The following is a 57,671-nucleotide window of genomic DNA, read 5'->3' as shown; positions in this document are numbered from 1 at the left end:
TTCGGTTGCCATTGTTCTGGTCATCGCGGTTGCCCTCTCCCTGGTGGTGACTTTGCTCAAAAAACGACGCATGCCAGCGGGTGTACCAAGCCCTGCTCAAGTGAACAGCTAATATTACTCACGTACTTGACTTCATAGGAATTGGAACAGGCGCCCCGGTGGACTATAACCGGGGTGCCTGCTGTTTATCAGACGTACAGTCAGAGCTATGCCATGGACATGGACTTGTATCATGCCTTGCGCTTTGAAATATAAACTTTCATAATAAACAGATGAAACAGTCTGGCTGCAGCCCGGGAAAGCTGGAGCAATGATAAGAACGGACAAGAGGAGCGAACGGAATGACGGAACCGGAGTTGGATATCAAAACGAGGATTTTGCTTGCAGCCAAGAAACTTTTTGCACAGCAGGGGTATGACGGGACAAGTGTTCGTCAAATCTGTGATGAGGCAGGTGCCAATGTGTCGCTGGTCTCGTACCATTTTGGCGGAAAAGAAAAGGTGTTTGAAGCCATATTTGAGCACTTCTTTCCGGGTCACATGCTGAATGATTTGGCTGCAGAGTCCATGTCCCCTGTTGAAGGTATCAGCAAAATTGTAGGTGAAGTCGTGAAGTTCACGATGAATGACTGGGAGATGAGTGATATTGTACAGCTCGAAATTACACTGAACACTCATCGCACGGCTACGGTATTTCGGTTCCTGAACCCTGTCTGGACCAAAGTGAATGATTTATTGCAGGAAGGCAAGGAACAGGGTGTATTCCAGATCGATTCCGTATCTTATGCAATGCTTCAGGTCATGGGTGTGGCTCTGGCACACAAACGTGCCAAGAACTCAAGGTTTACGTTTAACTATCAGGATATGGATACAGATAAGCTGGCTGAACAGACGATTGAATTCGTACTACGAGGATTGGGAGTGAACAGACATGAATGAAACCATTGAATTGATGATGAGACACCGCTCGGTGCGGAAATTCAAGCCGGATCCGGTAAGCGAGAAGCAGCTTGCGGCAATCGTGGCTGCCGGTCAGATGGCTTCCTCCTCCAGCAGCGTACAGGCCTATAGCGTTGTGGCCGTGACGGATACGGAACTAAAATCGAAGCTTGCTGCACTCGCAGGCAACCAGGCTTATGTGGAGCAATGCCCTGTTTTCCTCGTATGGTGCGCAGATCTCTACCGCTTGAGTGATGCGGCGAAGCGGCACCAGCCAGAGAAGGAATCCTATGCTGATTCCACAGAGAATTTTATGGTAGCAACCATCGATGTGGCACTTGCCTCCCAGAATGCCGCTTTGGCGGCAGAGTCACTCGGTTTCGGGATTGTATATATCGGCGGGCTGCGTAACCGGATTGAGGAAGTGACTGAATTACTGGGATTGCCAGAAGGGGTGTACCCTGTGTACGGCATGTGTGTCGGTGTAGCCGATCAGGAAACCGGAATCCGTCCGCGTCTGCCGCTGAATGCCGTTCTTCACCGCAATCGCTATAATGCTGAAGAGACGCTCCGTGGCGTGGAAAGCTATGACGAAACCACTGCTGCCTATATGAAAGCACGCACCAATGGGGAACGTACGACACCGTGGTCTGAATTGATGGCGAAACGCCTTACCGAACCGGCACGTCTGCAGATGAAATCGTATCTCGAAGGCAGAGGGTTTATGAAACGATAATTTAGAACAACGGAAGAAGGTCAGCCGGGAAGTCCGGCTGACCTTTTTGCCGTCTATCTGTGCTCTGTATTAGGGTAAACGGTAGAACCGCTTCGTGTTCTGGTAAAAAAGACGCGCTGCCCGCTCGGTTCCCATGCCCGTAAGTTCGCTCCAGGCTTGAACAACCTGCCTCGTCATGGCGGGATGTGTCATCCGTCCCTGAAATGGTCCCTCGAAAGGCCAAGGACCATCCGTCTCTGCCATGACCTGTTCAGCAGGATATTGTCTTGCCAGTTCACGAATCTCCTCTTCATACTGAATGTCAGGCGTGAAGGAGATAAAGTACCCGTTATCTGCCATTCGCCGCACCGTTTGGCGGGAACCCTTGAACCAGTGGAAGTGTGCGTGTCTGAGCTGGTATTGCTCCAGCAGATCACAGGCGATCTCCGCATCCTCGTATACGGCATGAAGCACGATGGGTTTGTTGTGACGCTTGGCGAGCTGAATAAATCGTTCGAGCAGCTCGATATATCCACCCTGATCAAAAGCATGCCCTGCCTGTTCTGCTTCCTGGCGATTGTAATAGGGAAGTCCAACTTCCCCAATGGCCACAGCTTGTCCAATATGCTTTTCAATCCAGTCGAAGAACAGGTTCTGATCCTGAACCGAAGGCAAGGGCTGTTCGGGATGGAAGCCGAAGGCCGGGTATATAAATCGGGGATTCTGTCTGGCCAGCTCGAGATTGTCCTGGGCTGAGGTTATATTCATGGAAACGGCGATAACACCCTCAACCTGCTGTTCTGGGAAGGATTGCAGCATATTTCGCTGTTCCTCGGCGGTATATTTATCGAAATGGATATGAGCATCAATCAGTGGTGCAAAAGCTTGGGAATGCATAAAGTAGCCCCTCCTAGTCATCTTTTATCTTTTGAAGGTTGATACGCAGATCACAAGGATGCGGATCACTAGTTTGGAAAAGTATAACGAAAAACCCGTGCTATGGAGTTAGCCGGGCTTTTTTCTGTTCTTCTTTCATCCACTCCGAAATCTGCCGTTTGCGTTCGAGGAAAGCCGTTTCTTCCGTCATTTCTTCACGTCTTGGACGATCAAAAGGAACATGCACCTCATGCAGCACGGTCGCAGGTCGGTTGGACAACACATAGATTCGATCGGCAAGCAGCAGTGCTTCTTCGATATTATGGGTAATGAACAGCACCGAGCGGCGGTTTTGTTCCCAGATATCGAGCAGCCAGCGCTGCATGTCACTGCGTGTTAAGGCATCGAGGGCGCTGAAGGGCTCATCCAGCAGCATCAGTTCCTGTGGACTGAGCAGGGCACGCAGGAATGCAGCTCGCTGCTGCATACCGCCGGATAACATATGCGGATAAGCCTGTTCGAATCCGCCAAGACCCACGCTGGAAAGCCACTTCCTTGCTTCCGCGAGCGCTTCTGCCTTGGGAGGCGTATTTGCTGACACTTCACCTGCAAGCAGCACGTTGTCTTCAATGGTACGCCAGGGAAAGAGGGCAGGCTGCTGCGGCATGTAGCTGATTTTGCCCCGCTGCCCGGTAACGTTTTGTCCGTTCATGAGAACCTGGCCTGTTTGGGGTTTCAACAAACCGCCAATGATATGGAACAACGTACTCTTGCCGCATCCGGAAGGCCCCACGATGGCTACGAATTCGCCCTGCTCTACAGTCAGGGATAACCCGTTCAGGACAGATAACGTATTGCGCCGTTCCCGGAAGGAAGCATGAACGTCCTGCACTTCCAGTGCAGGCAGATTCCGCGTACCGGGATCGGAGGTAGTAGTGGAACCAGAGCGGAGTGATTCGTCATTGGCTGGAATAGCGTCGCTTCCATCCGGTGTAGCTGGTGCCTGTTCGTTATATTTGAGTGTCATCTCGGCATTCACTTCCTAACCTTGTATAGTGCTTATGCTGCGAATCAGCGTTTCTGTGGGCGCCAGCGAACGAGCAGCTTCTCCAGCAGGGCAATGAACAGGAAGAGCAACAGGCTGAGCGCGACAATAATCATAATCGCAACGAATAGACGATCTGTTCGGTAAGCGGACTTTTGAAGCATCATGTAATATCCGATTCCTTTATCGGCTCCGATCCATTCGGCAATAATGGCACCCATAACACTGTACGTGGCGGCAATCTTGACGCCGGAGAAAATGGAAGGCAGTGCGTGCGGGAGTTCCAGCTTCCAGAAAATTGGACCGCGTCTTGCTCCTGCCATGCGCATGTAATTCATCATGGCGGCATCCGTTCGCGTCAGGCCATCCATGGCGGCGACGGCGACCGGGAAGAAGCAGACCAGAATGATGGTAATCAGTTTGGGCAGCAGCCCGAATCCGAACCAGATCAGCAGGAGCGGAGCGAGCGCAATGGTCGGAATATTTTGACTAAGGATAAGTAAAGGATACAGTGCAGATTTCAGAAATGGAATCAGGTGCAGCACCATAGCGATCAGCAGTCCAACCAGCGTGCCGGCCGCGAAGCCGACTAACGTGAGTTGAATGGTTGCCCATGCATGCATGCCCAGCCGGTCTGCTTGGGAAGCTGCTTCATGCGCGATGTCCGAAGGTGCAGGCAGCATCCATTTTTCAATATGAAACAGGGACACGGCTCCCTGCCATACCGCAATAAAGAGAATAACCGCCACTATGGGCGGCCATACACTTTTGAAGTACGTATGCATTAGCGATATTTCTCCGTCAGGGTATCCATGCTGAAGCCGTTCGGGCTATGGGCAATTTTGATCTGGGAGATGATGCTTGGACTTCCAGCCTCCACGAGCACCTCATGCATTTTGCGGACAACTTCCAGCAGTTCCTCCAGCTCACCCTCCATCGTGGTGTCAAGCGGATTAACCTGATATTTCAAGCCGGATTGCTGAATCACTTCGATGGCACGATCTACGTAAGGATATGAATTTTCGCCATTCTGCGTTTTGGGAATCACTTGAATGCTAAGCAGTGTGCTTGCCATGAGAAATCACGGCTCCTTTCGATTCAACTTTATTGGGGTAAAAACTCGTTCGTATAGGCTTTGGATACGTCAACCTGCTCATCAAGCAATTTTTTGTTGAACATCCAGTCCGTGTAGTTCTGCCATACTTCCTGTTTTTGCTCACCCCAGCGCGGGGCGTCATCCTTGTATTTCGGGCTCAGCCATTTTTGGCTTGCCACCACAAGGTCCTTATCCAGATCCGGCACAGCCTTGATTAAAATGTCTGCAGCTTCTTCGGGATGATCAATCGCGTATTGATAGCCTTCGGAAGTCGCCTTCATAAACGCCTTTACCAGCTCGGGGTCGTTCTTGATGGTCTGCTCGTTCGTGACGAGAACAGGCGTGTAATAGTCCAGCGCATCGGAATAATCCTTCACATACAGCATGTCGATGGGTTCTCCGCGCAGCTCGGCTTCAATGCCGGTCCAGGCGTAGAAAATCCAGGCAAAATCAATGTCCCGTTTCACTGCGGTAAAAAAGTCGGCGTCGCCCATGTTGATATTCTTCACTTTGGACACATCGGCGCCTTCGCCTTCCATAATGGATTGCATAACCGCTTCTTCAACGGGAGAACCCCAGCCGCCATAGGATTTGCCTTCGAAATCCTTAGGTGATTTAATATTTCTGTCCACCGGAGCAGCGAATCCCGACGTATTATGCTGAATGACGGCTGCAATGGAGACAAGCGGGACATCCTGTGTACGGGCCTGTGTTACGCTCTCCTGATAACTTACGCCAAAAGGCACCTCATTCGATGCCACCATTGTATCTGCACCGCCGGCACCCGGCTGCACAATCTCGACATTCAAGCCTTCCGCTTGGTAAAATCCTTGATCCACGGCGGCGTAAAGGCCAGTGTGGTTTGTATTAGGTGTCCAGTCGAGCACGACTTTAACATCCTTCAAGGCTGTGCTGTCACCTTCGCTGCTGTTTTCGGTGTTGCTGCTGCCGTTCTGTCCTGCAGGTGCTGCTTCTTGGCCGCCGCATGCAGCAACGGTGATCATGGTCACACACAAGAGCAGGAGTCCGATCATTTTACGCCATCTCATCTTGAATTCTCTCCTTCATATGGTCCGGCCAGTGGCGCGGGGTACTCCTTGGCTTCATATCCAAGCATGGTGCATAAATCCTTCGATTTATACCAGCTGTGATCCGGATGGCGTACTTTTTGTGTCAAAAAGATACCATCAAAAAAAGCGCCCCGTAATCCGGGACGCATGCAGGCGTTAGAGAGGTGGCGACAGCACATGGCTGGGCCAATTCGATATACTCCGATTCCTACGCTGGCATGATCCAGATCAGGTCTAAGGGTTAGTATCTTGATGGGATACACTCTCAGCCGGCCAATTCCGACTCCCCTGGGAAACTATGAAGTTACGGGCATTACTAGTGTAATTATAGGCCAGAGGCCGGAATGTGTCCAGTCAGGAACTGGATGGAACAGCCAAGGGTGATTTGTTTGTGGGGAATGTGACGAATATTCGTACGGATCAGCAACCCGGAGGCAGTCTTTCATACAAGGCAGGCGGTGAGACGCTGTTTACTGTACTTTGATTTTGATCACGTAACTAACGCTGCCTTCCAACCAACTTGCGCTGTACAAATATGTATATATTCCAGGAATATCAGGTGCTGTGATTGTATGCCGAGGGGAATTCAGATTCGTCCAACTGTGTAGCTCATTCGCCTGTTGGATAGATTTAATTTCCTTGGGAGTTTGATCGAAGGAAATGAGAAGCTCAGAACCGGCAGGTACATTCACAGGGGAGGCTGGCATATCGATTGCTGAAAATTCGTTATATTTCGTATTGTTTTTCCACGTATACTCAAAATATTCAGCAGGAATTACAAGGGTCGTACCTTGATCTTGAACCTGGACTGAGGATTGGGGAAGAGGTTTGTTGCTTATCGCAACAAGTAAAGACTCTCCTAGTAAAATTGAGATCCAAACGGTATAGCATAATGCCCATATGACAGCAATAACGGAGATAATCTGGAACCATTTTTTCATGTCGAACTCCTTGAAAATGGGGTGGGAAAATGCGTAACAGGTCACATCATCCCCGCTGGTCCATGGAATTGAATATTCCTAAAGCAGTACTTGGTTTTAGCGTTGAAAAAACTCGATCCATTCCTTTTCCGGTCCATAGATGAAGAAGTAGCGATAGCCGTTGGGCAACGTAATGATCTCTCCGTCAATAAACTCGGCCTTCGTAGCCTGAATCCGCTTATATTCCGCATCAAGGTCATCCACATGGATAGCAAAATGGTGCACCGTTCCTTCGGAAGGCAGCTTGTCGCTGTATCCCTGTATCAACTCAATCTCAGTCTCGTCACTTCCGTTGAAGCCGAGGAAAGCCAGCTGAATGACACCGTTCGTGTGGGTTACCCGGTCTTTCAATTCAAGTCCTACAATCTCCGTATAGAAACGCAGGGTTGTCTCCAGATCACGCACAACAATGCCGATGTGGTCAATACGCTTATGAAAACCCATCTTGTTAACCTCCTAAGTTGAAAAACTAATTTCTTACATAATAAGGGATATGATAGATTTTGAATTCCAAGTTGTCAAATATGATTTAATTTAAATTCACAGAATGTTCACTTATGTGGAGATATTCGTGATCTCTATAATTGGCAGAGTAAGCAGAGAGGATGAGAGAGAGTTGCCAACTACGCCGCACGTTTATTAAAGGGAAAGAAGTGGTATTTCCTTTGATCAACAATGAAGTTTAGTTAACGCTGGAATCTTAAATTAAATGCATAGTTTTTTTTAAGATTATGAAATACTCCCGCTGCAAACTATTTCCTGGGCAATCATGACGGAGGCAATAGAAGTACATCAGATCTGGACTACAGAGCGATTAACGAAGCAAAATGAGCTCCGAAGCATATGCTGCGGAGCCGCTTTACATTATAGCGAATTGGAGAATTCAGCATATTGCGCAAGTCGGGGATTAAACCGAAGCTGTACGGTGTTTGCTCTGCCACTGATAAGTAACCAAGCTGATGATAAGCAGGCCTAAGGTAAATATCGCAAGCATCCATGTGGATTGATTGACGTCCAGATGATCCAGACTCCAGCCAGTGAGCAGAGGCAGAATGGCGCCGCCGACTCCGCCGGATGCAATTAGGATACTGGGTGTAGATTCTTCTGTTCCCGGCAGCATTTTGCTGGCAAAAACGAGTGCAATGGAGAAGACGCCTGAAAACGCCAGTCCGAGCAGCAGAATAATTAGAAAAGCAGACCAGATCTGGTTGGTGAACGGAAAAATGGCCATGAGCAGCACAGCTGCCAGACAGCTGTATAAAACGTAAACCCGATACTGGAACTTTTCCGCTATATATCCGGCGAAGAGCCTTCCAACAGACATTGCGATCCAGAAGCAGGTAACACTAAGTGCTGCTCCTGCCTCCTTCATGTTCATTTTTTCAATCAGAATCGCAGGCATGAAGTTGGCAAGGCTCATCTCCGTACCAACATAGAGAAAGAAAAATACAACGAATAAGCTCATCAGGGCCAGATTACGCCCTCGATAGGTTGAGCCAGTTATGCCATGGCCTGCAGGAGACACACCATCGGATGACTCCACAGCATGAACATGTCCAGTAACTGCATCTGGCTTGCGCCTACTGAGTGTATGATCCAGCTCCCCGAATGAAATTCGGGCCCAGAAGATGAAAGTCAGTGCTGAACAGACGGCAACGACGAGAAAGGACATGCGCCAGTATCCTGCCGAGATCAGACCACTGGCAATCAGCGGCATGACCATGGCCCCGATGCCGAATAGTACTTCAAGCCTGCTCATCGCAACTGCGGTATTTTCTTTGATGGCGGCAATGATGATCGTACCGATTACGGCTTCAATCATGCCGAATCCGAAACCGGCAGCTGGTGCAATGACAAACATGAGGCCCCAGGGAGGCAGCAGCATATAGGATAACTCTGCTATGCATAGCAGGGCTGCTGCGATAAGTAACCCGCTGCGTTTGCCAAAGCGACGATTTAACTGAGGGGACAACAGTACACCACCCAGGAATCCGGCAAATTGGGCAAAAATTAGCGTTCCTCCCTGACTGTAATCTTTGCCGTAATGTTCTAATGCGACAGGCAGAATGGATCCGAGGACCACGTGTGCAAGTCCGATAAGAAAATAGGACAGGCAGCCGATCCATAACAATTTTTTCATGGAAAACTCCTTCTATACCTATGTACAATTTGAGGTCAGCTGCTTCGGATCATACGTCCGAGTGCAAACAAGTCTATCATAACAGCATATGTAAGGATTTGGTAGGTCTTGCAATGTGGTTCATGGTTCGTATATACTGAGACACAACAATTACAGATCGGAACCATGCCGTTGAAGAGCATCCAACTCGGAGGCGTTATCGCCAGGGGAGCGAATTCATCCCCAAGTTAACCGGAACCGCCCGTTATCGCGGACCAAGAGGCTGGAACAGGGTATCCTGATTCGGCAAGTTGGGTGGCACCGCGAGCAGAGCGCTCCTCGTCCCAAGGGATGAGGGCGCTCTTTGCATTTTTACAGCCAAAGGAGACGGTGACCATGTTGGACATGAAGTGGATTCGGGCCCATGCAGATGAAGTGCAGGCGGCGGCAGACGGGAAGAAAATTAATATTAGCATTGGTGAATTGCTGGAGCGGGATGAGGAGCACAGGGCGCTTTTGCAGGAAGTGGAAGAAGGACGCAGGACGCGGAATACCTTATCAGCGGATATCGGAAAATGGATGCAATCCGGGGATCGGGAACAGGCCGAAGGACTGAGGGCTCAGGTGATACAATTGAATGAGAAGCTGGAAGAGATCGAAGCGGAGCTTGCGGGCGTACAGGAGGAAGTGACCAGGCTGCAATGGCTGGTGCCGAATGTGGTATCACCGGATACGCCGATTGGAGCATCGGACGAGGATAATGTGGAGCTGCGACGTGTCGGAGAGACACCAACCTTCGCTTACACGGCCAAGGACCATGTGGAACTCGGGGAGCTCCACGATCTGATTGATATTCCGCGCGGGGTGAAGATCGGCGGGACACGAAGCTATGTGCTGAAAGGAGCAGGGCTGCTCCTGCACCGGGCTGTACAGCAGCTTGCGCTTGATCTGCTGCTGCGGCATGGATTCACCCCGATGGAAGTGCCTCTAATGGTCAGGGAGGATGCACTTGTGAATACGGGATTTTTCCCGACAGGACGCGATCAGGTCTATGCGTTGGAAGGGGAGGGCAAGTGGCTGGTCGGAACCTCCGAGGTACCGCTCGTATCGTATTATGCGGATGAGATTGTGGATGTACAGAAGCCGATTAAGCTGGCTGCCGTATCAACATGTTTCCGCAGTGAGGTCGGGTCAGGCGGACGGGATGTACGAGGGTTGTACCGGGTGCATCAGTTTGCCAAAGTTGAACAGGTCATTCTCTGTGCACCGGATGCGGAGGAATCGGAGCGCATGCTGCAGGAAATTACCGGACATGCAGAAGAATTGCTGCAGCTGCTTGAACTGCCTTATCGGGTGGTTGCGGTGTGTACGGGCGACATGTCGCAGAAAACGTATAAACAATATGATATTGAGACATGGATGCCAAGCAGGGGTGCTTATGGGGAAACCCATTCGTCGTCAAATCTGCATGATTTTCAGGCGCGCCGTTCGAACATTCGCTGCCGTAATGCCGATGGTCAGCTGGCGTACTGCCATACGCTGAACAATACAGCCGTGGCATCGCCGCGGATCCTCATTCCACTATTGGAGAATCATCAGCAAGAGGATGGAAGCATTCGTATTCCGGCAGCTCTGCAGCCCTATATGGGCGGTGCTGAATATTTGACTTTGCCGCTTCAGAGTGAAGAGTAACAGTTAATTATAAGCTGACAGAAAGATAAAAACGGAACCCTTAAAAAGGGTTCTGTTTTTGTCTTTTCAATCTAAATGACATAGAGCTTAAATTGTTGAAATGTCTATCGAAAAATTGTCGAATCTCACTTCTTTTGACCATTCTATTCCTATAATATTCATTATTATGCATCGCATCTCCGATATAATATAATAGAAGTAAAATATTGGGTTATAGGAGATGGGAATTGAAATGAACAGAATCAAATTAACACTTCGAGGAATGCTTGCACTCATCCTGATATGTACCATCATGGCCCCCTCACACATTCTGGCGGCTACAGGTGACGTAACCTCCATCGAGATTACCAATAGCAGCCCGCAGAAGTTGAGTGTATCACAGACAGTTGCGCTTAAGGTGATGGCTGTTGTTGAAGGATTTGATAACAAGCAGGATGTGACTGCAGGGGTTACGTGGTCTACGAGTAATGCAGCAGTGGCAACCATTGTGAAGGGTAAAGTAAAGGCGGTATCAGCGGGTGAGGCAACAATCCATGCTGAAGTCGATGGGGCCAAGGCGCAGCTCGTTGTCCAGGTTTCCGAGAAAATCAAAAGCATCAAAGCATCGCCCAAATCCTACAGTTTTGTCAAAGGCAGTGAAAGTGCCCTGCCCAAGGTCAGCATTGTGCGTGCGAGCGGCAAGGAAGAAGATGTAACATCAGAGATCGTGTGGACCGTTTCGAATGCAGCGGCTGTCGTGGAAAACGGCAAGATTAAAGGCAATACGCCAGGCCGGGTGCTGCTGCAAGGCAAATATGGCTCGGAAACGGTTAAAGTGCCTGTCGCCATTACCGACATCATTACCAAAGTGGAAGTTACCCCTACTGCAATGCAGTTGAACATCAAGAAATCCAAAGCACTGAAGGTCATTGGTACATATGCCAACGGAAAAACAATTAATCTGTCGAAGCAGGTAACATGGACTTCCTCGGACAATGCAGTGGCAACCGTTAAAAACGGGACGGTCAAAACGCTGACCGAAGGAAAGGCAACCTTGACAGGAACCTATCAGGATCAGACAATAAAGACAGAAGTTACGGTTGTTCCATTGCTCAAAAAGTTGATTACAGGCCAGAAAAAGCTTGTGTTATCTCCGCAGGGAAGCGCAATGTTAACCATTATGGCGCAGTATGATACAGGCAAAACGACGGTTGTTACAAACAATGCAGCCTGGAGCAGTACAAAACCGAGCGTAGCTACCGTAACCAATGGCAAAGTGGTGGCTGTGGGCAAAGGAAAAACGAGCATAATCGCCAAGTGGAACAACAAGAAAGTGACGATACCGGTAACGGTAAAATAAAGCTTAATTTCAATACAGCGAGTGACATAGCATTTTTACATCATAGGGATAGACAGCGAAGGGGACGTAGAATATACGTCCCTTTTTAGATACAAAAATACAAAGTCACCGCAATGAGTGGGATACCTGCCGTGCGGCCAGAAACAAAAACGGAGAGGATGTGATCCACATAAAAGCAACAATTATAAGTTCAAATGGGGATCTGAAAGATTGGGCTTACTTGAGGCAGAGAATTGCTGTTTAAATAGCAACTTCGGGTTAGGTCCGATGGATCGTAAGTATTGGAGAAGGTGATGTCGATCAGAGGAAGACGAATTTATTTTATTGCCGCAATAATGGTGATGGCAGCCGGGCTGGCATCCCGTCGCTATGGGGATATGCTGCCTGTTTTCTTACATGACCATGCTGGAGATGCCTTGTGGGCAGGCATGATTTATTTCGGATTTCGTATGGTTTGGATCAGGAGAAGTAAGGCTTGGGCATTTCTATTGAGCTTCTTGTTTAGCTGGGTCATAGAATTCTCGCAAATGATTCAGATGCCTTGGCTCAATGAGGTGCGTTCAACCATGTTGGGTGCCCTGATTTTGGGACACGGTTTTCTTGTCATAGATCTCGTCAGATATACAGCAGGGATTCTGTGCACGTTCGTGATAGACCGTTATTTCCTAAGCAATAGGAGGAGTTTGTATGCACATTGAAAAGTTATTTGCGGAGTCGCCAGAATTTGAAACGGAACGGCTGCTGCTCAGACGTCTTACATTAGATGATACGGAGGATTACTATGCATTTGCCTCTGACCCAAGAGTGAGCGAGCAGAGTCTGTGGAACCGCCATGAGACGGTGGATGACTCCGTTCAATACATCCAACGGGCCTTGGACAATTATGAGAAGAAATTGGTGTATCTATGGGGATTTGTTCGCAAAGACACGGGGCGCCTGATTGGCCGCGGGGGGATTTTTCATTTTAATGAACTTATGCAGAGCGCTTCTTTGGGATATGCCATTGCAAGCACCGAGTGGAATAAAGGGATTGCTGCTGAAGCGATGCAGCCCATCGTCAATTACTGCTTTCGGGAATTGGACTGCAACCGGCTGGAAGGTAAATGCAACGCAGGCAACGTTGGCTCTGCGCGGGTCATGGAGAAATTGGGCATGTCATATGAAGGTTTGCTTCGCAAACAATTGAAGATCAAAGGCGTGTTCACCGATCAAAAATTGTACTCCCGTATCCGGGATGATCTATAATACTTGCAATGATGTATAGGATACATATAAGGAAGAAATGACAAGGAGGCGGAACAATGATCTACAGCATTATTTCCCAATCAGTGTGGGAACAGGTATCCAAGGAGAACGTGTACGCACCGGATAGCCTGGAGACGGATGGATTCATTCATTGTTCTACCAAGGAGCAGATTCCATGGGTAGCAGCACAATATTACGCAGGGCGTACGGATCTGCTGTTGCTGGCTATTGATGAAAAAACATTGAAGCCGGAACTTGTATATGAAGATCTGTATGAGTTAAATGAACTGTTCCCCCATATTTATGGCGAGCTCAATCTGGATGCGGTGAAGAAAGTGATCCCTTTTCCGCCGAACGAAGAGGGGACACTTGTATTTCCCGAGTAAAGCAAACCCTGTACTTCAATATGGACAGAAAGGTGTTGGCCTATTGGATATGAATATGAATCAGGCATTTCTGGAGACAGCCGAGAAGCAATTTCTGTACTATAAGCAGCTCGGAGAGAAGGCTATGGAACAGCTTGAGACCGAGCAATTATTTCAGGCGTGGCATGAAGATGCCAACAGCATTGCGGTGATTGTGAAGCATTTGTGGGGCAATATGTTATCCCGATGGACGGACGTGCTCACATCCGATGGAGAAAAGCCTTGGCGAGCGCGGGATGCCGAATTCGTAAATGACATCTCTACACGCGAAGAACTGTTGGGTAAGTGGGAAGAAGGCTGGAATTGTTTGCTGAGTGCCATTCGTTCCTTTACACCGGAACAGCTCTCACAGATCATATACATTCGCAATGAAGGTCATACCGTCATGGAGGCCATTACGCGGCAATTGGCGCATTATCCATACCATGTGGGACAGATCATTTACGCGGCCAAAATGCTGAAAGAAACACCATGGAACAGCCTTTCCATTCCAAGGAACGGGTCCGCAGTATACAACGGCAACAAATTTGCCAAACCAAAAGAACGCAGGCATTTTACCAAGGATGAGTTAGACACGGATTAAATGATCGGCAATATATTAAACGCCTACTATAGAAGAAAGTGAGGGACACTATGACACAGTTTGCATTAATACGTCACGGAAGCACTGAATGGAATAAGGAAAAACGGTCCCAGGGACAAACGGACAATCCGCTGGATCAGGAGGGGAGAGAACAGGCCGTTTTGCTTGCGGAAAGGCTCAGTACGGAATCGTGGGATGCCATCTATGCGAGTGACCTGGAGCGTGCAAGTGAGACGGCGAAGATCATCAGTGAACGGCTTGGGATTGATGAGATTCGTCTGGACCCGAGGCTGCGTGAGATGGGCGGCGGACAAGTGGAAGGAACAACAGAAGCAGAGCGTGTAGCCAAATGGGGCCCGGAATGGAGCAGCTTTGAGCTGGGACAGGAAGCTGCAGACGCCGGGACATTGCGAGGTAGTGCTGCGATTGAGGATATTTGCAAAGAGTTCCCCGATGGCAGAGTCATTGTGGTCAGTCATGGCGCGATTCTGCGTAATACCCTCAGAGGATTGGTACCTGCGCTTGATATTAGCAACAAGTTGTCCAATACCTCGATTACCCGGATAGAAAAGAAAGCCGGATCCTGGGCGTGTGAATTGTACAATTGTAGCGTGCACCTGAGCTCGAAATAGAACATTATCTATCCTAAACTTGCAGGTAAGGGAGGAGATGGCGTGAGCAGAATCAAGTATGTATGGACGGAAGAGATGCTGTCTCCACTGGGTGAGGCTGGGGTGATGATCCGTTTAGGAGATGCGATATCGGATGAAGTTCACCGCAGAGTGATCTCAATCTGTACTTGGCTGGAGGAACGTCCCTTTCCGGGCATGGTGGAGTTGGTACCGTCGTACGCGTCCGTTGCATTGTTTTATGATCCAATGGTTATTGCAGTTTCTACTCGATCCGCTGCAGAAAAAGGAGAAAGTGGAATTTCTCCATATCAACATGTGTGCAGAATGATACTGGCCCGGTTAGAGATGCTGGAGGATTCCGTACATAACCAATCCAGAACCGTTGTGATTCCAGTCTGCTACGGGGGTCCATTCGGGCCTGACCTGGAGTATGTTGCGAGAGAAAACGGACTGACGCCAGTTGAAGTCGTTGCGATTCACACATCTGGCGATTATCTGGTTCACATGATTGGATTCGCACCGGGATTTCCCTATCTTGGCGGGTTATCGGAACGGATCGCTACACCCCGAAGAGCAACTCCCCGGCTTAAGGTAGAAGCCGGAACCGTGGGAATCGGCGGCGAGCAAACCGGAATTTACCCGGTAGCCACGCCCGGGGGCTGGCAATGCATCGGACGAACACCCCTGAAGCTGTTTCGTCCTGAGCATGATCAGCCGAGTCTACTGCAGGCAGGGGATCGGGTTCGGTTTGAAGCGATAACTGAGCAGGATTACATGGAATGGAAGGAGGGCGAAGGATGAGAATGGAGGTCATTCGCCCAGGCTTGTTGTCAACGGTTCAGGATGAGGGAAGGTACGGATATCGACGGCATGGGGTGCATCCTGGTGGGGTCATGGATACATTTGCAGCAAGAGCAGCCAATATGCTGGTGAATAATTCCCGTAATGCAGCTGTATTGGAGATGACCATGACAGGTCCCGAACTTCGATTTCATGAAAATAGCCTTATTGCTGTATGTGGTGCAGATCTGTCGGCGACCGTGGATGACCATCCCGTTCCCCTGTGGCGTCCAGTCGGGCTATTAGCGGGAAGTGTATTGAAATTTGGGAGATGTCGATCCGGATTGAGAGCATACCTGTCCATTGCCGGCGGGATCGTGGTGAATGAGGTCATGGGGAGCCGAAGTACGGACCTAAAAACGGGTATTGGTGGCTTGGAAGGCAGAGCTCTGCGGACAGGAGATATTTTATCTGCTGGGGAGGCATCTTGCGAAGCGCAAGCCATGCTCCATCCATTACTGGAACAAGTGAAGCTTGAGAAGACACGAATGAAGGCACCGATATGGCATCTATCAAGTAGAGAATGGCCTTTATATCAGCTTGAGCCGGTGATACGTGTAATGCCAGGCGCGGATATTTCCAAGTTTACCAAGGGCAGCCTGGAACGATGGTATAGTGAGCGGTACGTGATTGCTCCTCAGTCGGATCGGATGGGTTATCGATTGGAGGGCTCAAGGCTGGAGCTTGAACGACCCATGAGCCGGCTATCGGAAGCAGTTACCTATGGCACTGTTCAGGTGCCAGCAGATGGTCAGCCCATCATACTGATGGCAGATCATCAGACCATTGGAGGATATCCTGTGATTGCACAGGTAGCCAGCGTGGATTTGCCGGTATTGGCCCAGGCTAGGCCAGGGACTCGGGTTGCTTTTCAGCCAATTACACGTGAAGAAGCGCAGCGGTTATTCTTTGAGCAGGAACGGGGATTGCAGCTGAGCGCTGCATTCATCCGCAGAAGATTGGCCGAAACGGGGGAACGTTAATGAAGAAGGTGGATATCAATTGTGATCTGGGCGAAAGTTATGGTATATATCGAATGCCCTGGGATGAAGCGGTTTTGCCGCTGATCACTTCCGCCAACATTGCTTGCGGATTTCATGCGGGGGATCCGGCCACCATGCGATCAACGGTGGAAAAGGCCATGGAGCATCAGATTGCAATTGGAGCGCATCCCGGCTTGCCGGATATGCAGGGTTTTGGCAGGAGACGTATGGATATAACGCCACAGGAAGCCTATGACATGGTGGTCTACCAGATCGGGGCACTCGATGCCTTCGTCCGATCTTACGGCGGCTGCATGCATCATGTGAAACCGCACGGCGCGTTATACAATATGGCCGCGGAGAATAGGCTGCTTGCTGAAGCTATTGCTCAGGCGGTTTACAACGTGAGACCTGAACTATACCTGTATGGTCTCGCAGGCAGCGAGCTCATTCAGGCAGCGGATCGGATCGGTTTGCGCAGCGTGAGTGAAGTGTTTGCCGATCGGACTTATGGGGCAGATGGAAAACTGACGCCCCGCAGTCAAGCGGGAGCAGTCATTCAGCAGCCTGAACAGGCACTGGCTCAGGTGCTGCGTATGGTGAATGAAGGTATCGTTGTGTCCACGGAAGGCGTACCGATTTCCCTCAAAGCGGAGACCATATGCATACATGGCGACGGGGAACATGCCCTTTCTTTTGCCAGAGAAATCCACATGTTACTTGAAGCTGAAGGAGTAATCCTGTCGGCTCCAGGTCATGCTTGAGATAGGATCAGAACCGGAAACGTTCGAGATAGTTACATATGAATGAATTGGAGTCGATGAACAGATGAAACCGATACGAAATTCCGCGAAGGCGGTCATCGTACAGAATGGAAGGCTGCTCGTCATCCGTTTGGAGGATCAATACGGTGCAGCTCATGTTTTCCCGGGTGGGGGACAGGAAAAGGGGGAAGAACTGAAGGATGCGGTTGCCCGCGAGTGTCTGGAGGAGATCGGACAGGCGGTGACCGTGGGAGAATTGCTGCATATCCGGGAATACATCGGTAAAAATCATGAGTTTGCCGAATGGGATGCGGACATTCACCAGGTTGAGTTTTATTTCGAATGCAGTCTGAAGGATGTGAATGCCACAGTATTTGAAGGCTCCAACCCGGATGATCATCAGGTCGCGGTGGAATGGATCGCCCTTGAGGATCTGCCTTCCGTCCGGTTGTATCCCCAAACCATTGGCCAATTGCTGTTAAAACGTGAGCCATCGCGAATTTATCTTGGGGATATGAACTAATAACCTTTCCAATATGGTCACGTTTACGAACGGATTCATGGATTCACCATAGGTGGGGTGGGTACACTATAAGTACAGGCTTTTATGTCACGCAACTTATATATAAACAAGCTGCTGTTTACTCGATAACATCAGAAGAAGCCTTCAAGACGGGCATTTAATGAGGTGTCCTGTAATCCTTTGGCTTAACTATCCCTGATTTGAAGAACTGTGGGAGCAGTGAAGGGAACGGAATCGATTCTGAAGAAGCGTCAGCGGTCACGTTTGTCTCTGAATTATAACCTTACAACAATCAAATCAAGAATATTTGTAGACAACAGTGATCGGAAGAACGATCCGTAACCGTAACGGCTGCCCATATATCTTCAAAACTACCCCCAACCGGAAGGAGCATGTCCCATGAATAAGACTGAACTAGAACAAAACATTGTAAAAGCATTGGAAAACAACCCCTTTTGCAGCTTCTCAACTGTCGAGAATGGTAAACCGAAATCCCGCTATATGGCGCTTTTCAATGATGGCATGAATATTCATTTGGCGACGAACCGCCGCACACATAAGGTGGAGGAGCTTGAGAACAACCCCAATGTAAGTCTTTTGCTTGGCTATGAAGCGGGTGGCACCAAAGAAGTGGTTGAGATTGAAGGAACTTGTGAAGTGACCAAAAATGAAAACCTGCGCGAAGAAGTGTGGAATGATGAACTGAAGGCCTGGTTTGACGGCCCGAACGATCCGAATTATGTCATTTTGGATATTACACCAGTACGCATTGAATATACAGGCAAGGACCATGAGCATCAGGTGTGGGAACAATAAAGCAGTCAAATAATAGCGCTCTTTGGAAGCGCTGAATAATGAAGGACATATAAACCGTGGAGGCATTAGGGCTTCACGGTTTTTTGCTGGCTAATGGACAGGATGAAATGGATACATATGTAAGTCTTATGTAATATACGTATTTAACACGTTGGGTAAACTATATATTAACAAAAAAAGCGAGAAATATGTCGAAACTCCGCATGATTATGTAAAGTTGGCTTTGTATGTGCGGATAATGTAAAAAATAATGCTTTTCAACCACGTCTCATTGCGTTATGATTTGGAATGTAAACGATACGCACAGATATGAATAGATGTTCATGTGAGATAAACTAACCTGAATTCGGCTGGTTAAGACCGGAAATTCAGAACGCACAACCCATGAAATCTAGGCTATTTCTGCGCCTATTCGTTTGCACACTATGGCATGATTCAATGTACATAACCGGGAGGGGTTATTTTGAAAAAGAACAAAAAAGTATTATCGAGCCTAACTGCCGCTTTGGTTGCATTAAACGTGCTTGCCGTATTTCCGGTACCTGTATCGGCTGCAGATGCTGCCAAAGTAAAATTGCGGATCATGGAAACAACAGACATTCATGACAATCTGATTAACTATGATTACTACTCCGACAAAGAGACCGATCAGTATGGACTCGCCAAGACAGCTACGCTGATCAAAAAAGCGCGTGATGAAGCGAAGAACAGCCTTTTGTTCGACAATGGCGACCTGATTCAGGGTAACCCGCTTGGAGACTATGTAGCCAAAATCGATCCACTTCAAAAGGGTGAGACTCACCCTGTATATAAAGCAATGAATTTGCTCGATTATGATGCCGGTAACATCGGGAACCACGAGTTTAACTATGGTCTGGATTTCCTGGACATGACGCTGGAGGGTGCCAACTTCCCTTATATTAATGCGAATGTCTATGCAGATGACGGCGATGACGATGAAACGAACGATAAGAATTACTTCACGCCATATAAGATTTTGGATAAAAAAGTAACGGATGAGAGCGGCAAAGAGCATACCATCAAGGTGGGTGTCATTGGATTCGTACCGCCGCAAATCATGCAGTGGGACAGCGCTAATCTGGAAGGCAAAGTTATTGCCAAGGATATTATCGCTACGGCCAAGAAATTCATTCCGCAAATGAAGGCTGAAGGTGCGGACATTATCGTTGCCATTCCTCACTCCGGTTTTGAAGATATCCCTCAAACGGATCTGATGGAAAACTCGGTGCTTTATCTGAGCCAAGTGGAAGGCATTAATGCCATTTTGTTTGGACATGCCCACAAGGTATTCCCAAGTGCTGATTTTGAAGGCAAAAAAGGGGTGGATCTTGAAAAAGGTACCATCAATGGTGTTCCAGCGGTGGAACCAGGATTCTGGGGCGATCATCTTGGAATCATCGACCTCGATCTGGAACTGGTTGATGGCAAATGGACCGTGGTAGATTCCGCGACGGAAGCGCGTCCAATCTATGACACTGCGAACAAAAAGCCATTGGTTGATGCGGATCAGGAGATCATCGATGCCGTTCATGACGAGCACGAGGGTACTCTTGAATATGTACGTGGTCCGGTCGGAGAGACAACTGCTCCAATCAACAGCTTCTTCGCATTGGTTCAGGATGATCCATCCATTCAGATCGTAACGAATGCACAGAAATGGTATGTGGAGAAACACATGCAAGGAACCGAGTATGAAGATATCCCGGTATTGTCTGCAGGAGCTCCATTTAAAGCGGGCGGCCGTTCAGGTGCTTCGTACTACACGAATATCCCTGCAGGCACCATTGCGATCAAAAACGTAGCTGATCTATACGTATATCCAAATACGGTACATGCCGTTATGGTTAACGGTGCTGAAATCAAGGAATGGTTGGAATGGTCTGCGGGCCAGTTCAATCAGATCGACCCGGCTAAGGGCGGACAGCAGCAGCTGATCAACATGGATTTCCCGACGTACAACTTCGATGTTATCGATGGCGTAACGTACCAAATCGATGTGACTCAGCCTGCAAAATACGATTCCAAAGCAACCGTGGTGAATGCTTCGGCAAACCGGATCAAGGACCTCAGCTTCAATGGCAAGCCGATCGATCCGGAGCAAAAGTTTATCGTGGCAACGAATAACTATCGTGCTTCTTCGTCCAAATTGGCCAATCCGGACGGTAAACGTATCGTTTTGGCAGCACCGGATGAGAACCGTCAGGTTATCATTGACTATATCCGTGATAACAAAAAGATTAACCCGGCAGCTGATGGCAACTGGTCACTGGCACCAATCAAGCCTTCTGCAAGTGTAACTGCAGCAGCGCTGGACGATCTTGAAGTCGTGTTTGCGTCTTCCCCGGATGCCAAGGCACTGGTTGAAGCAAACCCTGCGATGTCTTTCATTGGTACCAATGATGAAGGTTTTGCCGAGTATGGCTTGAAATTGACTGGAGAAGCAGCGGTGACTCCTGAACCGGGAACGGAGCCTTCTCCAGCGCCAACGCCAGCCCCAACGCCAAAACCTGAACCGCAACCGCAACCTGAGAAACCAGCAAGCGGCAAAGTGGTATATGTGGTGAAAAAAGGGGACAACCTGTACCGCATCGGCTTGAAATATGGAGTGGACTGGCGCAAGCTTGCCACAGCCAACAAAATTTCAAATGTACATCAACTGAAAGTTGGACAGAAAATCGTAATTCCCGCTTCATAATATGTAGCGGATAATGAAGACCGACAGTCATCAGACTGACGGTCTTTTTTCTGCAAAAATGTTTAAGACTGTAGCCAAAACGTTCATACCGGAAGTCATCAAAACACTAGAGATTAATTTTATGACCCATGCTATAATATTTACAAACTTTGGGTATATACCAGTAAACATTAATTGAAATAGAAACATAAACCGGCAAGGGGGTTCTACATGAATTGCAGTGGCTGCAGTCCAATCTATCCAATTGAGGATCAAGGTACTCTGTATCTGCGTCCCGTTTTCCCCGTTTTGCTGGAAGCGCTGCGAACGTTGGGTGTGCATGTTGAACATTCGGAAGAAGCGATATGGATGACCTATACGAATGCTGAATCTGTACAGAACTGGCTTGGATTGATACAGAAGCTCGAAACAATCCTGCCAGAGTCCATTACAGTACAGGTAACTCCGATTCATGAACAAGCGGATCAGTCAGGCTGGATTAGTCTTCGGATGCTGGAATCTCGATTCAAGCATGCAGACCTGGTATCCATTATTTTGAACAATCAATTCAGCAGTCATATGCAGCCTATTGTTGATGCCAATGAACAGATTATCGGATTCGAGTTCCTGCTGCGGCCTTCCGAAAATGGGACTCCATTTAGCCCGTATGACTTATTTGAGGTTGCCCGGGATACGGGATTACATACTTTTTTGGATCGGACCGCAAGGATTACTGCAATCGAAACAAGTGCAGCTTTTTTGCCTCATGGTGTTAAACGCTTTGTGAATTTCCTGCCCTCCTCGATATACAATCCTGAATTTTGCCTGACCCATACGTTTGAGGCGATTGAACGCTTGGCACTGGACCCGAAGGATTTTGTGTTTGAAGTTGTGGAAACGGAACAGATTCAGCATATGTCCATCCTTCAACATATTTTTTCGGTGTATCGTTCCCGTGGAATGTCGGTTGCACTGGATGATGTCGGGGCAGGGTATTCAACCATTGAATTGATGAATCGGCTGGAGCCCGATTTTGTCAAAATTGATCGTAGTCTGATTGATCATTGTGATCGTGATCCGGTTAAACAACAGCAAATTATCGATATTGTTGAGATGTCACGCCGATTCGGGGGACGTGTGCTTGCTGAAGGCATCGAACGCATGGAGGAATTTGATTTTTGCCGTTCCATAGGCATCGAACTGGCTCAGGGATATTACTTTGGTAAACCATCGGCTAAGCCGCCGCAGGGTCCATATCGTCAAACATCCGCCTAAATAAATGCCTCCTTACTATGTATACATATACGAGTCACTTCGGGTTACCGGAGTGGCTTGTTTGTCATGCCATGTCAATTTTTGTAATCAAATAAATATGAACTTGAGCCGATATATATGATAACCCTATAGATAGATTTGATTTGATAGATAAGGGTTGAAGTCGACATGGAGAGGGTCCTACATACGAACAAAGATTGAATTTTTTAGAGGGGGAGAAGCAGGATGGGGGAACATCTGGATCAAGGGCAAGTGAAGAATGCTGCCAAACCAGGCAAACAGAAAGAAAATAAAGCAAAAAAGAAAAACAAGAAAAAGGGCTTTGTCTGGAGTATACGCAATAAACTGCTGGTATCCTTTCTGGCCGTATTACTGGTGCCCAGTTTAATCATTGGGATGATCACACTATTAATTGCTGATCGTACGGTAGAAGGTCAGCTGATGGATAGTGCCAAACAAAGTGTAAGCACAACGAATTCAATTATTGAGACCCATGTAAATGCGAAGATTCATGATATCAATTATTTTGCTGATTCCATTCGAACAGACATGCTCAGTGGGGAAAGTGGCGTTTCCGAGATAGAAGTGAAATTACAGCAATATGTCGGGCTGCACCCCGATGCTATGAATATATTTGTAGGAACAGAAGATGGCACCATGGTTCGGGGAAAAGAAACAGCCGGCAGCGCACAAGGGTCCAACTATGATCCGAGGGAGCGGGAATGGTACAAGCTTGCGATGGCCAATCCGGGCAATCCCGCTGTCTCAGCCGTGTCTAAGAATACGGACGGAGTAACGGTCGTGTTTATCTCCAAAACACTGGAAGATCAGTCGGGTGTGGTAGGGCTGTCTCTGGATCTGACGGAACTAAGCGAGCAGGCTTCCATTAAGGTGGGCAAGGAAGGATATGTCATTATCTTGGATGGGGAGAAAAACTATATCTCCTCACCTATAATGGAATCGGGTACAAAAGAAACGTCTGCAGCACTTGATCCGATGTTCGCAGGCAAAGAAGGAATGTTCGACTACACCTACAATGGTGATTCCAAAATGATGACCTTCTCCACCAATGAAGCAACGGGCTGGAAGATAGGCGGTACGATGTTACAAAGTGAATTGTCCCATGCCAGTAAAGACATCCGTATGGCGACGTTAATCGTCATTCTGGCTGCAACTTTCCTGACGCTGGTATTCATCCTCTGGTTTACACGTTCCATGCTGCGTCCAATTCGGCGTCTGCAAGAGTCTGCCCGGGCAGTAAGCAAAGGTGATCTGACGGTTAAGATGGAAACTGGACGAAAGGATGAAGTGGGCGATCTTGCCAAATATTTCGAGCGGATGGTAGACAACCTCCGGATGATGATTCTGGGTGTCCAGGAGACAACGGAGCAGGTATCGGCTTCCGCTCAGGAATTGTCCGCAAGTGCGGAGCAAACGACCAAGGCCATTGAACATTCCACACTTTCCATTCAGGAACTTGCGGAAGGTGCGGAGCAGCAAGTGAAAAGCGTGACGGACGGATCGGGCCAGATGAGCCGTATGGCCGAAGATGTTCGCGTAATGTCTGAACGTGTGCAATCCATTACACAGAACATGCGGAATACATCCGGTGCTGCGTATTCCGGTAATGAAGCGGCAGGACAGGCCGTGGATCAGATGAGCAGCATTCAGGAAACCGTGGAGCAACTGGCAGTGGTGGTTCAGTCCTTGAATGCCCGATCCACAGAAATTGGGAATATGGTTGATGTTATTGCGACCATATCCAAACAGACTAACCTTCTTGCGCTGAACGCGTCCATCGAAGCGGCGAGAGCGGGGGACGCTGGTCGCGGATTCGCAGTGGTAGCGGGTGAGGTTCGGAAACTGGCAGAAGAATCCGGCAGCTCTGCAGCACAGATTGGTGAGCTCGTCCATAATATCCGTCTGGATATGGATGCCGCTATGAGTGCCATGACGGCTGCTCAGACCCGAGTGGAGGATGGCATTCAGGCAGTAAATACTTCGGGACAGTCATTCGCACAGATCCGTGAGGCCGTTGAAGATGCAGCACATACGCTTGATGATCTGTCACAAACAACGAAGCAGTTAGAGGATGGGGCGGCTCGTGTTGCCCAAGCCATGAATGATATTTCCGTTGTAACCCAGGAGAGCGCTGCGAATACGGAATCCGTATCGGCCTCCTCGGAAGAACAGCTGGCCTCTGTAGAAGAGATTGCCTCGTCATCCGCTCATCTGAACAGTATGGCAGAGCAATTGCAAGGCCTGCTGGGCATGTTCAAAATGGTGGAAGATACACCGAAGAACAAGGACCAGGCATAACCCGGTAATAATACTTGTTCATAGAATAAAATAAAGATAGACAATCCTCCTGTTGCCCTGTATAACTATAACGTTGGTTTTTCACTTACATCGCGGTGTATTTATAATAGTAGTAATAGGGTGAAGGTACAGGAGGATTTATGACATACGTAGCTATACTAATCTTTGTGTTAACCGTTACATTGGTGATCTGGCAGCCTCGTGGACTGGGTATTGGCTGGTCTGCCTCAGGCGGGGCCGTACTGGCTTTGCTATGTGGGGTTGTGAGCCTGAATGATGCCTCCGATGTGGCATCCATCGTATGGAATGCAACGCTGGCATTTGTCGGCATCATCATGATTTCATTGATTCTTGATGAGACCGGGTTCTTCGAATGGGCTGCACTTCATATGGCGAGACTCGCTGGAGGAAATGGCCGCAGATTATTCATCTATTCCATTTTGCTTGGAGCAGCAGTGTCTGCTCTATTTGCCAACGATGGTGCGGCGCTTATCCTGACTCCGATTGTCCTTGCTATGGTGCGTGCGCTGAAATTCGATGAACGCATGGTACTTGCATTTGTCATGGCAAGTGGGTTTATAGCCGATACCACGTCACTGCCGCTGATTGTCAGCAACCTGGTGAACATCGTGTCTGCCGATTATTTCGGAATTACATTTGTGGAGTATGCTGTGCGCATGATTGTTCCCAATCTCTTTTCCATTGCAGCGAGTACGGGTATGCTGTATCTGTTTTATCGTAAAAGTATACCCCATCGCTACGATATCTCTGCCGCACGTGATCCCAAGGAGGCCATTCGCGACCCGAGGATGTTTCGCATTGCTTGGTATATGCTTGCGCTTTTGTTGGTTGCTTACGTCTCCAGTGAATTTCTGCCGATCCCGGTATCGGTTATCGTGGGAGCCGTCGCTCTGCTGTTCGCCATATTGGCACGCAAGAGTGAAGCGGTTGACCTGAGACGTGTCGTCAAGGAAGCGCCTTGGTCCATTGTGGTCTTCTCGGTAGGCATGTATCTTGTTGTATACGGGCTGCGCAACGCAGGATTAACGGATCATCTGAGCCGCTGGCTGGATGCCATAGCGGATCATGGCCTGCTAGCTGCATCGATGGGCATGGGATTAATTGCAGCAGTATTGTCATCGGTGATGAACAATTTGCCGACCGTGTTGATTAACGCACTGGCGATCCAGGATGCCCACACCGAAGGCATTGTTCGAGAAGCGTTGATCTATGCCAACGTGATTGGGTCTGATCTGGGTCCGAAAATGACGCCGATCGGTTCGCTTGCTACATTGTTGTGGCTGCATGTGTTGTCGCGGAAGGGTGTGAAGATTACGTGGGGATATTATTTCAAGGTAGGTGTAATCCTGACGATCCCAACATTGGTAATTACCCTGGCTGGACTGGCCCTATGGCTGTGGATTTTGGGATAGAAAATTATTTTTCAGACGTGTACTGCAATCTTCGTCATTCTCGTGTAAATAGGCCAGGATATCTTATTTAACACATCATATTGATGTCTGATCTGTCGTAAAAGGCTGCTTTCACTCTGGTGCCATGCACTTGAGGGAAAGCAGTCTTTTTATTTTCTTCTATATATGAGGTTTAAATACAGTAATCAACCATTACAAAATAGACCGGTCTTTTTGGGGCTGGTCTATTTTGTTTTCTTACCTCTCTCAGACGGTGGATTGAAACGTCTGGAAGCGACCAAACAACACCGAAGCAGGTGAAGGGGACGGGATCGATTCTGAAGAAGCGAAGCGCTCGCCTTTGTCTCCGATTTTTAACATATAAAATATATGATCAAGAAAATTTGGAGACAACAGCGATCGGAAGAACGATCCGGGACCGTAACGGTCGCTCGATAGTTGAATTAACTTCCATATATTTCAAAACACTGCCCATAATTTTAACATTGCGTTTACAAAACATTGATTTTGAGATGACATACCGAAACTACAATGATAAAAGAGTTGATGGTGAACAAACAAATTCACAAAACGCCATCACTACATTGGGGGAGGAAAACAAAACATGTTTAAAAAGTTGCCGTTTATTTTGATGACCTTAACGTTCGTACTGGTACTCGCAGCATGCGGATCCAAAAATGATGCTGGTACAGAGGGCGCAGCAAGCAATGGTTCAGGATCAGGCGAAGCAGCTGCTGAGCTTAGCGGAAACATCCTGGCTGTTGGTTCAACAGCACTGCAACCTCTGGTAGAGCAAGCTGGACAAAAATTTATGGCAGTTGATGAATATAAAAATGTAACAGTTCAAGTGCAAGGCGGCGGTAGTGGTACGGGTTTGACTCAAGTATCCGACGGACAAGCTACAATCGGTAACTCCGACGTATTTGCAGAAGAGAAGCTGGAAGATGAAGCAAAAGCAAAAGAACTGGTTGATCACCAAGTAGCAGTAGTAGCAATTGCACCAGTAAGCAACAAAGATGCAGGTGTAGAAGATTTGACGAAACAACAACTGATCGATATCTTCTCCGGTAAAATCACAAACTGGAAAGATGTTGGCGGTGCAGACCAAGCCATCGTTATCGTTAACCGTCCTAGCAGCTCCGGTACTCGTGCAACATTCGAGAACTTCGCTCTGGGAACAAAAGTAGAAGATATCCAAGGATCCATTCAAGAAGATTCCTCTGGTACAGTTAAGAAGCTTGTATCCGAGACTCCAGGAGCAATCGGTTACCTGGCACTGTCTTACCTGGATGACAGCCTGCAAGTATTGAAATACGAAGGCGTTGAAGCAACAGTTGAGAACGTAGAAGCTGGAACATATCCAGTGTGGGCTTACCAACACATGTACACTAAAGGTGAGCCGGATGCAGCGACAAAAGCATTCCTCGACTACATGCTGAGTGACGAAATTCAACAAAACGACGTAACGGAACTGGGCTACATTCCGGTATCCGGTATGAAAGTAAAACGCGATGCAGCGGGTAACTTGACTCAATAATCTTTGAACTTGCGCATACAGCGAGAGAGGCGGACTAAGGTCCTGCCTCTTTGCGCGGTTTGAACTGAAATAATCCCATATTTTACATTACTCTATTATAGAAGGATGGTTGTTATGGAACAGACCGAAGGGGGAACGGTAATGAACAGCAAGATCAAGTCACGCCGGCCCTTGAGAGAGAAACATTTCTGGGAAGAATGGACAGGACGGATCTATACGTCGATTTGTGTCGTATTGTTGATCGTTGTCATGTTTTCCATCGTTTATTTTGTGGCGTCCAAGGGTCTCTCAACCTTTTTTAAGGATGGTGTGAGCCTGAGTGAATTCCTGTTCGGCAAAACGTGGAGTCCATCATCAGAACCAGCAGCCTATGGAGCATTACCGTTCATCACCGGTTCCTTCACAACCACCCTGCTGGCCGCTTTGATTGCAAGCCCGCTCAGTTTGTGTGCGGCACTCTTTATGACGGAGATCGTACCGGGTAAAGGGAAAAAGATATTGCAGCCCGCCATTGAATTGTTGTCCGGTATTCCGTCCGTCGTGTACGGTTTTATCGGTCTGAGTGTTATTGTGCCTTTATTACGCAGCATCTTCGGCGGAGCCGGTATCGGGATTGCAGCCGGATGTCTGGTTCTATCCGTAATGATTCTGCCTACCGTAACAAGTATTATGGCCGATGCTCTGTCTGCTCTGCCCAAAGGTTTGCGTGAGTCGTCCTATGCTCTGGGCGCTACGCGCTGGCAGACGATCTACCGCGTTATTATTCCAACAGTCCTGCCAGCTTTGCTGACAGGGATCGTTCTGGGCATGGCTCGTGCCTTCGGTGAAGCACTCGCCGTTCAGATGGTTATCGGTAATGCACCGCATGTACCGACATCTTTGCTTGAATCAGCTTCCACACTAACAAGTGTAATCACCCTGAGTATGGGTAACACCACAATGGGTTCAGTTCATAATAATGCACTCTGGAGTATGGCGCTGGTGTTGCTTGTGATGACGTTTGTATTCGTCATTCTGGTTCGCTTGCTCGAAAGGAGGAACCGGGTATGAAAATGAAGGCGAAAACGGTCGATAAAGTTGCTACGTCTATCATTGTTGTTTTAGCCCTGTTCATCGTGGTATTGCTGCTTGGTTTGCTTGGATTTATCCTGTTTCGGGGAGTAGGGCAAATCAACTGGCACTTCCTGACGAGTGCACCGCAGTTGCTCAAAGGGGGAGGCGGGATTGGACCGCAGCTCTTTAACTCGATCTTCCTGTTGATCTTAACACTTATTATCACCATTCCGCTCGGCTGGGGTGGGGGAATCTATATGGCGGAGTATGCGAAGCCAGGTAAGATTACAAGTTTTATCCGATTAGTTGTTGAGGTATTGTCCTCTTTCCCTTCGATCGTTATCGGTTTGTTTGGTCTCTTGTTGATTGTTAATACGTTCGGTCTTGGCTTCTCCCTGATCTCGGGTGCCATGGCTCTCGCGATATTCAACTTGCCGCTCATGGTGCGGACAACGGAGCAGGCTTTCCGGGCTGTTCCGAAGGAACAGAAGGAAGCGGGTCTGGCACTGGGACTGTCCAAATGGAAGATCATTACGTCCATCCTGCTGCCTGTAGCGCTGCCAAGCTTGATTACAGGTACCATTCTGGCTTCCGGACGGATCTTCGGTGAAGCGGCAGCCCTGATGTTTACGGCAGGAATGAGCAGTCCGCCACTGGACTTCACGGATTGGAATCCGACAAGCCCAAGATCGCCGCTTAACCCATTCCGTCCGGCAGAGACACTTGCCGTTCATATCTGGAAAGTCAACAGTGAAGGCATTGGACCAGATTCCAAGGAAGTGGCGGCCGGAGCATCTGCGGTGCTTGTTATCCTTGTACTGGCGTTCAATCTGAGTGCACGCTGGATCGGCCGGGTTGTATACCGCCGTATGACAGCTTCGAAATAAGGAGGAACCAACATGGCCATACCTTTCGGTACGGAACAGTTAAGCATATATTATGGGCATTTCCAGGCAGTCAAGCAGATTAGCCTCGCGTTTCCTGAAGCCAGCGTAACGGCCCTGATCGGTCCGTCCGGTTGCGGTAAATCCACGTTTTTGCGGTCCCTCAACCGCATGAATGATGAGATTTCCGGTTCCCGCACAGAGGGACACATCTGGATGGATGGTAAAGACTTGAACGAGCCAGGCACCGACGTAATCAAATTACGCCAGAAAATCGGCATGGTGTGGCAGAAGCCAAACCCTTTTCATAAGTCCATTTATAATAATATCGCGTTTGGCCCCCGCTACCGCGGTATTAAAGGCAAGAAGGCACTGGATGAAATTGTAGAAAAAAGCTTGCGTCGCGCTGCGCTCTGGGATGAAGTAAAGGACAGACTGAATGAGTCTGCCCTGTCTCTCTCAGGTGGTCAACAGCAGCGTCTGTGTATTGCCCGCGCATTGTCTGTTGATCCTCAGATTTTGCTGCTCGATGAGCCGGCATCCGCACTGGACCCGGTATCTACGGGTAAAGTGGAGGAACTCATTTCGGAGCTCAAGAAGGATCTCCGGATCGTCATCGTAACCCATAACATGCAGCAAGCAGCACGGATCTCGGATTATACGGCTTATTTTTATCTGGGAAGCATGATTGAACACGGGGATACGGAACATATTTTCACCAACCCGGACAACCGTTTGACACAAGAGTATATTATGGGACGTTTCGGTTAATCGAAGTGCATTGCCATTGGATGGAGTACAATATAAAGCAATAATTAGAGAAGAAAGCATAACACCCAAATGAGAAAGTTTGGGGTTATGCTTTTTATATTTTAATAATGGTAGAGTTTGCCATGACAAAAACAATCATGCTACGATAATCAGAGTTACAAGAATGAGTAATGCAGATCTATGTTTCCGAAAGTTAGAGATGGAAGAGTCAGATATCTAGAATCCCGAAGGAGATGTTGATGATCACAACGGCCCGTGAACGATCCCTGGACAGCTTGGCAGCGGATGCGATAACACGCTATCCCTTAAGGAAGCCCTCGGCCTCCTTCATCCGTCACAATGAGAACCTGACATATCATATCATCGATGAAGAAAACAGACAGAAGTACCTGCTGCGTATACATAAAGCTGCTTTTGCAAGCATGACCGGTATTCAACATACACGTCCAGCGCTGGAGGCGGAGATGGGCCTCCTTCATGAATTAAAATCAACCACCGGATTGCATGTGCAGATACCTGTTCGTAATTTGTCGGGAGATTGGGTTACCGTCTGCTTCTCGGAAAGCGGGGAAGAAATCTGCTGCACCCTGCTTGAATGGATTGAGGGCAGGGATATTCAGCAAGGGGAGCAGCTGACAACAGAGCAGATTTATGACTTGGGGGTGCAGATGCAGACGCTTCACCAATATGGTCGTGCACAGGATACGCATGAGACAACCGGCGAGGGATCAGAAGCGGAGGTTAACCGGACAAGCCGGACCGAAGTTCGTCCATCTTATGGCAGTATCGAGGAAAATCTGAACATGCTCAGGCAGCTTGAGGAAGGGACCAGATTGGGCATTTTTACTCCGGAAGATTTTGAATTAATACATGAGACGTTCGAGAATATCAACAAACAGCTGGAAGCATATCCTCTCCGTCCCGAAACATGGGGCGTCATTCACGGTGACATCACCCGGGGGAATCTGCTGGTGACGGAACAAGGGATTTCCATGATAGACTTCTGTTTATACGGTTATGGCTATTATCTCTTCGATGCCGCAGGTGCGGCCTTGATTGTCAGCGGGGAAGAACGGGATATCTTCCTGTCCGGTTATACGAAACAAACAGCCCCGCTCACGGAACAAGAGATCAGGCTGATGGAAGGATTTATGTTGATTTTTACGTTCGGTTATTTTGCTTTCCAGATGGCTAACGAGTCCAGGCATGCATGGATGAAGGATCGGATGCCGAAGCTCTGCAGCAAATATTGCAGACCCTACGTCGAGAACCGCAGTATCTTCTATGAATTATAAGATCGTTATTTCATACAGTAATGAAGACATCACGACATCACGACCACATGCATCAACCAATGTATTTGGGGCGTCCTGAACTCAGGGGGCTCTTTTTGCGTACTATTTACTACTTATTTCAAGAACGCATTTATGAAGAAAGTATAAACTCTGCGGAGAGAAAGATGTATTTCGCTACAATACAGTCATGGGAGGATGAAGCAGCGATGAGAGACAACGTGAACATATTGCTGGTGGAGGATGATCCGGAAATTGCCCGCATTTTGATGGACCATCTTCGGCGTGAGGGATATGGGGTGACTTGGGCTTCGAGCGGTCTGGAGAGCTGGGAAGATTTCAGGAAAGGGAGCTATCAACTGGTCTTGCTGGATCTCATGCTGCCGGAAATGGACGGGTTCGCGGTATGCAAAAATATCCGGCTGATCAGCGACGTTCCGCTGCTCATGATGAGTGCACGCATCGAGGAAGAGAGCAAGGTCAGAGGTCTTGGTCTGGGAGCTGACGATTATATTACCAAGCCATTCAGCCTGGCGGAACTCACGGCCCGCATTGAATCCCACCTTAGCAGATACCGTCGATACCAAGGCATCAAGCCGGATGCGACCCAACAACAATACAACGACGGGTTGTCAATTGACCCATTGAATCAACAGGTGCAGCTTCATGGGGAAGATGTCGTACTGACTAACAAGGAGTGGGCTTTGCTCACCCTGCTTGCCTCTCATCCAGGCCGGGCATTCACCAAGGCGGAACTATATGAACATGTATGGAATCAACCGGCAGCCGGAAGCTCGGGTACGGTGACCGTCCATGTCAAGAGCCTGCGGGCCAAACTCGGTGATGAGCCCCATCGACCACGCTGGATTCAGACCGTATGGGGCAGTGGATACCGATTTGTAGGGGACCCGGTGGAATGAAGCTGAAGTACTGGTTGATGATTGCTTTTCTCATTGTAATGCTGCTTCCTGTCGCTGCAGGCTGGGCACTATTCTCCCTATACAACTACTATAACGATCAGCGTTCCGTAACGGAATATGTGGAGTTGTCAGGACGGTTGGCTCCCGTCGAGCAGGTATTATCGGACCCGGGTCTGTACCGTGTGCAATCCTCCGATGCCTATGCTCCGCTCTCCGAACTGGCGAGTGATCAAGTGAACTTTGACCTCTATCTGCCTTCAGGGATCCGGGTGTATACATCCGGCGGGGATACCTGGGCTGCCGGAGCTTATACGGTTAGGGGTTCGGAACTATATCGTGATCTGTACGACATGCAGATTCGTCATCGCACATTCACGCTGAAGAAGCCGGTATGGGAAAAAGGCGAGCTGGTTGGGATTTACGAGATTACCATGCTTCGCGGAGAGTGGCTGGAAGGCATCACGGTTCGGACAACCTGGGTCGTTGGGTTCGCTGCTGTTTTCTTTATCCTGTTATATGGCACGGTGCTCTGGCTGCTCTCGAGAAAGCTATTCCGTCCGATGAGACAACTGATGGGCAGGATGCATGCTTTTGCGCGGGGAGAAATTCCCATGGATGACGTAACGGTACGTCGTGATGAAATGGGCACGCTGCTGAAGCAATTCGATGCGATGCAGGAGAAAGTCAGGCAGACTCAGGCTGAGGTGGAGCAGGAGCAAAAAGAGAAAGAGCTCATGGTCGCTTCCCTGTCTCATGACCTGAAGACACCGTTGATGTCCATCAGTGCCTATGCAGAGGCACTTAATGTTGATATGCAGTTGGAACTGCCGGAGAGACGGGAGTACCGGGATATACTGTTTGGCAATGTGGAACGGATGAAGCACATGATTGGTGAACTTGAAATGTATACGGCGCTGGGTTCCAGTGAATTGGAGATGGCCATGGTTGAGGTGGAAGGTGAGGAGTTCTTCGATATGCTGCTCGGAAGTTATGGCGGGCTCGCCGAGCGTGGACAGATTGACGTGAGAACGGTTGTCCGCACAGACCGCCTCTACCGGATCCATCCCGAGCAACTGATGCGCCTGACAGATAATTTGATGAACAATGCACTTCGTCATACAAGCATGAACGGTGTGATGGGTCTGGGCGTCATTGCTTCAGATCAGCCGCTTCCGGAATGGATCTTTCCTACGCTGCAATTGGAGCTGGATAAGTACAGGGCTGGAACAACATTAATTTTGGTGCAAAATGAAGGGCCTGCTATTCCTGAAGAACAACTGGACCACATTTTTGAACCCTATGTTCAACACCAGAACCAGGAAGAGAAGGCGTATGCGGGCAGTTCGGGTCTCGGATTAAGCATAGCCAAACGGATTGCCATCAAGCATGGGGGTGAGATGCGCATGTGGTCGGCTGAAGGATACGGCACGCTGGCTGCATGCCGATTGCCTGAGATGGAATGCAATTAAACCCAATGTGAGAGGATGAATGGAATGATGAAAAAAGGATGGATGATGCTCGGTACAGCTCTACTTGCAGGGTCACTGCTCGGAGGTTGCGCAGAAAAGGATCTGGTTGGCCTGTCAGGAGATGAGATGATCGAGAAGGTTGTCACTGCAGAAACAAAACCCGCTTCGTACTATGCGGAAGGTGTGATGAAAGTGTGGTCGGATGACAAATTGACTCACACCATGCACATTAAGGAATGGGTCGACGGGAAGACAGGGCGTAAGCGCACCGAAACGGAGGAGAATGGCAACGTAAGCTATGCGGTCAATAACGGAACGGACATAACCATTTACGAAAAAGAGACGGGTACGGCATATTCGATGAACGTATCTGCCATGGGACAACAGCCTGAACAGACTCAAAAGCAGATGCTGGTGGATCAGCTGGAACGGTTGCGGGATTCCCATGATGTGGATATGATGGGACAGGAAGAGCTTCAGGGACAGGAAGAGCTTCAGGGACAGGATGTCATTCACATTAAACTGACGCCAAAAGAGGAAGGAACATTATCCATTTCCTCCGAGTATTGGGTAGACCCCAAAACGTGGATGATTGTTAAAGTCATCAGCACCTATGGCGATGAAAAATCAGAAATGGTCTATGATCCAATTCAGTACGATCCCGAATTTTCGGAGGATACGTTCGTAATCGACATTCCCGAAGAAGTGGATGTGCAGGATCTCAATGATCTAACGCAGAATTCGGAAGTGAGTCTGGAAGAAGCCGAACAAGCTTTGGGGCAACCCTTCTTGCAGGATATGAACGGTGAGCTGGAGCTGTCACGGATTGAGATGTATTCATCAAGTGGAGAGTTCAGCAGGGATGAAGTGACTTTGTACTACGTCAACAATGACAAGGTTGAAGTGAGTCTGACCGTTTTTGAAGCTCCGGAGGAAAATGGTGATGACACACTGCTGCCTGACGAGACAAAGGTAGAGGTTCGGGACACCGAGGGTTCGTATATGAAGAGCATCCGGAACATATCATGGAGCGAGAACGGGCTGCGTTACTCCATCATGGGTGAGAACGAAGAATGGACGAAGGAGAAGCTTCAAGCTTGGGCGAAGAATCTGAAATTGTCCAGTCAGCCTTAATTTGAATTGTAGGAGAGTGTGAGTCACGCAATGGAGTACACAGAGCATAACAACGGAGAACGGCGGCGTCTCCATCCCAAAGCCAAGCAAGCAACAGCCCTGACGGCCCTTATGGTCAATGGGCTGTTGATTCTTCTGGCCATCGGATATCTGATTGTCGCATGGATTAGAGATTGGGTGCTGTGGCCGGGCTGGCTTGGAATAGGGCTTTTTATGATTTCACTGGTCTGGTATACCTGGATCCTGCCCGGATTACGATACCGACACTTCAGTTTTCGGGTCACTGAGGAGGAAGTGGAGATCCATTCCGGCTGGTTGTGGCATAAGGATACAATTGTGCCGATGACGCGAGTACAGCAGGTGGAGCTGGAGAGCGGTCCTTTGCTGCGAAAGTATGGACTTGCCAAAGTCAGTATCGTTACAGCGGCTGCTACACTCCACATCGCTGGACTGGAAAGGGAGGAAGCAGAGCAATTGAAGCGCAGTATCGGACATCTGGCGAAGGTGGAAGATCACGATGAATGAATCAAAGCATTTACATAAGCTGTATGTCTTATTTCCCTTTTTTAGCGTATTGAAGTCCATCATTCCCATCATCGTGCTACTCATCATCAAAGGCGTGAACTGGAGCAAGTTTCCCTGGTATGGTTATGCTGCTGCAGTCGTGCTATTCGCGCTTCCGTTCATTCTGTATGGGTGGTTAAAATGGCGTAAATTCAGCTACACGCTTCAGGATGATCGGATTGTGCTGCGCCAGGGCATATTTGTCCGGGAGGAGAAATCCATCTATTTCAGTCGTATTCACTCCATTCAGACGGGGCAGCCGCTGATTCAGCGGCTGCTCAAGCTGGCACAGCTCAAGATTGAGACGCCGGGAGGCAGCAAGGAGGCGGATGGTGTACTACCCGCTCTGGCCGTTGCGGAAGCCGAGCGGGTAGAGCAGTGGTTATATCAGAAGCGCAATGAAGCTGTGAAGAAAGAGGAGGCGCCTCCCGCAGCAGAATATGCTGAAAATGATACTTCTTATGATGAGGGAAAATCTCCTGAACAAAAGGAGGATCGTATCGAGGAGCCGTCACCACTTGTGCAGCGGGAACGGAAGGTTCTGCTGCGCCTGTCAGCCGGCAGACTGTTCGCCGGAGCGCTGACCACGATGAACCTGCCGCTCGTTGTCGTATTCGGTACAGGGGTTTATTCCTTCGCAGATGATCTGCTCCCTGCGCACTTCTACAGCAGCCTGGTTGAGCGAGCTGGACAGCTGCCAGCGATCTGGTGGCTCGGACTTGTTCCTGTCATGTTTTTGCTGGCTTGGATCTTGTCTGCTGTCCTGTTCACGATCAAGTATGCCGGATTCACCGTGGAGCAGGAAGGCGGTAATATTACGATCGTTTCCGGTCTGCTCGACCGAAAAAAGCATGTGTTCTCTCCAAGGAAGGTCCAGGCGGTAGAGATCAGGGAGGGGCTGTTGCGACAGCCGTTTGGTTATGCCGAGGTGGAGATTTTTGTTTTGACTTCAGAGACGGAGAAAAAAATGATGCTTCATCCGCTGCTGCCGCTCCGCGATGTGAATGAGCTGCTTGCCCGAATCGTACCGCAATTTGAATTGCAGCCACCTGCGAACAGGCCCCCGGATCGAGCCCGTTGGTTATTCCTGCGCTGGAAATTGCTTGGTGCAGTCCTGCTGGGAACAGCGGGTACTGTGTTTCTGGGTCCGACGGGCGCGCTTCTATTTCTCTTCATCCCCTTATTTGCCGTTTGGGGATACGGATGCTTCAAGGATGAAGGGATGAGCATTCAAGGCAAGCTGCTAACCATTCGCCACCGGGCAATATCCCGCAGAACGGCGCTGATGCGCCGGCCTCATGTTGTCACGGTAGATACCGTTGCTACCTCGAGACAGCGAAACAAGTCCTTGCTATCCGTTCGGGCGAAGCTGATGGTGAATCGCATCGGTTTCAAGGCGGTTTTTCTGGAACTTGAACAGGCCAATGCCGTAAAGGATTGGTTTCGGCAGGCATCTGCCTTAATCAAGCGATGAAATGGAAAACCGACCGAAGATTGAACCCACTTGAGACTGCCGGATGAACGGCAGTCTCTTTGCTGTACGGCAAGCCTTGCGAAAAGTGATGATCAACGTTAGGCATCGTCCATTCTTTTACTGCGAAAGAGGATGAAATAGGAGATAATACAATTATTGGATTTAACTTTAGTGCTCTGTATAATTCATGAATGAACCTGGGAGGGATCTGATGGATGAGCAATGATCGCGAGAAGGAGAGAGGGAAAGACGCCCAGCCAGGTGGATGGAAACATGCCGGCTTGCTGCTGGGTGGAGTGGGCATATCCAATCTGGGGGATTTCATCTATATAGTGGCTATTAATCTGATGGTACTCAACATGACACAGTCTCCGGCGGCAGTCGCAGGCTTGTGGATCATCTCGCCGATTGCCTCGGTATGCACCAAGTTCTGGTCAGGCAGTCTGATCGACCGCTATGACCAGCGGCAGCTGATGATTGGAGCCGATGTGGTGAGAGCTGTGCTCGTAGCATTGCTTCCGCTGATGCCCAGCCTATGGATGATGTATGGCATCATGTTTCTTGTCAGCATGTCTTCTTCCATCTTTGTGCCTTCTTCGCAGGTATACATTACCCGGCTGGTTCCTGCTGAGCGGCGCAAGCGATTCAATTCCTTGCAGGCGATGATCAGTTCAGGCGCTTTTATTACGGGTCCGGCCATAGCGGGAGTCATGCTGATCTATCTGTCTCCTGTGGCGGCGATCTATGCCAATGCTGCTTCTTTTGTGGTGTCTGCGCTGATTCTGATGTTCCTGCCAAGGCTGGGCATTGGGGAGCGGAACAGTAGAACAGCAACAAAGCTAACTCCTCGCCTGATCGCTCAGGATTGGCATGCCGTGTTGCGCTTCAGTCGTCACTCGGGCTATGTCGTTGGAATTTATGCCTTGTTCCAGATCATTCTTGTCATTGGCATGTCACTGGATGCGCAGGAAGTGGTGTTTATTCGTCATGTGATGAACCTGTCCGAGTCGCAGTATGGCGCGTTGATGAGTGTTACGGGAGTGGGTTATCTGACGGGATCTCTGCTGGTTTGGCTGTTCGCCAAACAATTACCCATCCGTCATATGATGGGCGGAGGCGTGCTCCTGGTTGCGCTTGGTTATTTCCTGTTCGCTCGTTCGTTTTCGTTCGAACTCGCCGCATTCGCCTTTATTCTGCTTGGGCTGTGTTCCGCACTGGCGAACACGGGACTGGTTACCTTTTATCAGAATAATATTCCGGTAGAATTGATGGGGCGGATGAGCAGCGTGCTTGGGCTGATGCTGAGTGCCTTACAGGTTATTTCGATTTTGGCGATGGGGGGAGTAGCGGAAGTAATCTCTCTCCGAACCGTATATACGGTGGTTTCTGCAGTTCTGATGCTGGGTGCTCTCGTGTTATGGCTTACTAGTTTGCTTCCTTCAAGACAGTCATACTATAAGGAACACAGCTCTTCCTCAAAATCACTTCATAGCTAGTCTATGTCCTATATTGAACTGAACCATCCCGTGGAAGGATGCATATGATATAACAGGAATTTTTCCAAGATGATAATAGTACGTTACTTTTATTGACATTACGTGTGTTGCATATTAATCTGTTATATGAATGATCAATCTAACAAGTGATAAACGTTTGATAGGTGTTCGAACGAGTATATGACTATACAGCGGATGAGAACGAGCGGGAGAGACCTGGCCAGGCCAAGGGTAACACTAAGGCGGCTGTCAGGCACCGAAGGAGCAAGCTGCTGCGCACCCGGCGCCGCGGTTAATCTCTCAGGTAAATGTACCATCGTTGGACGCAACTCTGGAGAGTGCGCATTTGCGCCACCCAAGGGGTATATGATGAGGACGGTATGCCGATTGCGGCTGCTCCTGATCATGAAACTCTCAGGTAACGAGGACAGAGAGAGGGCCTAAGGCCTTCTACTGTCCTTTTTTGATGTCATCATTCAGTAATCAAGGAACATTATGGTGCATGTCTGAATGGATATGACGATATGGAGGGGTGCAGGATGCGTTTTAAAGATGTTTTTTCAATCATTGGTCCGTCGATGACAGGGCCTTCAAGTTCACATACGGCCGGGGCAGCGAGGCTGGGGAGAATTGCGCGCCAGTGGCTGGGAAGTACCCCGGAACGTGCGAGGTTGACACTGTACGGTTCATTTGCGGATACGTACCAGGGTCATGGTACCGATCTGGCTTTAATTGGTGGTTTGCTTGACTATGTCACAGATGATCCGCGTATACCGGACGCCGAGGAATATGCAGAACAAGCGGGCATGGAGGTCGAGTTCTTCACGAGTGGACTACCTGCTCCGCATCCCAATACGGTCAAGATTGAGCTGTGGCACGGTGAGCGTCAATGTTCGCTCGTTGGCGCTTCGATTGGCGGCGGCAGCGTATCGGTGCATACGTTAAATGATTTTCGGGTGCAGATCAGCGGGGAATTCCCTACACTCGTACTGCGTCATTCGGACAAAGCGGGGGTACTTGCTTCCGTGACGTCTACGATCAGTTCGTCAGGAGTTAACATCGGTTATATGCAAGTGGACCGTAAAGCCCGGGATGGCGAAGCGCTAACAGCGATGGAGATGGACGGAGCACCAAGCGCTGAGATGTTGAAACGCTTGCAATCACTGGACCATGTGCTGGATATTCGCGTCATTGATTTGAAGAGAGGGGTTGAACCGGATGCGGTTTAAGCACTTGCATGAATTAAATACGATCTGTACGGCAGAATCCAAAACCATTGCCCGGCTGATGATCGAGGAGCAGGTTCAGGAGACCAATACGCCGGAAGCGGATGTGGTGCGGCAGATGTCGGAATATTATCAGGTGATGAAAGAGGCTGTACGGAAAGGACTGACGGAGGACACCACTTCGCGCAGTGGCTTGACCGGCGGAGACGGCAAAAAGATGGCCGAGTATATTCGCCAGGGCGAAACCTGCTCGGGTGATGCCTCCGCACTTGCGATGGCCTACGCCCTGTGTGTTTCCGAAGTCAATGCTTCCATGGGCCGGATTGTGGCTACACCGACAGCGGGTTCGTGCGGTATCATCCCCGGTGTATTCATCAGCTCCCAAGAGCGATTCGGATGGAGTGATGAGCATTTGGTGAACGGCTTATTCTGTGCAGGTGCAATTGGATATGTCATCGCCAACAACTCGTTCATTTCCGGTGCCGAGGGCGGCTGCCAGGCTGAAGTCGGTTCTGCAATCGGCATGGCCGCAGGTGCAATGGTGGAGCTGCGTGGAGGGACACCGGAGCAGGTCGTTCATGCCGTAGGTCTCGCGTTAAAAAACACACTCGGCCTCATCTGCGATCCGGTCGCAGGGCTTGTTGAAATTCCATGCATCGTCCGGAACGGACTGGGTGCGGTAACAGCACTGGCTGCAGCCGATATGGCACTGGCTGGGGTTCGGAGCGCCATCCCATCGGACGAAGTCATTGACGTCATGCTGGAAGTGGGAAGTGCCATGCCGAGCAGGCACCGCGAGACGGCTCAGGGTGGTTTGGCCCAGACGCCAACGGGCCGGAAAATGATGGAGAAGCTGGCGAAACCCAAAGCGAAGCGAGCAGAACCTGAAGCTGAGTCCGAACCGGAGAGCACGAAGAACAATTCGAAAGAGCAGGCTTAGAAATGAGCCGATAGGACAGGATTTATTACAGGAGACAAACGGAAAAAAGCGTCCACTGACCCATTTACAAGGTCATGCAAGGACGCCTTTTTTATTTGGAAAGACCCGAGATTCAGCCTAACTCTGGCATTCAAAGTAGAAAGTCTCAGGTAACCTACAAGGGATGCTTAATAGAGATTTACTTTTGTCCCTGACTGATTTCCGTGCTTAATACCGCATAACCATATGCAGGCAGTTCAACAGCGAGGACATCGCCGTCCCTTGCAGTCCGGTGGTTACCGTCCAACAATTCGGTCCATTCACCTGCACCACCCTCAAATTCAATGATTGCCGTTTCCTCCGAACGATTAAACAAAACGAGGATGCGTTCATCTTCACTTTGCCGTTCAAGAATCAGCTGGCTCCCTTCAGGACGGGCTTGCAGGAATCGAACGTGGCCTTCTGCACGCAGCGCGGGATGGGCATGGCGAAGGGCGATAAGCTGCTGATAAAAGGTAAACAACTCGCGGTCCTGCTTCGCTTCGTCCCACTCCATGCATTTCCGGCAGCCTGGATCTTGGTCGCCATCCAGCCCAATCTCATCCCCGTAATAGATACACGGTGTACCTAGATAAGTGAACTGAAACAATGCTGCCAGTTTCATCTTGCGCTGATCGCCTTCGCACAGCGTCAGCAGCCTTGGCGTATCATGGCTGTCCAGCAGGTTGAATGCGACTTCGCTGGCTTGCAGCGGATAACGTGACAGCTGCCGTCCGATGGAATTCGCGAACGTCTCGGCATTCATTTTATTTTTTACAAAGAACCCATTCACGGCATCGGTAAACGGATAATTCATGGCAGCATCAAACTGATCACCTTGCAGCCAGGCCGAGGATTCATTCCAGATCTCTCCGAGAATATACGCCTCCGGATTCGCAGCTTTGACCACCCGGCGGAAATCGCGCCAGAATGCATCATCCACTTCGTCCGCGACATCCAGTCGCCAGCCGTCCATGCCAACTTCCTTGATCCAATATTCGGCTACCTTCAGCAGGTAGTCCTTCACCTCCGGATTCTCCGTGTTCAGCTTCGGCATGTGTGGCTCAAATCCAAAGGTCTCATACGTAGGTATACCATCCTTCACATCCAGCGGGAATTCATGAACATGGAACCAATCCTTGTATTTGGACTTCTCCCCGTTCTTCTGCACATCAACAAATGGTGCAAACGTCTTCCCCGAATGATTGAACACTGCATCCAGAAGTACCCGAATACCGCGTTCATGACATAGCTTGACCAATCGTTTCACGGTGTCCGCATCGCCAAAATGCCGATCTACCCGCAGATAGTCCTCGGTATCATACTTATGGTTGGTGGTTGCTTCGAAGATGGGGGTAAAATAAATCGCATTAATGCCCAGCTCACTGAGGTAGTCCAGATGATCCATTACACCTTGGAGGTCACCTCCAAAGAAGTTGGACGGTGTAGGGTCGCCGCCCCATGGTTCGACATTCTCCGGATTCAGGTCCGGATTGCCGTTCGCAAAACGCTCGGGGAAGATCTGATAGAAAACAGCATCCTTAACCCACTCAGGCGGCGTAAAGACCGCACCCGGGTGAATATAGGGAAACTGAAACATCTGCCCCGGATCGTCCGGTTCGTCTTCCTGGAAATCCGTTTCGGACATCCAGATCTGCTCGTCTCCACTTTTGAGCAAAAAGGAATATTTCAGGCGATGATACGGAGGCTTTATTTCACCTTCATAGTAATCGAACATGGAATCGGAAGTGAACTTGACCAAAGGAATCTGCTTTTTGGTATTTTCCCATGCGTATTTGTCGCCAGTCATGGCGTATACCTCGGTGAGATCATTCTTTTTGGCGCGCAGGCGCAGGCGAACGGTATCCTTATCGTAGGCATAGGCCCAGTTCCGTTTGGGTTGGTGATAGATGGCTTCCAGCAGCATGTTAAAATTCCTCCCGTCTATTGACTTATATGTAGTTCACGGATCTCAAGGCATGACATTTCTGAAGCTGAAGATTAAGGTATAATACAAAGAAAGTAACAGACTATTCCTTAGTTGGAGCTTTGTTCGTTATACATACAGCTTACTCCATTATGTTCAGATATATAATTAACCCAAAGGGTGCAGAAAGGAAACGAATTTACGCATGAAAACAAAACTGCTATACATTGAGGACGATACGGAAATCGCGACATGGGTCAGAGCCGACCTGGAGGAGCGAGGTTATGAGGTCGTATGGCTGGGAAGCGGAGAGGGCGCTGCTGAAGCTGCCGGGGGCTGCTCTCTGATCATTTTGGATGTCATGCTGCCAGGGCTGGATGGATTCACGGTGGGACAGAGGTTGAAAAAGGAACATCCTTCCGTGCCCATCGTCATGCTCTCGGCCAGAACGTCCATTGATGACAAGCTGCATGGGCTAGATTTTGCCGATGATTATGTAACCAAGCCGTTCCACCCCGATGAACTTGCTGCGCGAATTGAAGTCCAGCTGCGAAAGGCAGGGACTACGGTTTCCTCGAATGCTGCTCTGAAGCTGGATCACCTGTCCATCTATGAGAAGGACAATCGAATCGTCAATGAGGAGACAGGGGAAGAGATCATTTTATCGGGAAAACAGTTTCACATCTTTGCGTACCTGCTCAGGCATATGGGCATGATCCGTACGAAGGAACAGATTTATGAAGCTGTATGGAACGAGCCCTACCTGGATGGGGATAAGACATTAATGGTACATATTCGCCATCTTCGCGAGAAGCTTGAGATTGATCCGGCCAATCCGTCCGTGATTCAAACCGTGCGCGGGGTTGGATATCGTGTGAAGAAACCATGATCGGGCGGTTTAGAAAGCAGGAGAATCCGAAAGATCAGAGTGACGGAAAAAAGACCGGGAAACGAAAGTTTCGATTTGGCCAATCGCTTATGTCCCGTTATATGATTCTGATCTTGTGTGCGGTATTGTTTGTACCGGTTGTTCTTCCAATCACATCCGTCATTTATGTAGTGTTCGTGAACAACATGAGCAAGAGCAGTACTACCGCTCCTTACGGTGACGTTACTCATATAAGCAATCTCTGGTCTAATGAATCGAAGAAGCTGGAACAGGCAGCGCCTGCCAAGGTGGATCAACGCATGAAACAGTTACATGCCCAATATCCCAAATCTTCGATGTACAGAGTGGACGAAAACGGGGAAACCGTGTTTATTCTTGCGGGTGAAGGTGTAGAAGTAGCAGAAACCTCCGCAAATGGCTCAACCCTGACTACTTTGAATTGGCCGCTGAATGATCAGAAAAAGGTAGAAACCCGCATTCCCGCAGTATGGGATGCTTCCTACACGATGGCATTCATGAAGGAGGCCGTCTACCGTGACCCGTTAACCGTCGTTTCATTTATAGGTGGAGGCAATCAGGACAAGGGAAAAGGATTCATGGTCATTGAAGTGCCGAGATACCTGCTCCAAAAATCCCAGAGCAACTGGCCGATGGAACTGTTGTATCTGGGTCTGCTGATGACGATTATTTTTCTGTTCTTCATAGTGATGTCCATTCTGTTTTTTGCACGGATTCGTAAACGGTTGATCCGTCTGCAGACAGCCATGATTACGCCAGGTAAGGAAGGCATTCCGCTTCCAGTTGATATCCGCAGATCGGATGAGATTGGTCAGCTGGAGGATTCATTCAATCAGATGGTGTATCAGCTGACGGAAAGCCGTCACAGGGAACGTGAGGAGGAACAATTCCGCAAACGTCTTATTGCAGGACTCTCCCATGATTTGCGTACGCCGCTAACGGTCATTCGTGGGCATATGCATGCTCTTCACAAGGAAGCGCTCAGCGATAAGGGCATCAGTTCATTGTCACGCATGGAATCGAAGATGGATGATCTAAGTGGACTGATCGATAACATGTTATCGTACAATCTGCTTGCGAGCGGTAAGTATACGCTGAAACTGGAAGAGAAAGATGTTTTCCGGATCGTTAGGGAAACGGCTGCGGCATGGTACCCTGTCTGGGAGAAAGAGCAGTTCGACATCGATATTGACCTGCCGGATGAACCACTGATCTGGCGGGTGGATGAACAGGGGATGCGTCGTATTCTGGATAACCTGTTTCAGAACGTGATTCGGTATGCAGGAGACGGAAAATACATTGGCATATCCACTGAACGAATTCACGACAGAACAGCTCTGGTTATTCGGGATCAGGGTCCGGGTATGCAGCAAGAGGTGGGAGCGAAAGGGACGGGACTCGGGCTGTCCATTGTGGATCTGCTCGTTCGCGAGATGGGCCTGCGTAAAAAGGTGGATAGCTCACCCGAAGGAGTTCGGATATTTATCTATTGACCTAAGGTCTGACCTAGCACGATTTAAACTAAACTTAAACTTCGGACAACTGTAGTTTTAACCTTGGGCGGTTACGATGATATCCGAGGTGATCAAACAGTGAGTGATAACATTATTCAAACGGCCAATTTATGGAAAACATATCGGGATCGTGCGGCGGTTCGCGAATTGGATCTGCATATTAAGAAAGGGGATATCTACGGTTTCCTGGGGCCTAACGGTGCGGGTAAAACAACAACCATCCGCATGCTGCTGGGCTTGATTAAACCGACAAAAGGGGTCATTCGTGTCTTCGACAAAGACATTCGCAAGGATCGCATGGATATCCTGCGCCGTGTCGGGTCACTCGTGGAGTACCCGTCCTACTACGGCCATCTGAATGCGGTGGAGAATCTGGAGGCATTGCGTCGGATCCTGAACGTGCCCAAATCGAGAATTGCCGAGGTACTGTCTATAGTTGATCTGACAAAAGATGCAAAGCGCGCAGTTAAGGGATATTCGCTCGGAATGAAGCAGAGACTCGGGATTGCAAGTGCCTTGCTGGGTCAGCCGGAACTGTTGATATTGGATGAACCAACGAATGGACTGGATCCGGCCGGTATTCAGGAGATCCGCGAGTTAATTAAACGCATGCCGCTGGAACATGGCATTACGGTATTGGTATCAAGTCACTTGCTCAGCGAAGTGGAACAGATGGCCAGCCGGGTAGGGATTATTCGTGAAGGCAAAATGGTGCTGCAGGATACTATTGCTAACCTGCATAGCCAGACAGGCAGCTCCATCCGTTTGACCGTCTCCGAGCCGGAAGAAGCCATGAAGCTGGCGAGGGAACAAGGTCAATTCGGTCAGTGTCAAGGGTCTGAACTTACATTTCCGTACATGGACAACAGTGCGATTGCACTGCTGGTGCGCAGACTGGTTGAACAAGATCACGCCATTTATCGGGTAGAGGAGCACCGTCAGTCTCTGGAAGACCTCTTCATGCGGGTCATTGGTGAGGGGGCTATGGTATGACGGGGCGTGCACTATCGTCAGACTGGCTCAAAATTCGTGGCAAAGGCATTTGGTTTCTTGTTTTTCTTGCACCCATCGGACTTACGTTAATGCAGGCCTTGAACTTTGGACTACGTCTGGATTATCTAAAAGGAATATATGGTGATAACCTGTGGAATGGGCTCCTGGAGAATGTGGTTGTTTTTGTGCCGCTTGCATTAATGCTGGGCGCAACAATCCTGAGCTCTATGATTGCCAATGTTGAGCATGAGCAAGGCTCGTGGAAGCAGCTTCTGGCGATGCCGATTCCAAGATCGGCGGTGTATCTGGCGAAGTTCCTATTGGCGTGTATACTGCTGGTTATCTCTTGTCTTCTTTTAACTGCCGGAATCGTGATTCTGGGCCTGGTGTTTGGCTTCAATGCAGGAGAGATTCCCTGGATTCAAGCATTCAAGCTGGGCCTGCTTCCGCTCGCCGGGGCACTTCCTGTACTATCCATTGAGCTGTGGCTTACGATGGTTACCAAGAATCAGGCACTTCCGGTTACCCTTGGCATTGTACTTGCGATCACAGGCATGTTTTCGCTGAGTATCTCACCAAGCTTCCCGCTCGCATGGGCACAGATGGCATGGAACGGACCGAATCCATTCATGTACGCAGGGATGGGACTTGCTGCGGGAATTCTGATTATGCTGCTTGGAATGATGCATTTCGGCCGGAAGGATGTGGCTTAAGGTGAACTTTGCTACGACGTATTTCCGAATTCTATCCGCCGAACGGCTGAAAATGGGCAAGTCTCCCGTATGGCTCCTGATTCTGCTGAGTCCATTGTTAGCTTTGCTTATTGGGCTGCTCAGTGAGCCATCAGGGAAGTGGGAAGTCCTAATGGGAACGATGGTCTTTTTGCATGGAATGCTGCTCATGCCTATCCTGACGGGTGTATTCACTTCATTTGTCTGCCGCTTCGAACATGCAGGCGGAGGATGGAAGCAAATGCTGGTGCTGCCACTTACCCGGACAGGCGTTTATGCAGGAAAGTTGACAATCGTGATTTTGCTGCTGTTGGGCACCCAAGTGTTGCTGCTGATTTCCATTCTGCTGGCAGGATGGATTCAGGGTCTTACCGAGCCTTTACCGTGGGGGTTAATTGTCAGCAAATTGCTGCTCGGGCTGTTCGCCTGCCTGCCTCTTGCCGGGCTGCAGATGTTGGTTTCGCTGATATGGAGCAGCTTCGCAGCCCCCCTCGCTCTGAATTTTGCCTTGACCGTACCGAACATACTGATTGTGAACTCGGCGAAAATTGGTCCATTCTATCCTTGGGCTCAGCCCATGCTGCTGATGACACCAACGGACGGCGGAGGTTTCGGGGCCTATAATGTACCGCTGGGTACACTCCTTACCGTAGTCGGAGGAAGTGCAGTGCTGTTTATTCTCATTGGAGTTCTCTATTTTAGAAAAAAAGAAATCTAAGATTGCGTGATGTTTAAGGCTAATCCGCGTCAGATCAAGATCCCCCAAGACCGTCATCTGAGTATGTATTCGGGTGCGGACGTGGGGGATCTTCTCATTATCTCAACCAACCTTCGTGTATGGTAAGTTCACGAACTACTTTTGCCGGTGTTCCGGCAACCAATGTATTATCGGGTACATCCTTGGTAACCGTACTTCCCGCGGCAACGACAGCATTTTTTCCTATGGTTACTCCAGGAAGAACTAACACGCCTGTCCCGATCCAGGCATTGTCGTGAATGATTATTTTTTTGGTCATGTTGCTCCCGTCATCCAGGGAGTCAATCCGGTGATAAGCACTATCGAATATGCTTGTCCTTGGTCCAATCATGACGTTGTTGCCAATGGAGATCTCGATATTGGCAGCAATCCCCACACCAGCGTTTATCATGACATCATCCCCAATGGTCAATCTTGCACCTTTGACAACTGTCAGTTGTGTTCCCCAGGGCTTACCAATGATGTTGAGTCGTTTGCCCACATGGAGATCACCGAATTTATTCAGGTACACCTTGCCTCGTATTCGTGGTAGAAGCCGGAGTGACGGCTGTATCCTTCCAAATAAGGCCATTCCTCTTACCTTTCCATAAGCAACTTTAACTCTGTTGGGCAGCATGATCTCCATCCTCTCCATACTAGGCACGTCCTGTTTGACTTCGCTATGAAATAAGTATGTTTTTGCTGGAACAGGTACGTTCTTTGTGTATCGATTATAGCCGAAATGATACATAATGTATCTAAAACGTTATAACTAATATCCAAATTTTCAAAGCGGTTTGGATTTTTAGAAAATCACTTGATTTTAATTTTGAGATGAGGAATTCAAAGTTCCATCTTTTTAAGTTGGGATAGTACAGATCAAAACGAGATTGTAAGCAAATGCAGACTGGAATCTGGTAAAATAAAAAAAGCTGTTTCTAGGTAGCCTTACATGGTTATTCGAGGGTAGGCACTTAATACTAAAAATGGCTTTTTACAATGTCTAGAAGAAGATAAAAGCTGAGAAAAGAGGGGTAAGCCTCTGGATATTAATAAAACGGAAACCCTGAAACGAATTATTTCTGAGGGAAGTTCTTACCAATCATTGTTTTTTAACCACCCAGATGCCATATATGTGATGGACATCCATGGAAACTATATCGATGCCAATCCATCAGTAGAACGTATATCAGGATATACACTTGATGACTTGATGCGCATGAATCCAAGTCAGGTCTGTCCGCCAGACAGTGAACATTCGAGGCGGGAATATATTAACGAGGTGATTACTGGCCGTTCCGTCAGTAACAGCATAACGTTTTATCATAAAAATGGTTCTGTAAGACAAGCCGAAATTACCTACGTGCCCATTACAGCAGGAGAAGAGGTTGTAGGCATCTATGGCATTGCCAAAGATGTGACGGAGATCGTTGAAGTCGAGCAGAAACTCCAGGAGACGCAGGAAAAGTATCAGGTGCTTGCTGAACATGCTCAAGATCTGATTACCACAAGTTCGCTGGATGGCGAGCTGCTCTATGTTTCTCCATCTGTGTATTCTCTGCTTGGATATCGGCCGGAAGAAGTAACGGGCAAGTCTTTCAAGGATTATTGTTATCCCGGAGATTTCCCTGACCCGATGGAGCTATCCGAGATTGGCAATGGCTGCAAGATGCGCGTGCGACACAAGAAGGGGCATTACGTCTGGATGGAAACTTTGGCTAAGCCTGTAGCTGGAGAGAAGGAAAGAGGCATCCAGATTGTAAGCATAAGCCGGGATATTACCCAGCACAAGGATGCAGACAGACGTCTGAGAGAGAGTCGTCAGCGATACAAATCCTTGTTCGAGCATAATCCGGCAGCAGTGTACTCATTGAATCTGGAAGGCAAGTATAGTGCGGTGAATCGTAACTTGGTCAAAATGCTGAATATTCCGCGCAGCAAACTCATCGGACAATCGTTTTTGTCCAATCTGGATCCATGTGAGGTGGGGCGCGGCAGAACCCACTTCGAACTGGTGAAGCAGGGCAAACCGCAGCATTATGAAACGCGCATTGTGAATTCCATGGGCAAGAAGTTCGATGCATCCATCATTAATGTGCCCATTATCGTCGACCAGGAATTGGTTGGGGTATACGGGATATTGTCTGATATTACTGAACGCAAGGAGTATATGGAGCGTATTCAGGAGCTCAGCAAGCAGCATGCGCTGATTCTGAATTCCGTTACAGAAGGCATATATGGTCTGGATGCGGAAGGAACCACCATGTTTATGAATCCGGCAGCGGCTTCCATGTTTGGTTATGAAGTGGAGGAGTTTATCGGCAAAAATGCCCATCCCATCATACATCACTCTCGTGCGGATGGAAGTTATTTTCCTAAAGAGGAATGTCCTATTCACATGACGGTGATGGATGGGCAAGGGCGATCCGTTAAAGAGGATGTGTTCTGGCGCAAGGATGGCAGCAGCTTCCTGGTGGAATACCAGGTTACGCCAATTATTGATCAGGAGCAGATTCAGGGCGTAGTCATTGTATTCAATGATGTAACCGGAGAACGTGAAATTGTGCGTGCCAAGGAGACGGCTGAGCTTGCAGCACAGGCCAAGTCCGAATTTTTGTCGATGGTGAGCCATGAGATTCGCACGCCGATGAACGGCATTGTTGGCATGACCGAACTGCTGATTGGAACCGATCTATCGGAAGAGCAGCGGGAATATGCCCAGATTATTCAGGAGAGCGGGGATGCGCTGCTGAATATTCTGAATGATATTCTGGATTTCAGTAAACTGGAGTCCGGTAAAATGGCTCTTGCATACGAACCGTTCTCTCTCCGCAAAATGCTGGAGCAGGTGGCGGAGCTGTTTAAAATTCGGGCAGACGAGAAACAGCTGCAGATCAGGTATCGTTTGAATCCGAGCATTCCGGAATTCATGGTGGGTGATGCGATGCGTATCCGGCAGATTCTGGTCAATCTGGTCAGTAACGCACTGAAATTCACGGACAAGGGCAGCATTGATGTCAGTGTGGATATCGTTAAGGGCAGAAAGCCTGAAGATAGCGTGCTTGATTTTGCGGTAAAAGATACCGGGATCGGTATTCCTGCGGACAAGCTGGATCAGTTGTTCCAATCCTTCTCCCAGCTGCACCCGGTCATTAATCGCAAGTATGGAGGTACAGGACTGGGTCTTGTCATCTCGAAGCGTCTGGTGGAGATGATGGGCGGCAGTATTGGTGTGGAGAGTGAGGACGGGAAAGGATCAACTTTCCGTTTTGCAGTACCTGCCACAAGCGTCGATTATGCGGCAGAAGATACAGCACGTCAATTCAATCATGATCGCACACGTCAAGGGGATAAGGTGGCCATGCGTATCCTGGTCGCCGAGGATCACCCGGTGAATCGGAAAATTTTGACCGAGTATCTTGAAAAGCTTGGCTATGAAGCGGATGTATGTACCAACGGAGTCGAAGCGATTGAGGCCATCTCGCAGAATTCGTATGATATTGTGTTGATGGATATTCACATGCCTGTCATGGACGGGCTTAAAGCAACCGATCTTGTATACCGTTTGATCCCACAGGATCGCATTCCAACCATTATTGCCGTAACAGGTAATGCCAAGCGGGAGGACAAGGAAGCTTGTCTGGAGATGGGGATGAGGGACTTCATCAGTAAACCGGTGATGCTCAGTGAACTGAAGCGTGTGCTTCAGCAATGGGGACCGACCGATCAGCCTCAGCTGGCTCCGAATTAAATATAGCCCTGAGATACAATCAAACAGGCCAGTGAAGTCTCCTAGCAGGAGACCGCTGGCCTGTTTGCATTCGTCCTGTTTTTAACTCTAGCTGATTCATAAACGGGGGAAGGTCTATGCCAAAGTAAGGCGATTGATATTGCCTGATAGTATCTCACAGGAACGCTCAAATTTTTCACGCTCGGACGCGTCCAGATTCAGTTCGATGATTTCCTGAATTCCGTTTCCTCCAATAATGGCCGGAACACCTGCACAGACGCCTTTCTGACCATACTCTCCCTCCAGAATGGCGGAGACGGCAATGATTTTGTGTTCATCATTCAGAATGGAACGCGTAATATGAGCCAGTGCATTGCCGATACCGAATTGAGTGGAGCCTTTGCGAGTGAAGATTTCCCATCCGGCATCTTTGGTTTTGCGGGCAATGTCGTCGAGATCCAGGTGTTTGAAGCGTTCCTTATGCTGTTCCATAATGTGCATAATTGGTTTGCCTCCGATGGTCACATGGGACCAGGCTACGAACTGGGACTCCCCGTGCTCCCCGAGAGCATATCCGTGCACGCTCCGCGGATCAATCGAGAACACTTCGGATAACAGCGTTTTGAGACGGGAGGAATCAATGGAGGTCCCTGTGCCAATGACATGCTCACGTGGAAGACCGGACAGCTTCCATACCATATAAGTTACTATGTCAACCGGATTGGCTGCGACGACAAAGATGCCGTTGAATCCGCTATCCATGATGGGAAGCACGATGTCTTTGGCAATCGATTCGGCCTCCTCCAGAATATCCAGACGTGTCTGGCCTGCTTTTGGATTGGCTCCAGCAGTGAGAACAATGACATCCATGTTTCCGCAATCTGCATATGTCCCCGCATACACTTTGGTACGATTATGTGTAAAGTCCATACAATGCGAGAAATCCAGTGCTTGTGCAACAGCACGGTCGTACGTCCGATCCACCATCATGATCTCCCTGCATATCGACTGATTAATCATGGAATATGCACAACTTGAGCCAACAAGACCCGCCCCGATGACCGCTACTTTACCTGATTTGCCTAACACTGCCGTTCAACCCCCATATCCTCATCATGTAATTGTCCTGAATTCAAGCCATATGTTAAGTATAGTCCTTTAATTTATGCCGAAATCCATTTCTACGTTACATAAGATAACACATGGAAAAGCAATGCAGCAATGATATCCTCTATCGCGGGAGCGTATTGGAGTAATGGAGTTAACAAAATTGACATGTGGGACGTAAATATCATAAACCGACGGCGTCTGCATCAGCATGATTCGACCTGACAGCATTCCTCCTCCTTGTCGGAATAAGAGAGATTTTTACGAATAACAGACGTGACAAAAGTTCTTATGAATCCGCAGAAACAGAACAAAAACGCCAAAGGGATCGAGCCAGGAGCTGACGAATACCTATGGCAAGCTAAACAAAAGCCATTTGACCATGAGACAGGTTGACCCGATCCGATGACAGTTCCAGAAGGGAACGCTGAAGCCACTATTTTGAATGCAAGAGACTTCATTCCGGGAGGGAATAATAATGATTGAAGAAGTAGGAGCAACGACGGAAACGGCCAAGAGCCTGGGTATAGGAGCCAGTACTCTTCGTAAATATGCGGCAGCACTTGAGGAACAGGGGTATCGATTCGAGCGATCCGCCAACAAGTCCAGATTGTTCAGATCGGACGATATTGAATGCATTGAACGGTTAATGACGGAATTAAGGGAACATAACCTGCCGCTTGCGGATGCCGTGGTGACGGTTCTCTCTCCGGGCATGTCAGAAAGCATGGTAGAACCGATTTCCGAGAAGGAATGTGCAGCAGCCGTGGTGCCTGCGGTATTCCCTGAAGGCGAGGAGCCAACTGGAAATCTCAGAACCTATGAAGGTCTGGGTCAACTTGTGAATGAAGTGACTTTCGGGGTGATCGAACCACAGGATGATCGTGTGCAAATGCTCCAGCAGCGCGTAGATGAACTGGAGTTAACGTTACAGCAACTTGCCGATACGCATATGGCCCTTCAGGAGCAGATCGAGAAGCAGCGTCTGTGGATGAATGAGAAGCTGGAAGAAGAGCGAGATCGTGAACTGGTCACCAATCTGCGCAGCTTCCAGGGTCGAAAACGCAAACCCAAAGGAACTTCGCTGCGTATGCTCTTTGGCTTGCTGCCCAAGAAACACAAGGAAGCCTGACAGACAGATGGGGTGCCCGTGATTTCGTGCAGGCAGCCTGATATAATAGGCTCCATATCACAACAAGAAAACTGGCTGTTACAACTGTTCGAATGTGCCTGTGGAGGGTCACGTGGAGTTCAGAAGGCGCCGGTGTGGGAGGACATGTGGAGCTGCAACGAAGTTGGCAAAGATTCGTGGGTCTGTGGACAGACCGTCCCCGGCGGGAGGGCTCTATGATCTCGGGACGTTACAGAATTCAGGAGCTGCTTGGTATGGGGAGTTACGGACTCACCTATTTGTGTATGGACGAACAGGACGGCAACGAAGTTGCGTTAAAGGAATCCAAGCCAAGCAAAGGCAGACTTTCTGCCCGGTTGCTGGAACGGGAAGCGGACGTGATGAACCGGATGAGTCACCCGGCAATTCCGAAGCTGCTGCATGCATTCATATATAAGGGGAGAAGCTACATTTCCACAGAGTATATCCGGGGGGAGACGCTGGAACAGTGTATATTTGAGCAGGGCCGTAAATATACAGAGCAGGAATGTTTGGCACTGGCTCTCCAACTGCTGGAGCCTGTGGTCCATGTTCATGAGCGGGGATATATTCATGGGGATGTGCGTATACCCAACGTTATTTTGCGTGATGGGCGCGTGAACTTGATTGACTTTGGTCTGGCGCGGCGTATGGGGGAGCCGTTGTTGCCTGAGCTGAAGCGAAGGATGCGCGAACTGCCGAAGCCGGAGGATGAGCCGGCTTCACCTGATCAGGATTTGCAGGATCTGGGCCACTTTCTTCTGTTTATGCTGTACTCGGCATATGAGCCAGAGAAGGGTAAGGCACCTGCAAGCTGGCAGGAGGAGCTGAAGCTTACGCCTGGTCTGTACCACATGCTGGAGAGACTGCTTGGGCTTCGCCCGGGATACACCAATGGAGCGCCTGAATTACAGGCCGAGATGGAACGCTTGCTGAATTCCTATTAAAAGCGAACCGCACACGCCAATAGGGGATGTTCTGCTGCCGTGAGATACGGCTGGCTGAACATCCCCTATTGGCATATATCATCATTGCAGCACCATATTAACTGGAGCTGTATTTTCTGCTTTTGTAATATCCGGAGCCATGGCGGTTATCCCTGTGTTTCATATCCGAGGAAGAATAACGTTTGTAGCTTCGTTTGCCTGAGGAGCTGCTGTGGCGTTTATAGGAACGTCTGTCCGAGGAGCTATAGCGCCTTCGGTGAGATGAAGATTTGGAATCAATGAGTTTACCAATAATTTTTTTGAACATGGATAATCATCCTTTCTTCTTCAACCGTTTTAAGCATATACGCAGCCTTAGTGGGGAGGGTTTCGTGTTTTTTATGGAAAGTGGTATTCATTGCACACGAGGTTGGCGTATAATAGGATGTTGGCGGTTTACCAAGTATACAAATTTTTTATTTTGTGCGTTTCGCGTTACAATAGAAGACAGGATAAGATCATAACGGACAGGAGAAGTTGGAATGATTACGTTAAAAACTAAAGAGCAGATACAGAATATGAAAAAGGCGGGCGAAATTCTCTCCGCTTGCCATAAAGAAATCGCGAAAATGATCCGTCCAGGGATCACAACCCAGGAGATTGACCAGTTCGCAGAAGCTTTTATGAAGAAAAATGGCGCAACACCGGAGCAAAAAGGGTACAACGGGTACCAATATGCGACATGTGCGTCTGTAAATGACGTGATTTGTCATGGCTTTCCGGGAAAATACGTACTGAAAGACGGCGATATCGTTACGATTGACATGGTCGTGAATTTGAATGGCTGGCTGGCCGATTCCGCATGGTCTTATGCAGTGGGTCAAGTGACACCGGAAGCCCAGCATCTGCTGGATGTCACCAAAACATCCCTCTACAAAGGCATTGAGCTTGCAGTAGTTGGCAACCGGATCGGTGATATTTCCCATGCCATTCAGACGTATGCTGAAGGGGAGGGCTTGTCTGTCGTACGTGAGTTTATCGGTCATGGAATCGGCGAAAAAATGCATGAAGAACCACAGGTGCCCCACTACGGTCCACCGCATCGTGGTCCCCGCCTCAAGGAAGGTATGGTCATCACCATTGAGCCCATGCTGAACATCGGAACGTACCGCAGCAAGCTGGATGCCGATGGCTGGACAGCCCGTACGCAGGACGGAAGCCTGTCTGCTCAATACGAACATACCATTGCCATCACGGCAGATGGTCCTGTGATTTTGACGGCACAGGAGTAGTGAAACGGTTGTGGCAATAACATGATATTTGATGTTTTCAAGGCGGTCCACGTTTGTGATCCGCCTGTTTCGGTTTAAACTATTAAGAGTCAGCATTTAACATATGGGATACGGAAAGCTGCGTGGGAATTCTGTATTCCTAACGGTTGCTTATGGATCAGCTATGTGACAAGTGCTCGAAGAGATAACATATTGTGCTGGTGGTATAACATATATGATGAAAGGGTTATACGCAGGCCACTGGCAACAAGGAGGTCATGAAGTTGTCTGAAAATGAACAGATCGTACTTGCATCCCGTCCGGAAGGTGCACCATCCAGGGATAATTTCAAATTCATCCATACGCCGCTCCCTGAACCGGAAGCAGGACAGGTTCTGGTGCGTACATTATATTTGTCGGTTGACCCCTACATGCGGGGACGTATGAAAGATACGAAGTCTTACGCACCTCCGTACGCGCTGAATGAAGTGATCAAAGGCGGGGCAATCGGACAAGTGGTGGACTCATCAGAGCCCAATTTGCGCAAAGGTGACTTCGTCTCAGGTATGTGGGGCTGGCAGCGGTATGCGGCTGTCAACACGGGAGATCTCTCCCTGATTGATACGGAGGAAGCACCCCTTACAGCGTATCTTGGTGCCCTTGGCCTGACGGGCCTAACGGCTTATTTTGGCATGGAGGATATCGGCAAACCGAAGGATGGCGAAACGGTTGTGGTATCCGGCGCAGCGGGTGCCGTCGGCATGATTGCCGGTCAGATCGGCAAGATTGTCGGTGCAAGAGTGATCGGAATTGCAGGTTCTGACGAAAAATGTGCATACCTGAAAGAAAAGCTCGGGTTCGATGTTGTCCTCAACTACAAGCGGGAGAATGACATGTCTGCAGCGATTGAACGGGTATGTCCAGACGGCGTGGACGTCTATTTCGATAACGTTGGCGGTGACATCTCGGATGCCGTGCTAAGACATATCAACCGAAATGCACGTATTCCGCTGTGTGGGCAGATTTCGTCCTACAATTTGGAGAAGCCGGACATTGGCATGAGACCACAGACATTGCTTTTGACCAATACCGCGCTGATGAAAGGTTTTCTACTCGGGGACTATACCAAATCCTTCAAGGAAGGACGCGCGAAGCTGGCAAAATGGATGAAGGAAGGCCTCCTTCAATATGAGGAGAACATTGTGGAAGGGTTTGATCAGACGCCAGAAGCCTTTATGGGTCTGTTCTCGGGAGATAACCTGGGTAAACAGCTGGTGAAAGTTGCAGATCCCGAGTAAAATCGTGCATTACCATATATGGAATAGAAGCAAGGCCATATCATAACAAAAAGACACGTTCCGCATTCCTACATGCCGAGAACGTGTCTTTTTTTTGGCTTCGTCAATGATTGGGATCAAGCCGCTGAAGCGACAACTTCTTTATAGTGTTTGTACATATATACTCGCCAGCGCACAATCATGCCGAAGGCCAGAAGGAA

55 protein-coding genes and 3 riboswitches (2 of these 58 running past the window's edge) are annotated in these 57,671 nt (G+C 49.0%); of the genes, 43 read left to right on the top strand and 12 right to left on the bottom strand.

The window, feature by feature from the left end:
• From ABGV42_RS19060 to nfsA, 3 genes are all read left to right on the top strand, one after another.
• Positions 1-112 carry the 3' portion of a YhgE/Pip domain-containing protein gene (locus tag ABGV42_RS19060; protein ID WP_347383040.1) on the top strand. The gene continues 1,049 nt to the left of window position 1, outside the view, so only the last 112 of its 1,161 coding nucleotides appear in the window; its start codon lies off the left edge, out of view; it ends in the stop codon at positions 110-112.
• Between the two features lie 229 nt (positions 113-341).
• Positions 342-938, top strand: coding sequence for a TetR family transcriptional regulator (locus tag ABGV42_RS19055; RefSeq protein WP_347383039.1), 597 nt, complete (start codon positions 342-344; stop codon positions 936-938).
• The gene (gene nfsA, locus ABGV42_RS19050) at positions 931-1,674 is read left to right on the top strand and encodes an oxygen-insensitive NADPH nitroreductase (protein WP_347383038.1); all 744 of its coding nucleotides are present in this window, start codon (positions 931-933) and stop codon (positions 1,672-1,674) included. The genes ABGV42_RS19055 and nfsA overlap by 8 nt, the downstream gene beginning before the upstream one ends.
• A 69-nt stretch (positions 1,675-1,743) precedes the next feature.
• On the opposite strand, the gene ABGV42_RS19045 is transcribed toward nfsA, so the two are convergent.
• The 5 genes from ABGV42_RS19045 to ABGV42_RS19025 all read right to left on the bottom strand — a co-directional run bounded on the left by ABGV42_RS19045 (position 1,744) and on the right by ABGV42_RS19025 (position 5,719).
• A complete protein-coding gene (locus tag ABGV42_RS19045) occupies positions 1,744-2,550 on the bottom strand; it encodes a TatD family hydrolase (protein WP_347383037.1) in 807 nt (268 codons plus the stop codon).
• 100 nt (positions 2,551-2,650) lie between these two features.
• Positions 2,651-3,556, bottom strand: a complete 906-nt coding sequence (locus ABGV42_RS19040; protein ID WP_347383036.1) for an ABC transporter ATP-binding protein — start codon at positions 3,554-3,556, stop codon at positions 2,651-2,653.
• Positions 3,557-3,600: 44 nt separating this feature from the next.
• A complete protein-coding gene (locus ABGV42_RS19035) occupies positions 3,601-4,359 on the bottom strand; it encodes an ABC transporter permease (RefSeq protein WP_347383035.1) in 759 nt (252 codons plus the stop codon).
• Complete coding sequence (locus tag ABGV42_RS19030) at positions 4,359-4,649, bottom strand: MTH1187 family thiamine-binding protein (protein ID WP_347383034.1); 291 nt, start codon at positions 4,647-4,649, stop codon at positions 4,359-4,361. The genes ABGV42_RS19035 and ABGV42_RS19030 overlap by 1 nt, the downstream gene beginning before the upstream one ends.
• Positions 4,650-4,678: 29 nt before the next feature.
• Entirely contained in the window at positions 4,679-5,719 is a 1,041-nt protein-coding gene (locus ABGV42_RS19025) for an ABC transporter substrate-binding protein (RefSeq protein WP_347383033.1), read from the bottom strand.
• 208 nt (positions 5,720-5,927) lie between these two features.
• Positions 5,928-6,040: riboswitch (TPP riboswitch) on the bottom strand.
• A gap of 46 nt (positions 6,041-6,086) precedes the next feature.
• Between ABGV42_RS19025 and ABGV42_RS19020 the strand changes: the two genes are divergently transcribed.
• Positions 6,087-6,224, top strand: coding sequence for a hypothetical protein (locus ABGV42_RS19020; protein ID WP_347383032.1), 138 nt, complete (start codon positions 6,087-6,089; stop codon positions 6,222-6,224).
• Here ABGV42_RS19020 and ABGV42_RS19015 read toward each other — a convergent pair.
• The 3 genes from ABGV42_RS19015 to ABGV42_RS19005 all read right to left on the bottom strand — a co-directional run bounded on the left by ABGV42_RS19015 (position 6,211) and on the right by ABGV42_RS19005 (position 8,860).
• Positions 6,211-6,681 carry a hypothetical protein gene (locus ABGV42_RS19015; RefSeq protein WP_347383031.1) on the bottom strand — a complete coding sequence of 157 codons (471 nt, stop codon included), beginning with the start codon at positions 6,679-6,681 and terminating at the stop codon, positions 6,211-6,213. The genes ABGV42_RS19020 and ABGV42_RS19015 overlap by 14 nt on opposite strands.
• Before the next feature lie 96 nt (positions 6,682-6,777).
• Positions 6,778-7,164 (bottom strand): VOC family protein, encoded by a 387-nt coding sequence (locus ABGV42_RS19010; RefSeq protein ID WP_347383030.1) that lies wholly within the window; start codon positions 7,162-7,164, stop codon positions 6,778-6,780.
• A gap of 463 nt (positions 7,165-7,627) precedes the next feature.
• Positions 7,628-8,860, bottom strand: a complete 1,233-nt coding sequence (locus ABGV42_RS19005; protein ID WP_347383029.1) for an MFS transporter — start codon at positions 8,858-8,860, stop codon at positions 7,628-7,630.
• Positions 8,861-9,235: 375 nt separating this feature from the next.
• On the opposite strand from ABGV42_RS19005, the gene serS reads away from it, so the two are divergent.
• From serS to sdaAA, 29 genes are all read left to right on the top strand, one after another.
• Positions 9,236-10,531: a serine--tRNA ligase gene (serS, locus tag ABGV42_RS19000; protein WP_347383028.1), complete on the top strand. Its 1,296-nt coding sequence runs from the start codon at positions 9,236-9,238 to the stop codon at positions 10,529-10,531.
• Positions 10,532-10,763: 232 nt separating this feature from the next.
• The gene (locus ABGV42_RS18995; protein ID WP_347383027.1) at positions 10,764-11,870 is read left to right on the top strand and encodes an Ig-like domain-containing protein; all 1,107 of its coding nucleotides are present in this window, start codon (positions 10,764-10,766) and stop codon (positions 11,868-11,870) included.
• A gap of 293 nt (positions 11,871-12,163) precedes the next feature.
• Positions 12,164-12,568 (top strand): DUF2809 domain-containing protein, encoded by a 405-nt coding sequence (locus tag ABGV42_RS18990; protein WP_347383026.1) that lies wholly within the window; start codon positions 12,164-12,166, stop codon positions 12,566-12,568.
• Positions 12,558-13,115 carry a GNAT family N-acetyltransferase gene (locus tag ABGV42_RS18985; RefSeq protein ID WP_347383025.1) on the top strand — a complete coding sequence of 186 codons (558 nt, stop codon included), beginning with the start codon at positions 12,558-12,560 and terminating at the stop codon, positions 13,113-13,115. Before ABGV42_RS18990 ends, ABGV42_RS18985 begins: the two co-directional genes overlap by 11 nt.
• A 56-nt stretch (positions 13,116-13,171) precedes the next feature.
• Positions 13,172-13,501, top strand: a complete 330-nt coding sequence (locus ABGV42_RS18980) for a DUF952 domain-containing protein (protein WP_347383024.1) — start codon at positions 13,172-13,174, stop codon at positions 13,499-13,501.
• Positions 13,502-13,550: 49 nt separating this feature from the next.
• Positions 13,551-14,123 (top strand): DUF1572 family protein, encoded by a 573-nt coding sequence (locus tag ABGV42_RS18975; protein WP_347383294.1) that lies wholly within the window; start codon positions 13,551-13,553, stop codon positions 14,121-14,123.
• Positions 14,124-14,173: 50 nt separating this feature from the next.
• Positions 14,174-14,755: a histidine phosphatase family protein gene (locus tag ABGV42_RS18970; protein ID WP_347383023.1), complete on the top strand. Its 582-nt coding sequence runs from the start codon at positions 14,174-14,176 to the stop codon at positions 14,753-14,755.
• Positions 14,756-14,830: 75 nt separating this feature from the next.
• Positions 14,831-15,556: a 5-oxoprolinase subunit PxpB gene (gene pxpB / locus ABGV42_RS18965; protein ID WP_347383293.1), complete on the top strand. Its 726-nt coding sequence runs from the start codon at positions 14,831-14,833 to the stop codon at positions 15,554-15,556.
• The gene (locus tag ABGV42_RS18960) at positions 15,553-16,578 is read left to right on the top strand and encodes a biotin-dependent carboxyltransferase family protein (protein WP_347383022.1); all 1,026 of its coding nucleotides are present in this window, start codon (positions 15,553-15,555) and stop codon (positions 16,576-16,578) included. The genes pxpB and ABGV42_RS18960 overlap by 4 nt, the downstream gene beginning before the upstream one ends.
• Positions 16,578-17,342: a LamB/YcsF family protein gene (locus ABGV42_RS18955; RefSeq protein ID WP_347383021.1), complete on the top strand. Its 765-nt coding sequence runs from the start codon at positions 16,578-16,580 to the stop codon at positions 17,340-17,342. The genes ABGV42_RS18960 and ABGV42_RS18955 overlap by 1 nt, the downstream gene beginning before the upstream one ends.
• Positions 17,343-17,406: 64 nt before the next feature.
• Positions 17,407-17,865, top strand: a complete 459-nt coding sequence (locus ABGV42_RS18950; protein WP_347383020.1) for an NUDIX domain-containing protein — start codon at positions 17,407-17,409, stop codon at positions 17,863-17,865.
• A gap of 399 nt (positions 17,866-18,264) precedes the next feature.
• On the top strand, positions 18,265-18,681 hold the full coding sequence (locus ABGV42_RS18945; protein ID WP_347383019.1) for a pyridoxamine 5'-phosphate oxidase family protein: 417 nt from the start codon (positions 18,265-18,267) through the stop codon (positions 18,679-18,681).
• A 463-nt stretch (positions 18,682-19,144) separates the two neighbouring features.
• The gene (locus ABGV42_RS18940; RefSeq protein WP_347383018.1) at positions 19,145-21,397 is read left to right on the top strand and encodes a bifunctional 2',3'-cyclic-nucleotide 2'-phosphodiesterase/3'-nucleotidase; all 2,253 of its coding nucleotides are present in this window, start codon (positions 19,145-19,147) and stop codon (positions 21,395-21,397) included.
• 210 nt (positions 21,398-21,607) lie between these two features.
• On the top strand, positions 21,608-22,651 hold the full coding sequence (locus ABGV42_RS18935; RefSeq protein WP_347383017.1) for an EAL domain-containing protein: 1,044 nt from the start codon (positions 21,608-21,610) through the stop codon (positions 22,649-22,651).
• A gap of 225 nt (positions 22,652-22,876) precedes the next feature.
• Complete coding sequence (locus ABGV42_RS18930) at positions 22,877-24,970, top strand: methyl-accepting chemotaxis protein (RefSeq protein WP_347383016.1); 2,094 nt, start codon at positions 22,877-22,879, stop codon at positions 24,968-24,970.
• A gap of 140 nt (positions 24,971-25,110) precedes the next feature.
• Positions 25,111-26,403, top strand: coding sequence for an arsenic transporter (locus tag ABGV42_RS18925; protein ID WP_347383015.1), 1,293 nt, complete (start codon positions 25,111-25,113; stop codon positions 26,401-26,403).
• A 604-nt stretch (positions 26,404-27,007) separates the two neighbouring features.
• Positions 27,008-27,940 (top strand): phosphate ABC transporter substrate-binding protein PstS family protein, encoded by a 933-nt coding sequence (locus tag ABGV42_RS18920; protein ID WP_347383014.1) that lies wholly within the window; start codon positions 27,008-27,010, stop codon positions 27,938-27,940.
• 114 nt (positions 27,941-28,054) lie between these two features.
• The gene (gene pstC, locus ABGV42_RS18915; protein ID WP_236146679.1) at positions 28,055-28,990 is read left to right on the top strand and encodes a phosphate ABC transporter permease subunit PstC; all 936 of its coding nucleotides are present in this window, start codon (positions 28,055-28,057) and stop codon (positions 28,988-28,990) included.
• 2 nt (positions 28,991-28,992) lie between these two features.
• Entirely contained in the window at positions 28,993-29,880 is an 888-nt protein-coding gene (pstA, locus tag ABGV42_RS18910) for a phosphate ABC transporter permease PstA (RefSeq protein WP_347383292.1), read from the top strand.
• A gap of 12 nt (positions 29,881-29,892) precedes the next feature.
• The gene (gene pstB, locus ABGV42_RS18905; RefSeq protein WP_095291715.1) at positions 29,893-30,648 is read left to right on the top strand and encodes a phosphate ABC transporter ATP-binding protein PstB; all 756 of its coding nucleotides are present in this window, start codon (positions 29,893-29,895) and stop codon (positions 30,646-30,648) included.
• A 239-nt stretch (positions 30,649-30,887) separates the two neighbouring features.
• Positions 30,888-31,943, top strand: coding sequence for a phosphotransferase enzyme family protein (locus ABGV42_RS18900; protein ID WP_347383013.1), 1,056 nt, complete (start codon positions 30,888-30,890; stop codon positions 31,941-31,943).
• 206 nt (positions 31,944-32,149) lie between these two features.
• Positions 32,150-32,860 carry a response regulator transcription factor gene (locus tag ABGV42_RS18895; protein ID WP_347383012.1) on the top strand — a complete coding sequence of 237 codons (711 nt, stop codon included), beginning with the start codon at positions 32,150-32,152 and terminating at the stop codon, positions 32,858-32,860.
• Positions 32,857-34,329, top strand: coding sequence for a sensor histidine kinase (locus tag ABGV42_RS18890; protein WP_347383011.1), 1,473 nt, complete (start codon positions 32,857-32,859; stop codon positions 34,327-34,329). The genes ABGV42_RS18895 and ABGV42_RS18890 overlap by 4 nt, the downstream gene beginning before the upstream one ends.
• 24 nt (positions 34,330-34,353) lie before the next feature.
• Positions 34,354-35,463, top strand: coding sequence for a LolA family protein (locus ABGV42_RS18885; protein ID WP_347383010.1), 1,110 nt, complete (start codon positions 34,354-34,356; stop codon positions 35,461-35,463).
• A gap of 18 nt (positions 35,464-35,481) precedes the next feature.
• On the top strand, positions 35,482-35,988 hold the full coding sequence (locus ABGV42_RS18880; RefSeq protein WP_347383009.1) for a PH domain-containing protein: 507 nt from the start codon (positions 35,482-35,484) through the stop codon (positions 35,986-35,988).
• Complete coding sequence (locus ABGV42_RS18875; protein WP_347383008.1) at positions 35,981-37,501, top strand: PH domain-containing protein; 1,521 nt, start codon at positions 35,981-35,983, stop codon at positions 37,499-37,501. Before ABGV42_RS18880 ends, ABGV42_RS18875 begins: the two co-directional genes overlap by 8 nt.
• A 215-nt stretch (positions 37,502-37,716) precedes the next feature.
• Entirely contained in the window at positions 37,717-38,997 is a 1,281-nt protein-coding gene (locus tag ABGV42_RS18870; RefSeq protein WP_347383007.1) for an MFS transporter, read from the top strand.
• A gap of 196 nt (positions 38,998-39,193) precedes the next feature.
• Positions 39,194-39,322, top strand: a riboswitch (glycine riboswitch).
• 4 nt (positions 39,323-39,326) lie between these two features.
• Positions 39,327-39,430: riboswitch (glycine riboswitch) on the top strand.
• Between the two features lie 106 nt (positions 39,431-39,536).
• Positions 39,537-40,226, top strand: a complete 690-nt coding sequence (gene sdaAB, locus ABGV42_RS18865) for an L-serine ammonia-lyase, iron-sulfur-dependent subunit beta (RefSeq protein ID WP_347383006.1) — start codon at positions 39,537-39,539, stop codon at positions 40,224-40,226.
• Positions 40,216-41,163 carry an L-serine ammonia-lyase, iron-sulfur-dependent, subunit alpha gene (gene sdaAA / locus ABGV42_RS18860; protein ID WP_347383005.1) on the top strand — a complete coding sequence of 316 codons (948 nt, stop codon included), beginning with the start codon at positions 40,216-40,218 and terminating at the stop codon, positions 41,161-41,163. The genes sdaAB and sdaAA overlap by 11 nt, the downstream gene beginning before the upstream one ends.
• A 178-nt stretch (positions 41,164-41,341) precedes the next feature.
• Here sdaAA and ABGV42_RS18855 read toward each other — a convergent pair whose 3' ends face one another.
• A complete protein-coding gene (locus ABGV42_RS18855; RefSeq protein ID WP_347383004.1) occupies positions 41,342-43,108 on the bottom strand; it encodes an alpha-glycosidase in 1,767 nt (588 codons plus the stop codon).
• 205 nt (positions 43,109-43,313) lie between these two features.
• Here ABGV42_RS18855 and ABGV42_RS18850 point away from each other — a divergent pair, with 205 nt between their 5' ends.
• The 5 genes from ABGV42_RS18850 to ABGV42_RS18830 all read left to right on the top strand — a co-directional run bounded on the left by ABGV42_RS18850 (position 43,314) and on the right by ABGV42_RS18830 (position 47,971).
• Positions 43,314-43,997 (top strand): response regulator transcription factor, encoded by a 684-nt coding sequence (locus ABGV42_RS18850; RefSeq protein WP_347383003.1) that lies wholly within the window; start codon positions 43,314-43,316, stop codon positions 43,995-43,997.
• Entirely contained in the window at positions 43,994-45,508 is a 1,515-nt protein-coding gene (locus ABGV42_RS18845) for a HAMP domain-containing sensor histidine kinase (RefSeq protein ID WP_347383002.1), read from the top strand. Before ABGV42_RS18850 ends, ABGV42_RS18845 begins: the two co-directional genes overlap by 4 nt.
• Positions 45,509-45,607: 99 nt before the next feature.
• The gene (locus tag ABGV42_RS18840; RefSeq protein ID WP_347383001.1) at positions 45,608-46,522 is read left to right on the top strand and encodes an ABC transporter ATP-binding protein; all 915 of its coding nucleotides are present in this window, start codon (positions 45,608-45,610) and stop codon (positions 46,520-46,522) included.
• Positions 46,519-47,235 (top strand): ABC transporter permease, encoded by a 717-nt coding sequence (locus tag ABGV42_RS18835; protein ID WP_347383000.1) that lies wholly within the window; start codon positions 46,519-46,521, stop codon positions 47,233-47,235. Before ABGV42_RS18840 ends, ABGV42_RS18835 begins: the two co-directional genes overlap by 4 nt.
• 1 nt (position 47,236) lies before the next feature.
• Entirely contained in the window at positions 47,237-47,971 is a 735-nt protein-coding gene (locus ABGV42_RS18830) for an ABC transporter permease (protein WP_347382999.1), read from the top strand.
• A 97-nt stretch (positions 47,972-48,068) separates the two neighbouring features.
• On the opposite strand, the gene ABGV42_RS18825 is transcribed toward ABGV42_RS18830, so the two are convergent.
• On the bottom strand, positions 48,069-48,626 hold the full coding sequence (locus tag ABGV42_RS18825) for an acyltransferase (protein ID WP_347382998.1): 558 nt from the start codon (positions 48,624-48,626) through the stop codon (positions 48,069-48,071).
• Between the two features lie 468 nt (positions 48,627-49,094).
• Here ABGV42_RS18825 and ABGV42_RS18820 point away from each other — a divergent pair, with 468 nt between their 5' ends.
• Positions 49,095-51,740, top strand: coding sequence for a PAS domain S-box protein (locus ABGV42_RS18820; RefSeq protein WP_347382997.1), 2,646 nt, complete (start codon positions 49,095-49,097; stop codon positions 51,738-51,740).
• 114 nt (positions 51,741-51,854) lie between these two features.
• Here the strand turns inward: ABGV42_RS18820 and ABGV42_RS18815 are convergent, their stop codons facing one another.
• Positions 51,855-52,808 carry an L-lactate dehydrogenase gene (locus ABGV42_RS18815; protein ID WP_347382996.1) on the bottom strand — a complete coding sequence of 318 codons (954 nt, stop codon included), beginning with the start codon at positions 52,806-52,808 and terminating at the stop codon, positions 51,855-51,857.
• A gap of 496 nt (positions 52,809-53,304) precedes the next feature.
• Between ABGV42_RS18815 and ABGV42_RS18810 the strand changes: the two genes are divergently transcribed.
• From ABGV42_RS18810 to ABGV42_RS18795, 4 genes are all read left to right on the top strand, one after another.
• Positions 53,305-53,958: a hypothetical protein gene (locus ABGV42_RS18810; protein ID WP_347382995.1), complete on the top strand. Its 654-nt coding sequence runs from the start codon at positions 53,305-53,307 to the stop codon at positions 53,956-53,958.
• A gap of 146 nt (positions 53,959-54,104) precedes the next feature.
• Positions 54,105-54,923, top strand: coding sequence for a serine/threonine protein kinase (locus ABGV42_RS18805; RefSeq protein WP_347382994.1), 819 nt, complete (start codon positions 54,105-54,107; stop codon positions 54,921-54,923).
• A gap of 521 nt (positions 54,924-55,444) precedes the next feature.
• The gene (gene map, locus ABGV42_RS18800; protein ID WP_347382993.1) at positions 55,445-56,194 is read left to right on the top strand and encodes a type I methionyl aminopeptidase; all 750 of its coding nucleotides are present in this window, start codon (positions 55,445-55,447) and stop codon (positions 56,192-56,194) included.
• Positions 56,195-56,451: 257 nt separating this feature from the next.
• Entirely contained in the window at positions 56,452-57,471 is a 1,020-nt protein-coding gene (locus tag ABGV42_RS18795) for an NADP-dependent oxidoreductase (protein WP_347382992.1), read from the top strand.
• A 116-nt stretch (positions 57,472-57,587) separates the two neighbouring features.
• On the opposite strand, the gene ABGV42_RS18790 is transcribed toward ABGV42_RS18795, so the two are convergent.
• Positions 57,588-57,671: the final stretch of a CcdC family protein gene (locus ABGV42_RS18790; protein ID WP_347382991.1), read on the bottom strand. The gene runs 402 nt beyond the window's last position; only the last 84 of its 486 coding nucleotides appear in the window; the start codon falls outside the window, past its right edge — the gene reads right to left on this strand; it ends in the stop codon at positions 57,588-57,590.

Origin of the sequence: Paenibacillus pabuli, from assembly GCF_039831995.1 — a bacterium.
GTDB classification, from domain to species: Bacteria; Bacillota; Bacilli; order Paenibacillales; family Paenibacillaceae; genus Paenibacillus; species Paenibacillus pabuli_C.
Note: the sequence above shows the minus strand (reverse complement) of the source record. Positions and strands in the feature narration are given on the sequence as shown.

Coding starts and splice junctions, on each gene's coding strand:
- ABGV42_RS18825 (WP_347382998.1), bottom strand. CDS start 48,626: ATGCTGCCCAACAGAGTTAAAGTTGCTTATGGAAAGGTAAGAGGAATG.
- ABGV42_RS18885 (WP_347383010.1), top strand. CDS start 34,354: ATGATGAAAAAAGGATGGATGATGCTCGGTACAGCTCTACTTGCAGGG.
- ABGV42_RS18845 (WP_347383002.1), top strand. CDS start 43,994: ATGATCGGGCGGTTTAGAAAGCAGGAGAATCCGAAAGATCAGAGTGAC.
- pstC (WP_236146679.1), top strand. CDS start 28,055: ATGGAACAGACCGAAGGGGGAACGGTAATGAACAGCAAGATCAAGTCA.
- ABGV42_RS18970 (WP_347383023.1), top strand. CDS start 14,174: ATGACACAGTTTGCATTAATACGTCACGGAAGCACTGAATGGAATAAG.
- ABGV42_RS19035 (WP_347383035.1), bottom strand. CDS start 4,359: ATGCATACGTACTTCAAAAGTGTATGGCCGCCCATAGTGGCGGTTATT.
- ABGV42_RS18950 (WP_347383020.1), top strand. CDS start 17,407: ATGAAACCGATACGAAATTCCGCGAAGGCGGTCATCGTACAGAATGGA.
- serS (WP_347383028.1), top strand. CDS start 9,236: ATGTTGGACATGAAGTGGATTCGGGCCCATGCAGATGAAGTGCAGGCG.
- ABGV42_RS18930 (WP_347383016.1), top strand. CDS start 22,877: ATGGGGGAACATCTGGATCAAGGGCAAGTGAAGAATGCTGCCAAACCA.
- ABGV42_RS18960 (WP_347383022.1), top strand. CDS start 15,553: ATGAGAATGGAGGTCATTCGCCCAGGCTTGTTGTCAACGGTTCAGGAT.
- sdaAB (WP_347383006.1), top strand. CDS start 39,537: ATGCGTTTTAAAGATGTTTTTTCAATCATTGGTCCGTCGATGACAGGG.
- ABGV42_RS18920 (WP_347383014.1), top strand. CDS start 27,008: ATGTTTAAAAAGTTGCCGTTTATTTTGATGACCTTAACGTTCGTACTG.
- pstB (WP_095291715.1), top strand. CDS start 29,893: ATGGCCATACCTTTCGGTACGGAACAGTTAAGCATATATTATGGGCAT.
- ABGV42_RS19010 (WP_347383030.1), bottom strand. CDS start 7,164: ATGGGTTTTCATAAGCGTATTGACCACATCGGCATTGTTGTGCGTGAT.
- ABGV42_RS18875 (WP_347383008.1), top strand. CDS start 35,981: ATGAATGAATCAAAGCATTTACATAAGCTGTATGTCTTATTTCCCTTT.
- ABGV42_RS18895 (WP_347383012.1), top strand. CDS start 32,150: ATGAGAGACAACGTGAACATATTGCTGGTGGAGGATGATCCGGAAATT.
- ABGV42_RS18835 (WP_347383000.1), top strand. CDS start 46,519: ATGACGGGGCGTGCACTATCGTCAGACTGGCTCAAAATTCGTGGCAAA.
- nfsA (WP_347383038.1), top strand. CDS start 931: ATGAATGAAACCATTGAATTGATGATGAGACACCGCTCGGTGCGGAAA.
- ABGV42_RS18945 (WP_347383019.1), top strand. CDS start 18,265: ATGAATAAGACTGAACTAGAACAAAACATTGTAAAAGCATTGGAAAAC.
- map (WP_347382993.1), top strand. CDS start 55,445: ATGATTACGTTAAAAACTAAAGAGCAGATACAGAATATGAAAAAGGCG.
- ABGV42_RS18855 (WP_347383004.1), bottom strand. CDS start 43,108: ATGCTGCTGGAAGCCATCTATCACCAACCCAAACGGAACTGGGCCTAT.
- ABGV42_RS19030 (WP_347383034.1), bottom strand. CDS start 4,649: ATGGCAAGCACACTGCTTAGCATTCAAGTGATTCCCAAAACGCAGAAT.
- ABGV42_RS18990 (WP_347383026.1), top strand. CDS start 12,164: ATGTCGATCAGAGGAAGACGAATTTATTTTATTGCCGCAATAATGGTG.
- ABGV42_RS18980 (WP_347383024.1), top strand. CDS start 13,172: ATGATCTACAGCATTATTTCCCAATCAGTGTGGGAACAGGTATCCAAG.
- ABGV42_RS18795 (WP_347382992.1), top strand. CDS start 56,452: ATGAAGTTGTCTGAAAATGAACAGATCGTACTTGCATCCCGTCCGGAA.
- ABGV42_RS19025 (WP_347383033.1), bottom strand. CDS start 5,719: ATGAGATGGCGTAAAATGATCGGACTCCTGCTCTTGTGTGTGACCATG.
- ABGV42_RS18935 (WP_347383017.1), top strand. CDS start 21,608: ATGAATTGCAGTGGCTGCAGTCCAATCTATCCAATTGAGGATCAAGGT.
- ABGV42_RS18810 (WP_347382995.1), top strand. CDS start 53,305: ATGATTGAAGAAGTAGGAGCAACGACGGAAACGGCCAAGAGCCTGGGT.
- ABGV42_RS18870 (WP_347383007.1), top strand. CDS start 37,717: ATGAGCAATGATCGCGAGAAGGAGAGAGGGAAAGACGCCCAGCCAGGT.
- pxpB (WP_347383293.1), top strand. CDS start 14,831: ATGCTGTCTCCACTGGGTGAGGCTGGGGTGATGATCCGTTTAGGAGAT.
- ABGV42_RS18890 (WP_347383011.1), top strand. CDS start 32,857: ATGAAGCTGAAGTACTGGTTGATGATTGCTTTTCTCATTGTAATGCTG.
- ABGV42_RS18975 (WP_347383294.1), top strand. CDS start 13,551: ATGAATATGAATCAGGCATTTCTGGAGACAGCCGAGAAGCAATTTCTG.
- ABGV42_RS18900 (WP_347383013.1), top strand. CDS start 30,888: ATGATCACAACGGCCCGTGAACGATCCCTGGACAGCTTGGCAGCGGAT.
- ABGV42_RS18995 (WP_347383027.1), top strand. CDS start 10,764: ATGAACAGAATCAAATTAACACTTCGAGGAATGCTTGCACTCATCCTG.
- ABGV42_RS18850 (WP_347383003.1), top strand. CDS start 43,314: ATGAAAACAAAACTGCTATACATTGAGGACGATACGGAAATCGCGACA.
- ABGV42_RS19055 (WP_347383039.1), top strand. CDS start 342: ATGACGGAACCGGAGTTGGATATCAAAACGAGGATTTTGCTTGCAGCC.
- ABGV42_RS18925 (WP_347383015.1), top strand. CDS start 25,111: ATGACATACGTAGCTATACTAATCTTTGTGTTAACCGTTACATTGGTG.
- ABGV42_RS19040 (WP_347383036.1), bottom strand. CDS start 3,556: ATGACACTCAAATATAACGAACAGGCACCAGCTACACCGGATGGAAGC.
- ABGV42_RS19045 (WP_347383037.1), bottom strand. CDS start 2,550: ATGCATTCCCAAGCTTTTGCACCACTGATTGATGCTCATATCCATTTC.
- ABGV42_RS19015 (WP_347383031.1), bottom strand. CDS start 6,681: ATGAAAAAATGGTTCCAGATTATCTCCGTTATTGCTGTCATATGGGCA.
- ABGV42_RS19005 (WP_347383029.1), bottom strand. CDS start 8,860: ATGAAAAAATTGTTATGGATCGGCTGCCTGTCCTATTTTCTTATCGGA.
- ABGV42_RS18985 (WP_347383025.1), top strand. CDS start 12,558: ATGCACATTGAAAAGTTATTTGCGGAGTCGCCAGAATTTGAAACGGAA.
- sdaAA (WP_347383005.1), top strand. CDS start 40,216: ATGCGGTTTAAGCACTTGCATGAATTAAATACGATCTGTACGGCAGAA.
- ABGV42_RS18955 (WP_347383021.1), top strand. CDS start 16,578: ATGAAGAAGGTGGATATCAATTGTGATCTGGGCGAAAGTTATGGTATA.
- pstA (WP_347383292.1), top strand. CDS start 28,993: ATGAAGGCGAAAACGGTCGATAAAGTTGCTACGTCTATCATTGTTGTT.